Genomic DNA, 54,945 nt, shown 5'->3' with positions numbered 1-54,945 from the left:
GACGACGAGTAGTTTTCCGGAGTACGTGCCCCCTGCGGCCGTAGCGCATTCCGCCGGACCCTCGCCGTGGCGGCGTCCCGCCATCGCGGCGGGCACTTTTGGCGCAGGGGTCAGCCCCGCCCCCGTCAGGGGCGCGGGGCAGTGTTCCTCTGCGGCTCCGCCGCGATGGGGGTCCCCCTGTTCGAGCGGAGTCGAGAACTTGGGGGAGCGACAAGCCCCCGCCGGCCCGCAGGCGCACTCAGCCGCGGCCCCGCCACCAGTCGTACGTCAACGTCAGCGCACCGTCCGCAAGAACGACGGCCCCGGCGGCCATGACACCCCGCCGCCCGCTCCGGCGCCCCCAGAGCGCCAGCGCCGCCCCGGCCACGATCTCCCCCGCGCCCAGCGCCCGGGCCCGCGGCCCCCGCGTCCACGCACCGAGCCGCCCGCTGTCCGCCGCGTCGAACCCGGCCCGTACGGCCTCGCGCCAGCCGGGCCAGTAGACCGCCTCGGCGGCGGGGAGCGCGCCCGCGGAGGCGCGCAGGCCGTCGGCCGGGACGCCCGGGGCGAGGCCGGGCGGCAGGTGCAGGCCGGTCCGCGAGAGGACGGCGATCAGCCCGCGCACTCGGGCCGCGGCGTCGGCGTCCGCGTCGGGCCGGGCGAGCCCGTCGAGCGCGGCCCCGTCGAGGACCGGGTCGAGGCCGGTCCGGGCCCGCAGCGCGGTCATGGCCGCCTCCTCGCCGAGCGGGGTGCCGTCGGCGAGCCACGCGTACCCGGTGGTCCGCCGGAAGCCCGCCGCGACGACGAAGCCCGCTCCCGCCGCGTCCCACCACAGGCCCACGACGGGCCACGACTCGGCGACGGCCAGCGCGTGGGCCCAGCCCGCGGTGGCGGTCGCGAGGTCGGTGCCCTCGGTGCGCCAGGCGTCCTCGCCGGGGATCAGCGCGCTCCAGCCCTCCCCGGCCGGGACCAGGAGGAGCGGTTCGTTCAGGAGCTGGGCGGAGGGCCGGACGCGGCCGGGCTCGGCCCGGCAGAGCAGCAGGACCCCCGCCGCACGGCTGTGATCAGTAGCGGACATGCGACAACGCTATGCCAACGCGAAGGCGCTTGACTTCACACGACCACGATATATCGTGTTTCTAGAAGACGCGATAGGTTGCGTCTCGTACGTCATCGCGTCATGCCACGGCAGCACGCCGTCGCGTACGCCATCAGGTTCGATATCGCGTTCGACATCCTGTTCGCAGGAGGGGGTCCGGCATGCCCGCAGAGTCCGAGTGGTCGCTGTCCGCACCAGAGAAAATCGTCTTCGAAGGCCAGGTCACCGGCCTCGACGTCAGCATCGTGAACGGCACGGTCAACGTCGTCGGCACGGACGGCGGACCGGCCCGCCTGGAGCTGACGGCGCTCGACGGCCCGCCGCTGAAGGTCGTCCAGCAGGGCGGCACGCTGACCGTCGGTTACGAGGACCTGTCGAGGAAGACCCTCCTCGGCTGGTTCGGCCGCAAGAACTGGAAGCGCTCGGCCGACGTGACCCTCACCGTGCCCGCGACCGCCGACGTCAAGGTCGGCATCGTCGGGGCGAGCGCCGTGGTCTCCGGCATCGCGGGCCGCACGAAGGTCGCCGGGGTCTCCGGCGACACCACGCTCGTCGGCATCACCGGCGACGTCCGCACGGAGACCGTCTCGGGCCGGGTGGAGGCCCAGCGCCTCGGCGGCGACGTGCGCTGCAACGGCGTCTCCGGCGACCTCACGCTCGTGGAGTGCTCGGGCGGCCGGATCAAGGCCGACTCGGTCAGCGGCAACGTGGTGATCGACCTTTCGCCGGCCGCGCCGGCCGTCGACCTGGCGGTCACCACCGTCTCGGGCGAGGTCGCCGTGCGGCTGCCGTCCTCGGCGGACGCGGCCGTGGACGTGGGCACCACGGTCGGCCCGATCTCGTGCTCGTTCCCGGAGCTGTGGGTCAAGGACCAGTTCGGCGCGCGGAACATCACCGGCCGGCTCGGCGCCGGCCACGGCCGGATCAAGGTCACCAGCGTCTCCGGCGCCGTCGCGCTGCTGCAGGGACCGGACCCCGACGACACGGCTGACACCGACGACTGGGCGGACGACGACGCCCCTGCCCAGGGAAAGGTCCTCTGATGCCCCCCGTCTTCGCCCACGGCCGGCTCCGCCTCTACCTGCTCAAGCTGCTCGACGAGGCGCCCCGCCACGGCTACGAGATCATCCGGCTGCTGGAGGAGCGCTTCCAGGGCCTGTACGCCCCGTCCGCCGGCACGGTCTACCCGCGCCTGGCCAAGCTGGAGGCCGAGGGCCTCGTCACGCACACCACCGAGGGCGGCCGCAAGGTCTACGCGATCACCGCCGCCGGCCGTGCCGAACTCGCCGGGCGGCAGGGCGAACTGGCCGAGCTGGAGCTGGAGATCCGCGAGTCCGTGTCCGCCCTCGCGGCCGACATCCGAGAGGACGTCCGGGGCGCCGCGGGCGATCTGCGGCGCCAGGTGCGCGAGGCCGCCCGGCTGACCCGCGCGGCGGCGGACACCCACTCCTTCGACGGCGCGAAGGAGGACTACCGCCGGGCGAAGGAGCAGTGGAAGGAGCAGGCCCGCCGCGCCAAGGAGGAGAGCCGGCGCGCCCGCCAGGACGCCCAGCAGGCCCGCCACCAGGCCCACGAGGCACAGGAACGGGCCCGCGAGGAGGTCCGGCGCGCCACCGAACGCGTCCAGGAGCAGGTCCAGGAACACCTGCGCCGCGGCGACTGGCCGGCCGGCATCGCCGAGGGCGTCAGCGCCCTCGCGAGGGAGTTCGGCGCGTTCACGGGCCGCGCGACGGGCACGGCGGACGCAAACGGCACGACCGGGGCAGCGGACGCGAACGGCACCACCCGGCACCCCGAGCCCCCGGCGGGCCCCGCCCCGGAGTGGGCCGAGGCCGCGGATAGCCTCTCCAAGGACCCGGCCCGCGACCTGGACCGCCTCCTGGACCGCTTCCGCGACGACATCCGCGACGCGGCCCGCGACCACGGGGTGACCCCGGACCAACTCGCCGCGTCCCGCCGCCACCTGGCCGAAGCGGCCACCCGCATCACGGCCCTCCTCCGCCCGGGAGGCTGAGGTGCCCACAGGATCAACGGCGTGGTGGCTGGCGCGGCTGTTACCGGCCCGGCCGCGCCCGCCCGCGCAGGGGAAGCCTTCAGACGTGAGGCATGCCACACCGATGAAGGCGCACCCGGGCCATCGTGCGTATCGTTGAACCGCGCGGCTGCTGAAACCAGTGGCAGCGGGGAGGAGCGCCACGGTGACCATCGCACTGACCGACAGGACCGAGATGGCCGAGAACGGCGAGCCAAGCTTCGACGACATGTTCGAGCTTCTCTACGAGATCGTCCCCGAGGGATTCAAGGGCGAGATCGTAGAGGGGGCGATCATGATGTCGCCGCAAAGGCGCACACACTCGGCCATCATCAAGAACGTGCTGCTTCAGCTGGCCCACCACTCGGGCTGGGAGAGCGCGATCGAGATGGACGTACGTTTGGACCTTCCGGGTGAAGGCAATATGTTCTGCCCGGATCTCTACAAGGTCGCCGACGGCGCCTCTCCTGACGAGCGGGGCAACTGGCGCTATCAGGATGTCGAGTTCATCCTCGAAGTGATCTCCCGCGGGACCGCGATGAACGACTACGGCACCAAGAAGGCTGCCTACGCTGCGGGGGAGATCCCGGTCTATCTGATCGCGAACCCCTACACAGGGCGATGCCATCTGCACACCCTGCCGAAGGACGGCGAGTACTGGGGCAATCTGACCGTCGCGTTCGGCCAGCCCGTCGACCTCACCGACACCGTCCTCGGCATGACCCTGCAGACGGACCGCTTCCCCCGCGACTAGCTCCGGAAGGGCGGGGGTACGGGACTTCTCCCGTACCCCCGCCCGTTTCCGTATCGCCGACCGCTACAGCACCTTCGACAGGAACGCCTTCGTCCGGTCGTGCTGCGGGTTGGTGAGCACGTCGCGCGGGTTGCCCGACTCGACCACCACGCCCTGGTCCATGAAGACGACCGAGTCGCCGACCTCGCGGGCGAAGCCCATCTCGTGGGTCACCACGATCATCGTCATGCCGTCCTCGGCCAGGCCCCGCATGACGTCCAGGACGTCACCGACGAGCTCCGGGTCGAGCGCCGACGTGGGCTCGTCGAAGAGCATCAGCTTCGGCTCCATCGCCAGCGCCCGCGCGATCGCGACCCGCTGCTGCTGGCCGCCGGAGAGCTGCGAGGGGTAGTTCTCGGCCTTGTCGCCGAGGCCGACCCGGTCGAGGAGCTTCTTCGCCCGCTCGCGGGCGACCGCCTTCGTCTCGCCCTTGACCTGGACCGGCGCCTCCATGACGTTCGCGAGCGCCGTCATGTGCGGGAAGAGGTTGAAGCGCTGGAACACCATGCCGATGTCCCGGCGGTTCCTGGCGACCTCGCTGTCCTTGAGCTCGTAGAGCTTGTCGCCCTGCTGCCGGTAGCCGACCAGCTCGCCGTCGACGTACAGCCGTCCGGCGTTGATCTGCTCCAGGTGGTTGATGCACCGCAGGAAGGTGGACTTGCCCGAGCCGGAGGGGCCGATGAGGCAGAACACCTCGCGCGGGGCGACCTCCAGGTCGATGCCCTTGAGGATGTGGGCCGCGCCGTAGGACTTGTGGACGCCCTCGGCCTTCACCATCGCGTTCATACGGTGACACCTCCGGAGGGACGGTTGCTGAAGGAAGCCAGGTTCTTCCTGACCTTCTGCCACGGGGTGAGCGGCAGCGTGCGCAGCGAACCGCGGGCGTAGTGCCGCTCCAGGTAGAACTGGCCGACGCTGAAGACGCTGGTCAGGATGAGGTACCAGGTGGCGGCAAGGAAGAGCATCTCGACCGTGGCGCCGGTGGTCTGGCCGATGTCGGAGGTGGACCGCAGCAGTTCGAGGTATTGCGCGGCGCTCGCCGCCAGCGACGAGGTCTTGAGCATGTTGATGAACTCGTTGCCGGTGGGCGGCACGATCACCCGCATGGCCTGCGGCAGGACGATCCGGCGCAGGGTCCGGCCCTGGCTCATGCCGAGCGCGTGCGCGGCCTCGGTCTGGCCCTCGTCGACGGACTGGATGCCGGCGCGGACGATCTCCGACATGTAGGCGGCCTCGTTGAGGCCCAGGCCGAGCAGCGCCGCCATGAACGGCGTCATGAAGTCGCTCATCTCGTCCTGGTAGATCGGACCGAGATTGATGTACGGGAAGATCAACGCGAGGTTGAACCACAGCAGCAGCTGGACGTAGACCGGGGTGCCCCGGAAGAACCAGATGTAGAGCCAGGAGACCGAGGACGTCACGGGGTTCTTCGACAGCCGCATCACCGCCAGCACGATGCCGAGCACCAGGCCCAGCAGCATCGCGAGGAGGGAGATCAGCACCGTCTTGCCGAGGCCGGTGATGACCGTCGAGTCGAAGATGTAGTCGGGGATGGCGTTGTAGTGGACGTTCGCGGTGGCGAAGGCGTTGACCAGCAGGCCGAGGAGGCCGAGGACGAGGACGGCGGAGATCCACCGGCCGTAGTGGCGTACGGGGATGGCCTTGATGGCTTCCGGCACGACGGCGGTCTTGGACGACGAGGAGGAGGAAGAGGACGAGGAGGAAGACGAGGAGGAAGCGGGCGCCGGGTCGTCGGCGGGGTCGTCCTTCTCGGCGGCGGGAGCGTCCTTCTTGGCGAGGTCCGGCTTGTCAGCCGGCTTCTCCTCGGACGCCTTCTCCTCGGACGCCTTCTCCTCGGCCGGCTTTTCGCCGGTCTTCTCGGCGGCCTTTTCCTCGGTCGCCTTCTCTTCGGCCGGCTTCTCGGTCGCCTTCTTCTCAGCAGGCTTCTCTTCGGCCGCCTTCTCCTCGTCCGCGTTCTTCTCGGCGGGCTCGGCTTCGGCCTTCTCTTCGGCCTTCTCTTCGGCCGGCTTCTCGGTGGCCTTCTCGGCGGCCTTCTTGTCCTCGGCCGGCTTCTCGCCGGCCTCCTTCTCCGGCTCCGGGGCCGAGGCCGCCGCCTTGTCGGCGGCCTCCTTCCCGGGCTCCGGCTGGACCTTCTTGTCCGGCTCCGGCTTTTCGGGGGAATCAGTCACGGGGTATGGCCTTTCAGCGTCCGTACGAGGGGAGGGAGAGGGGTCAGGAACCGCCGTTGACCTTGGCTTCCTTGGCGGCGCCGGCCTCGACGCCCCAGGTCTTCATGACCTTGTCGTACGCACCGTTCTTGATGATCGCGTCGAGGGCCGCCTTGAGCGCGTCCCTCAGCTGGGTGTTCTCCTTGCTGACGGCGATGCCGTACGGAGCGGCCTCCACCTGATCGCCGACGACCTCGAAGTCATTGCCGCCGCCCGAGGTCTTCACCGCGTAGGCGGCGACGGGGAAGTCGCTGGAGACGGCCTCCACGCCACCGGCCTTCAGCCGGGTCTGGGCCTCCAGGTCGGTGTCGAAGGCCTCGATGCTGATCTTGTCCTTGTCGTCCTTCTCGCACTTCTCGGACTGGGATTTGGCCAGGTCGTCGGAGACCGTGCCGCGCTGCACCGCGACCTTCTTGCCGCAGAGGTCGTCCCAGCCGGCGATGCCCTTGGTGTCGCCCTTCTTGGTGTAGAGCGAGACGCCGGCGTTGAAGTAGTCCACGAAGTCGACGCCGTCGGTGACCTTCTTGCCGGTCTTGGAGTCGACGCCCTCCTGGCGGTCCTTCGTGTCCGTCATGGCGGACATCGCCATGTCGTACCGCTTCGAGCGCAGGCCCGTGAGCAGGGCGTCGAAGGTGCCGTTGTTGAACTCGAACCGCACCCCCAGCTCCTTGCCCATGGCCGCGGCGACGTCCGGGTCGAGTCCGACGACCTTGCCGTCCTTCTTGAACTCCACCGGCGGGTAGGCGATGTCCGAGCCCACCTTGATGACGCCGGAGTCCTGGATCCTCTTCGGCAGCTTGTCGAAGAGGGGGGCCTTCGAGCCCTGGGCGCTCGGACCGGCCTCGTTGCCGGTCTTGTCGCGCTGATCGCCACAGCCGGTGAGCAGCAGGGCGCCGGCGACCGCGATCGCGCCGGCCGCGGCCAAACGACTCCTGGCGGCAGCCGTGCGAGGGGTGGTGCTTGCGGTCATTGCTGGTTCCTCCTGCGGGTGAGGGGGTGGCCGGCCGTCGGGACGGACACGGAGCAAACACGGAACAAACACAGGAAAACGCTGATGACGCACGAGGGGCAGAGCACACGCCCTTGGATGTCGCGACCTCGTGCGATTGGGGCATCTTGCCATCCGGACTGCACCATTCGGGGGGGTCGCTATGTCAAAATCGGATAACGGGCGATCCCCGTGCCGCATCAGGCCGGTACCAGCTCGGCCAGGACTACCGGACTCATGAGTTCCTCTTCTGTCGGCCGCCGGTGCGAGATGTATCTCACGCACCCTCTGTCTCACTCCGTGGACTTATCCACCCAGTTGACACCGTTCTGACCTGCCCTTGCGACTGCGCTGAACCGCGCCGCGGCAAGTCAGCGGGAACTCACTCGTAGGCCGTAGTGCTCATTTGATAGAAAGACCAGCCACACCCCGTACCAGGGGCCCAGGGCGCGTGTGCGGCGCGCCCGGCATACGGATCCGTACCGTGCGGCACCAACCCCACGCACGGAGGTCATCTCGATGGCCGGACACGGATCCGGAGACCGACCCGCCCCGCAACCCAGGGCGGCTACCCTCGACGGACATTCGACAAAGGGGTCAAATACAGTGGCAGCGGAGATCGTGAATCCTCGCAGCGACAGCGGTCCGGACGACACTCATGGCGAGTTCTTCGATCCGGCCTTTGCGCTGCACCGTGGCGGCAAGATGGAGATCCGGGCGACGGTGCCCGTGCGCGACCGGGACGACCTGTCCCTCGCCTACACGCCCGGTGTGGCAAAGGTGTGCAGCGCCATCGCGGAGCACCCGGAGCTCGTCCACGACTACACCTGGAAGTCCCAGGTCGTCGCCGTGGTCACGGACGGCAGCGCCGTGCTCGGGCTCGGTGACATCGGCGCCGAGGCGTCCTTGCCCGTGATGGAGGGCAAGGCCATCCTCTTCAAGCAGTTCGGCGGCGTGGACGCCGTCCCCATCGCCCTCGACTGCCGCGGCGTCGACGAGATCGTCGAGACCGTCGCGCGCCTCGCGCCCTCCTTCGGCGGCATCAACCTGGAGGACATCTCCGCTCCGCGCTGCTTCGAGGTCGAGCGCAAGCTCCAGGAGCGCGTGGACATCCCCGTCTTCCACGACGACCAGCACGGCACCGCGGTCGTCACCCTCGCCGCCCTGCGCAACGCCGCCAAGCTCACCGGCCGGTCGCTGGGCGAGCTGCGCGCCGTGATCTCGGGCGCGGGCGCGGCCGGCGTCGCGATCGCCCGGATCCTGGTGGAGGCGGGCATCGGCGACGTCGCCGTCTGCGACCGCAAGGGCGTCGTCTCGGCCGTCCGCGAGGACCTCACGGACGTCAAGCGCGACCTCGCCGGCTTCACGAACAAGGCCGGCCTCTCGGGCACCCTGGCCGCCGCGCTGGACGGCGCGGACGTGTTCATCGGCGTCTCGGGCGGCACCGTGCCCGAGGAGGCGGTGGCCACCATGGCGAAGAACGCGCTGATCTTCGCCATGGCCAACCCCACCCCGGAGATCCACCCGGACGTCGCGCAGAAGTACGCGGCCGTCGTCGCGACCGGCCGCAGCGACTACCCGAACCAGATCAACAACGTCCTGGCCTTCCCCGGCATCTTCGCGGGCGCCCTCCAGGTGCGGGCCTCCCGCATCACCGAGGGCATGAAGCTCGCCGCCGCCGAGGCGCTGGCCGCGGTCGTCGCGGACGAGCTGAGCGCCGAGTGCGTCATCCCGTCGCCGTTCGACGAGCGGGTCGCCCCGGCGGTCACCGCCGCCGTCGCGGCCGCCGCCCGGGCGGAGGGCGTGGCGCGGCGCTGACGCGCTGACGCGATGATCCCCGCTGCCCTGCGGTGATACGGCGGGCCGGACCGGTATGGTCCGGCCCGCCGGCTTTTTCCGCCTACGGGGCGACTCGCCGTACGAAGACGTCCCCGGTGTTGTTGGTGTCGCCGGGGACCAGGTTGCTGCCCCAGCTGTTGAAGACGGCGGTCCGGCCCAGCAGGTCGGTCCGGACCTCGCCCGCGTTCCCGTTGTCCTGGGTCCCGTCCGCGGCGACGTTGAGCCGCTCCACGGCGCCGGTCCGGAGGTCCCGTACGAAGACGTCCTGCCGGTCGTTGGTGTCGCCGGGCACCAGGTTGCCGGCGTCGGAGGCGAAGAACACGCGCTGGTCGTCGGCGCTCATGGCCGTGCCGTACGAGCTGCCGTTCGCCTGGGAGCCGTCGGCCGCGAGGCTCAGGCGCCGGGTGGCGCCCGTCTGCAGGTCCTTGGCGTAGACGTCCTGGGCGCCGTTGGTGTCGTCCTCCGCCACCCGCTCGGGGCTGGAGAAGAGGGCGTAGCGGCCGTCGGGGCTGAGGCCGGTGCCGCCGGTGACCAGCGCGGGCAGGCCGTCGTAGGTCTCGGCGGCCCGCTCGGTGCGGCCGGTGCGCAGGTCGTGCACGTAGAAGCCGTAGAGGCCGGGCCGGGCGAGTCCCCCGGCGGGCTTCGGCGGCTCGGCGGTCCGCTGTGTCGTGGCGGGCTTCCGCGACGTGCCCGGGACCAGGTTGCCGGCCGCCGTCCGGAAGCCGATCCGGCCGCCGTCCGCGCTGATCACCGGGTAGCCGGACATGCCGTCGGCCTCGGTGCCGTCGCTCGCGACGCTCACCCGCCGCGTGGTGCCGCGCAACCGGTCGAGGACGAAGACGTCCTCCCGCTGGTTGGTGTCGCCGGGCACGAGGTCGTCGCGGGCGGAGACGAAGGCGACGTAGCGGCCGTTCGTGCTGATGGCCGGCGAGTGGTTGGAGCCGGTCCCGGCGGTGCGGTTCTTCACGAGCACCTCGGTCCGCCCGGTGCGGCGGTCGCGGAGGAAGACGTCGGAGCCGGCCGGGTTGCTGCCCGGGGCGAGGTCGGCCCCCGAGTCGAAGACGACGTACCGGCCGTCGCCGCTGAGCGACGGCGACGAGGCCCCCGTGGCGGCCGGGGTGCCGTCGCTCGCCGCGCTGATCAGCTCGGTCCTGCCGGTCCGCAGGTCCCGTACGAAGACGTGGCCGCCGGCCCCGGCGCCGGCGCCGGACACGAGGTTGCCGGCCCGGGAGGCGAAGACGGCGTACCGGCCGTCGGCGCTGAGCGACGTGCCCCACGACTCCGCGTCCGCCTGGGTGCCGTCGCTCGCGACGCTGACGCGCTCGGTGCGGGGCGGGGCCGGGCGGACGCCGACGGCGTTGCCGGCTGCGGCTGCGGGGAGGACGGGCAGCACAGCGACGCAGCCGCCCAGTAAGGCGCCGACGACAGCGCCCCGTCCCACCCGTCTGATCAGCCTGACCCGTCTGTTCCGCCGCATCGTTGCGTTGCTTGTCGGATGACGCATGCTTCCCCCTCGGTGAGCGCCCGCACCGGGTGGCACGGGGCCAACTGAAGCCAACCCCCGGCCCTCACGCCCGGTCAATGAGGAGGCGCGGGCTCCGCCGCGGATACGGCTGTTGCGACAGGGGCGTCTGGACGCAAGGGCGCGGCGCGGCGCGTGTCACACCACGGCGAGGTTCCGCCCGGCAGGCGGCGGGGTTAGGTTCGGACCATGTTCGCCGCCTACGCCGCACGCATCGACCGTGACCAGCCGCTCGACGGACTCGAGTTGGGGCAGCGCCCCGAGCCGGAGGCGCCCCCCGGCTGGACCGTCGTCCACGTCAAGGCGGCCTCCCTCAACCACCACGACCTGTGGTCGCTGCGCGGCGTCGGGCTCGGCGAAGAGGCTCTGCCGATGATCCTCGGCTGCGACGCGGCCGGCGTCGACGAGTACGGCAACGATGTCGTCGTCCACTCCGTCATCGGCCAGACCGGCCACGGCGTGGGCCCGCTCGAGCCGCGCTCCATCCTCACCGAGCGCTACCAGGGCACCTTCGCCGAGCGCGTCGCCGTCCCCGCGTGGAACGTGCTGCCCAAGCCCAAGGAGCTCAGCTACGAGGAAGCGGCCTGCATGCCGACCGCGTGGCTCACCGCGTACCGCATGCTGTTCACCAACGCCGGCGTGCGCCCCGGCCAGAGCATCCTCGTGCAGGGCGCCGGCGGGGGCGTCGCCACCGCCGCGATCGCCCTCGGCGCCGCGGCCGGCCTGCGGGTCTTCACGACCAGCCGGGACGCGGCCAAGCGCGAGCGAGCCATGGAGCTCGGCGCCGAGGAGGCGTTCGAGCCGGGGGCGCGGCTGCCGCACCGGGTCGACGCCGTCATCGAGACGGTCGGCGCCGCGACGTGGTCGCACTCGGTCAAGTCCCTCAGGCCCGGCGGCACCCTCGTGATCTCCGGTGCGACCAGCGGCCCGAACCCGCCGGCCGCCGAGCTCAACCGCATCTTCTTCCTGGAGCTGAAGGTCGTCGGCTCGACCATGGGCTCCAAGGAGGAGCTGGCGGACCTGCTGAGCTTCTGCGCGGCGCGCGGCGTACGGCCCGTCATCGACTCCGTCCTGCCGCTGGACCGGGCCCGCGAGGGGCTTGCGAAGATGGCCGGTGGCGACCTGTTCGGCAAGGTGGTCCTCACGGTTTGACTTCTTCTCCCTCAAAACGAGGGAGAATCCTACGGCTCGCGCCGCGGGTTTTTCTGCTTCGTCGCCGACGGCCTGCCCGGAGTTCTCCGTTGAGGTCTTACACCGGCTCCACAGACAGACACCGCCAGCCCGGCGGCCCGAAGGCTCTTCGCCGCGTTCACGTCCCGGTCGTGGGTCGTGCCGCAATTTCCGCATGTCCAGGTACGGACACTGAGCGGCATCTTGTCCTGCAAGGTGCCGCAGGCGGAGTACAGCCTGGACGAGGGGAAGAAGCGGTCCACCGCGATCACTTCCCGCCCGTACCAAGCGGCCTTGTATTCCAGCATGCTCCGGAACCCCGACCACGCGGCGTCGCTGATGGCGCGGGCCATGCTCCGGTTCTTGACCATGTTGCGTATCGTCAGGTCCTCGATCACGAGCGTTTGGTTTTCACGCACGAGCCGGGTTGTGAGTTTGTGCAGGTGGTCCCGTCTGCGGTCGCTAATCCTGGCGTGGATCCTCGCGACCTTCAGCCGGGCTTTACGCCGATTGGCGCCGTTACCCTTGGCCTTCCGGGACAGTTCCCGCTGCGCCTTGGCGAGACGGGCGCGGTCGCGGCGTTCGTGCCTCGGATTGGCGATCTTCTCCCCTGTGGAGAGGGCCAGCAGGTGAGCCAGGCCGACATCGATTCCGACCGCTGTACCGGTGGCGGGGAGCGGCTTCACGCCGGGGTCCTCACACAGCATCGAGACGAACCAGCGACCAGCCGCGTCCTGCGACACGGTCACCGTGGTCGGCTGCGTCCCCTCGGGGAGAGGCCGCGACCATACGATGTCCAGCGGGTCCTTCATCTTTGCCAGGTGCAGGAGACCGTCCCGAAACCGAAACGCCGAGCTGGTGTACTCGGCAGACCTCCGGGAGTTCTTCCGGGACTTGAAGCGCGGGTACTTGGATCGCTTCTCCCAGAACGCCACGAACGCGCCTTGAAGATGCCGCAGGCACTGTTGCAACGGCACGGAAGACACCTCGGACAGGTAGGCCAGCTCCCCTGTCTTCTTCCATGCCGTCAGCATCGCCGAGGTGGCGTTGTAGCTGATCCGCTCACCCCTGGCCCATGCTTCGGTACGGGCGGCGAGCGCCATGTTGTAGACCTTGCGCACGCACCCGAACGTCCGGGCAAGCTCAGCGGCCTGCTCAGATGTCGGATAGAAGCGGTACTTGAACGCCCGCTTCACGCCCCTGATCATGACTCACAAGCCATCACGTCAACTTGTGGGTTTCGCAGGGAAGTTGATTGCGGAATCGATCCGCCCCGGCGGGTGACCTGCTTTCCTCGACCCGCTACGCCGGAGTTCGGACCCTCCCCGCCTCGAGGCGGGGGTCTCCTCGGAGGTACCGGATGATCATGCGCTCACCGAACAGACGCTTGCGCAAGGCGGCGTTCCTCGCCGTAGCCGCGGTCCTGGCACTCCTGGCGCCGGGGACGGCCGCGGAGGCCCGTACGGACACCCCCGCGGGCCCGGGTATCCCGCCCCTCACCGACGAGCAGGGCCGCACCCTCACCCTCCGCGGCTGGAACCTCGCGGACAAGGAACACCGCGGCGACGAAGCCCTCGCGGACATCACCGAGCGCTCCTTGCGCGACATGGCCGCGCAGGGCTTCAACTTCGCCCGGCTCGCGGTCTTCTGGGACGACCTGGAGCCGCGGCCGGGCCACTACAGCGAGAGCTACCTCCGCAAGATCGAACGCGTCCTGGACCGGGCGCACCGCCACCGCATCCGCGTCGTGATCGACGCCCACCAGGACGTCTACGGCCCGGCCTTCGGCAGCCACCGCGGCATCCCCGCCTGGGCCACCCGCACCGACGGCCTGCCCTACCGCCCCCACCCCGACGACTGGTTCGCCGAGTACTTCGAACCCGCCGTGCAGGCCGCGTTCCAGCACCTCTACGAGGACGACGACCTGCGCCGCGCCCAGGCCCGCATGTGGCAGGTCCTCGCGGGGCGGCTCGCGGACCACCCCGCCGTGTTCGGCTACGACCTGATCAACGAACCGATGGGCCGGATGCACGAGGGCGAGAGCATCCCTGACGCGGCCCGCCGCATCGAGTCCACGCAGATCACTCCCATGTACCAGCGCGTCGCCGAGGCGATCCGGCGCGTCGACCGCCGCCACCGGCTGTTCATCGAGCCCACGCCGGCGGCCGGCGAGGGCGTCCCGACGGGCCTGGGCCGCATCCGCGACCCCAAGGTCGTCTACGCCCCGCACTTCTACAACGCCGCCATGGAAGCCGGCCGCGACTACGACCCGGCCTCGGGCTGGCTGCCCGCCTACGAGGCGGCGGTCGTGCACTACCCTCGCGCGATGCGCATCCCCGTCTTCATCGGGGAGTGGGGCCCGCTCAACAGCGGCCTACCCCATATGGCCCGCTTCTACGAGGACGCCCTCACCTCCATGTCCCGCTACGCGACGGGCTGGGCGAGCTGGCAGTGGTGCTACGGCGGCGGCTACTGCGCCATGGACGAGCACGGCCGATTCCAGCCGAACAAGTCCCGGACGGCGGAGCCGTACGCGTCGGCGGTGGCGGGTGTGGTGAAGACAGCGTCCTACGCCCCGCGGCAGGCCACGTACCGCCTGACGTACGCCCCGGCGCGGGGCGGCACCACGGAACTCGTCCTCCCGCCCGCGCCCCGCGGCTGGCACCTCACGGTACGGGGCCCGGCCCGGCCGGACACGACGCGCGTCCCGGCGGGCGAGCGGGGCACGGTACGGGTACGGGCGGGCGCGGGGAGCGGCGAGGTCCGGGTGACGGCGGTGCCGGGCTGAGAGCGGTCCTTAATGTGGACGGGGCGAAAGCGTGGCTGTCTACGCCTGGTTCTTACTCTCGTCCCGCACGCAGTCGAGACACACCCATCCCTTGCGGGCCACGAGTCGGGTCCGCTCCTTCGGGTGTTTGCCGCACCACTCGGAGGGGCCCGACTGGTCGGGAAGATCGCGCTTAATCAGCATCCCGATCCTGGCCCGGTTGCTCGGTGGCTCGTCCGGGAAAGGGCTGTCAGCCATCAGTCATCGTCGCCTTCCTGCGTGTCGGGCTCCGGCTCCGACGCGGTGACGATCTCCTCTTCGAACACGTCGTACCCGTTCACTTCATCCTTGCCACCCATGACGGGACTCCATTCACTGAGCTTCAGTCCACGGTCCGGGGGGGGGCGAGTCCGAGCGCCCTGCGCTCGGCGTCGTTGGCAATGCGCAACCTGCGCATGGGGGCGATCCAGTCTCGTTCCCCGTGCACCTGTTTGATCAGGAAGCCCCCGGTCACCGGGCCGTGCATCACGCCCATGTCCCCCGTGTCCTGATCCACCACCAGGGCGCCGGAGCGGTAGCCGGTACCGGCCCAGAATGCTCTCGCGGCGCTTCCCCCATGAGCTCTCTCGCCAGCCATCGAACTTCAACGCCCCTCTTCGCTGGACTGCGTGACGTGACGATGTTCCCGTCAGCGAGCGAGCGGTTACAGGGACGCAACGTCCTACTCCGGCGACGCTATTCGGTGAAACCCAGAAACTGAGCCAGCTTACGAAGACCGGCCGGATGCACGGAGCGGGACCACAGATCATTGACGATGGCCACGGCCAAAGTGTGGTGTCGCATCCATGCTGGAGCGACGCGACGCAGCGCTTCGAGGGCCTTTACTGCGCCCTCGGCATCCCCTACGTCCGTGTGAGCCCGCGCCACGTCCAGCAAGAGCCACGTACGCCATGAGGGCGGCGTGTCGGCGCTCAGCCTTATCCCCTTGGCCAGCAACAGCGCTTCCTCAGGGCGCTCGTGCTGGACAGCCAGACGGACGCGCTCGATGCGCACGGACGACCGGCTGAACACCGACACAAGTCGGCCGTCTTCAGGGGGCGGAAGCTTTGCCAGACGACCAGCCGCGCGCTCCGCAGTACGCATCATCACATTGGCCGTGTCGTAGTCGTCACTCCTGGCGTACGACGTTGCGGCGGACATCAGGAGGCCACCCCACACACGAATGCCCTCCGCCGTGCCCGCTTGCTCCCGTTCCACTCCGTCAGCGGCATGTACGGCAAGATTCCGCGCATCGTCCAACCGGTCCTGCCGCTGGTACGCCCACGCCACGGAGTTCGACACCATCGGAGCGAGCAACGGGTCCGAAGAATCCCCGGCGGCGGTGTAGGCACGCTCCAGAGCGCTAAGGGCAAGGTCGGTCTTACCGAGACGGATGGCCAGGTGCCCCCCCAGTTGCAGCGCCTTGCCCAGCGCGGCCTGGCCTGCCGCCCTCTGGTCCGTGTTGCCCACTGCAGCCAGCAGGCGAGCGTCCGCGATGATCCCCGGCAGTACGTCCATAAGCCGGCCGAACTCCGCTGAGTGGTACAGCGTCCAGCCATCCGCGAGTTCGGCGCGCAGAAGAGCCGGTGACAGCCGCTCAACGTCCGCCGGTTCGGCAGGAGGAGTGAACAGCGGTGGCATGATCGCGCGTCGGACAGCCACTAGTCGGGGCGGGTCGGCATCACCACTGGACGAGACCCCCGGGGGGTCTCCCAGAAGGGCTGTCAGCTCCACACCGAGCCCCTTGGCGAGGGAGTGAAGCGTCGGCAGCCGCGCGCTGTGCTTCCGCCGTTGCTCAAGCTTCCGGACCACGTCCACGGACACACCCGAACGTTCGGACAGCCCCTCTTGGGTGAGGTCTGCCAGGCGTCGCAGTCGCCCGATGCGGTCGCCCAGATGCTCAGTAGCCATAGAACAGAAGCTACGCCGGAAAGGCCGGGCAGGGGGTGGTACGGGCCTTGCCCCGTACCACCCCCTGTCGCTTGCGACTTGAGGTGCTACCTCAGCGCCAGCACCATCGCGTCCGACGGCGAGCTCCAGACCGTGCGGGCCTCCGCGAAGCCCGCCTCGCGGAGGGTGCGGGCGTGCCACTCGGCGGAGGGGGTGTCGCCGTCGGCGTGCTCGCCGTAGATCTCGAAGCGCTCGGCGGTCGGGCCGGCGAGGACGGGGTCGGCGGCGGCGAGGTCCCACCAGGCGCGCCAGTCGAGGGCGCCGGCGGCCTTGGCGCGGTCCATGCGGGCGTGACGCAGGGTCCGTTCGGCCTCGTTGATGCGGGGCGTGGCGGGGTCGGGCATGTGGTCGGCGTTGAGGAAGACGCCGCCGTCGCGGACGAGGCCGGCGAGCTGCCCGTAGAGGGTGCGCAGGGGGTCCGAGTGCAGCCAGTGCAGGGCGGTGGCGGTGAGGACGGCGTCGTAGCGGTTGTGGGGCAGGCGGGCGGTCCAGTCCGGGTCCTTGAGGTCCGCGGTGACGAACCGGACGCGGTCGTCGCCGGCGAAGGTGCCGCGGGCGATGGCGAGCAGGGCCGGGTCCAGGTCGACGCCCGTGGACTCGGCCCCGGGGAAGCGGTCGAGGAGGCGGGCGGTGATGGTGCCGGTGCCGCAGGCGAGGTCGAGCACGCGGGGGGCGGGGCCGGCGAAGGCCTCGACCATGTCGAGCATGACCCGGAACCGCTCCTCGCGGTCCGGCAGGTACCACTCCTGCTGCCGGTCCCAGCTGTCCTGCCAGGCGCTCCAGTCCGTGCCGACGACGGCCTCGGTCATGAGTTCCCTCCCACGGGTCGCAGGTGTAATACCCTCGGTTGCGTACCAGCCATTACAAGCCGGTGCTCCGACCCTAAGCCGCCTGCGTAAGGACCACAAGTGGAACTGGCCTATTACTCGGACTTCGCTGTGCGGCTGGTCAACAGCGAGGAGCCCGCACGCGGCGCCGACACCCTGACCTCCGTCGACGCCGTACGGGACCTCTTCGGCAACAGCGCGCAGGCCGCCCGGCGCGCGGGCGACAGCGACGTGACCCGCCTGCGGGCCGTGCGGGCCCGGCTGCGCGCGGTCTTCGAAGCGGCCTCCGAGGGCGACGAGGTGCGCGCCGTGGACCTGCTCAACGCGCTACTCATGGAGTACCCGGTCAGCCCGCAGGTATCCGGGCACGAGTACCGCGACGAGGACGGCCGCCCCAAGTGGCACATGCACATCGCCGACCACGCGGCCAACGCCGGCGCCTCGTACGCGGCCACCGCCTGCATGGGGCTGGCCGTCCACCTGACCGAGTACGGGGTCGACCGGCTCGGCATCTGCCAGGCGGCGCCCTGCCGCAACGCCTACCTGGACACCTCGACCAACCGCTCCCGCCGCTACTGCTCCGACCGCTGCGCCACCCGCGCCAACGTCGCCGCCTACCGGGCCCGCAAGCGCCTGGAGAGCCGCGCGGCCGAGGCCCCCGCGGGCAGCGACCGCACCGGCCTGAGCGCCGACGCCAGCCACGACAGCAGCGCGCCCGCCGAGCGCTGACCCGCCTCCGGGGGCCGCCGCAGCCGCACCAGCGCGCGGGCCACCACGAACTCCTCCGGCACGGCGCCGAACTCCCGGCTGTCGTTCTCGACCAGCGGGTTGTCCCCCCGCACCCACCAGCCGCCCTCGCGCCGCTCCACGGCGCGCTTGACGATCAGCAGGTCCTGCCGGAACGGGTGGCGCAGCACCACCACGTCACCCGGCCGCACCACCGCTCCGTACTGGACAACCAGCTGGTCCCCGGGGTTCAGCGTCGGCACCATCGACGGGTTGTAGACCTCGGCCAGCCCGATCCGCAGCAGTCCGCGACGCTCGCGGTCCTGCTCCTGCCCGCGCTCGTCCACTTGCTCCTGCACCACGGCACCTCCCGGTCCGTATCCTCCACCAGTCCCAGACTGACACCGGTCTTTTGTCCTAAGCCCCCCGGGGCACCCGAGAAAAGCCTTCCCACACCGAGTAATCTCGCACCTGAGAAGACGATCACGAGGAAGGACAGCTCTATGCTCTCCCGCCTGTTCGCACCCAAGGTGCGAGTCAGCGCCCACTGCGACCTGCCCTGCGGTGTCTACGACCCCGCCCAGGCCCGCATCGAGGCGGAGTCGGTCAAGGCCGTCCAGGAGAAGTACCAGGCGAACGAGGACGCGGACTTCCGCGCCCGTGCGCTCATCATCAAGGAGCAGCGCGCCGAGCTCGCCAAGCACCACGTCTCGGTGCTCTGGAGCGACTACTTCAAGCCGCCGCACTTCGAGAAGTACCCGCAGCTGCACCAGCTGGTCAACGACACCCTGAAGGCCCTGAGCGCCGCCAAGGCGTCCAACGACCCGAAGACGGGCGAGAAGGCGCTGGAGCTCATCGCCGAGATCGACCGCATCTTCTGGGAGACCAAGCAGGCCTGATCGGCGATCCGCCTGTTCGAGCAGCGCACCCGGTTCGTACTCCGTCGCAGGAGTACGAACCGGGTGCGCTGCTATGTCAGGGCTTTGCTTTTCTGCGGGCCACCGCCAGCGCCGCCCCGTACAGCGACAGGACCACGGCCATCAGGCCGTAGTAGAGCGGCGGCAGGGCCGTCATGCCCAGGGCCGGGCCCAGCGGGGACAGGGGCAGGAGCAGGCCCACGACGGCGAGGCCGGTGGTCGCCAGGCGGACCGGCAGCGGGGCGCGGCGCTCGGCCGCGTCCCGGCCCGCGCGGAGCAGGAGCATCACCAGGGCCTGGGTGAGCAGGTTCTCCGTGAACCAGCCGGCGTGGAAGGCGGCCTGGCCGCCGGTGCTGCCGGTGGAGTGCAGGGTCAGGGCCAGGACGCCGAAGGTCGCGAGGTCCGCGGCGGCGTTCAGGAGGCCGAAGGCCGTCATGAAGCGGAACAGCGCGCGGGGCCGCAGGACCGTGGGCCGCTCGTGGACCGTGGCGGCGGGTCGGTCGTAGGCGAGGGAGAGCTGGGCCGCGTCGAAGCACAGGTTCTGCACGAGGACCTGGGCGGGCAGCATCGGCAGGAACGGCAGCAGCAGGCCCGCCGTCAGCATCGCGATGACGTTGCCGAGGTTGGACGAGAGTGTGATGCGCAGGTAGGCGGCGATGTGGCCGGTGCTGCGGCGGCCGGTGACGACGGCGCGGCCGAGGGCGGTGAGGTCCTTCGAGGCGAGGACGACGTCGGCGGCGTCGCGGGCCACGGGCACGCCGTCGCGCGGGCAGATGCCCACGTCGGCTGCGTGCAGGGCGGCCAGGTCGTTGACGCCGTCGCCGAGGAAGCCGGTCGTGTGCCCGGCGGTGCGCAGGGCGTGGACGACGCGGGCCTTGTGCTCGGGGGCGCAGCGGGCGAAGACGGTGGTGCGGGCGGCGAGCCGGGCGAGTTCGGCGTCGCCGGCGGCGTCGATCCGGGCAGCGGTCAGGGGCTCGCCGGGGTCCAGGCCCAGTTCGCGGCAGGCCCGGGCGGCAGTGCCCGGGTGGTCGCCGGTGAGGACCTTGACGGCCACGCCGCGACCGGCGAGGACGGTCAGGGCCTCCGCGGCGGTGGGCGCGAGGGCGTCGCGCAGGCCGACGAAGCCGGCGAGGGTGAGCTCCTGCTCGTCCTCGGGCGCGTACGGGCCCGTGCTCGCCGGCCGCTCGGCCACGGCGACGGCGAGCACCCGCAGCCCGCTCTCCGCGAGGGCGTCCGCCCGGGCGGCGAGGCGCGCACGGTCCGCGGGGCCGAGGGGCCTGCCGCCGGCGATGCGGGCGCCGGGCGCGCGACCGCTGCTGCCCCGGCCGCCGTCGGTGTCCCCCGCGCCGTCCGCCACGCGCGTGCAGCGCTCCAGGACGTCCTCCGCGGCGCCCTTCACCACGAGCACGTACGTGGCCCCCGAGCCGCGGCCGCCCGTGAGCGTGCGGACGTTGCCCGGCAGCACCGGCTCCGGACCGCCCGTTTCACAGCCATCCCGCTCGTAGCCACTCCGCTCGTAGCTACCCGGCTCGTACCCGCCCGGCACCCGTACGAGCGCCGAGGCGATCCGGCGCCCGGGCCCGCACGGCAGCGCCGCGATGCCTTCGACGCCGTCGGCGCCGCCGCCCCGCTCCTCGTCCGCGTCGAGGAGGGCCTCGTCGAGGGCGTCGGGCGCGGGGAGCTCGGCCAGGTGGAGCGTCCAGAGGGCGGCGACGGCGGCCCAGTGCAGCACGGCCGGGGCGTCGCGGCCCTCCGCGTCGACCGCGCGGTCGAAGACCGGCCGGTCCCGGGTGAGGGTGCCGGTCTTGTCGACGCACAGCACGTCGACGGCGCCGAGGTCGTGCAGCGCGGGCAGCCGCCGGACGATCACCTCGCCGCCGCGGGCGAGGAGGGCCGCGCCGCGGGCCAGGGCGGTCGTCACGACGACCGGCAGCATCTCGGGGGTGAGCCCCACGGCGACGGCGACGGCGAAGGGGAGGGTCTCCAGGCCGCGGCCGCGCAGCAGCGCGCTCGCGACGAGCACCAGGGGCGCGGTGAGCAGCATGAACCGCACCAGGGTCCAGGCGATCCCGTTCACGGAGCGGTCGAAGGGGCCGGGCAGGCGCGGGCCCCGGTCCTGCGGCAGGGCGCCGGAGAGGACGGTGTCCGCGCCGGTGGCGACGACGACGCCGGTGGCGCTGCCGGAGACGACGCTGCTGCCCTGGAGGCAGAGGTCGCCGGCCGTGCCCTTGGCGACGGGCGCGGACTCGCCGGTCAGTGCCGCCTCGTGCACGGTCAGGCCCGTCGTGCGGAGCAGCCGCAGGTCGGCGGGGACGAGGTCGCCGGGCGCGAGGAGCACGACGTCGCCCGGGACGAGCTGTTCGACGGGCAGCTCGCGGGTCACGGGGGCGTCCGCCTCCGCGGGGCGGCGGCGGACGGTCGCGGTGGTGGCCACCAGCTCGCGCAGGGCGGCCGCCGAGCGGTCGGCGCGGTGCTCGCCGGTGGCGCGCAGCACGCAGCTGACCGTGACCAGGACGGCGATCACGCAGGCGGTGCCCCAGGCGGCGAGGGCCGCCGAGACCAGGCCGAGGGAGAGGAGGACGGCGGTGAAGGGGTCGCGCAGACTGCGCGCGAAGCGGCGCGGCCAGGGGTCGGGGCGGCGGCCGGGAAAGACGTTCTCGCCGTGGTCCGCGAGCCGCGCGTCGGCCTCGGCCTCCGTCAGGCCCCGCGGCCCGCTCTCCAGCGCGCGCAGGACCTCCAGTGCGGTGGTGCCGGTGGCTCCGTTCCGGCCGGTGGCTCGTCCTCGCGCGGCGGGGCGGTCAGGCGCCCAGGCCATGGAGGCGCCCGGTGCGGGCAGCGCCGCGCGCACCGGCGGCGGCCCCGGCCTTGCGGTCGGCGAGCTGGCCCACCATCAGCCGGACGATCGTGACGACGTGCGGGTCGTCCACGAGGTAGACCATGCGCCGGCCCTCGCGGCGCGACCGCACGAGCCCGGCCAGCTTCAGCTTGGCCAGGTGCTGGCTGATCGCGGGCAGCGCGCCGCCGACCCGCTCGGCGAGGGCGGTGACGTCGCTCTCGCCCTGGGCCAGGGCCCACACGAGATGGAGCCGGGCGGGCGAGGCGAGCAGCCCGAACGCGGCGGCGGCCTCGGTGAGCACGTCCGCCGCGGGGTCGCCGAGGCCCTCGCCGAAGCCCCCTTCGACGTAGGCGTCCTCGAAGCTTCCGACACCTGCGGTCACTGTCGCTCTCCCGTTCCTGCCGCGCGTCCCTGTGCCCGGCACGACCAGTCTAGGCAGGGCGCGGCGGGCGGAAGGGCGGACATGCGCCGCCCGGCGGCTGGGCAGAAGTACCGAGAGGAACCGGTCCGGAAGGGCGGCAACAGGCTGCAAGAGGGGGAGCCGTGGAAATCTCCGGAATTTTCAGTGCAATCATCATCGGTCTGATCATCGGCGTGCTGGGCAGGCTGGTCGTGCCGGGGCGCCAGCACATCGGCGTGCTGTGGACGATCGTGGTGGGCATCGCGGCCGCGTTCCTGGGCGCGGCCATCGCCCACTGGCTGGGCGTCGACGACACCAAGGGGATCGACTGGATCGAGTGGCTCATCCAGATCGGCCTGGCCGCGCTGGGCGTGGCCGCGCTCGACCGGGCGAAGGCGCGGCACTGACGTCCGTACGGGCCGGGTGGTCGCCGGGTGGTTCAGGAGAGCTTGCCGTCGTAGTCCGGCAGCTTGAAGGTCCGCTCCGCGTGGCCGCCCACCAGGTCGGTCGTGTTGTTCCCGATGTTCGCGATGATCGTGTAGCCGTTGTTCTCGATCTCCGCGCGCTTGGCGGTCTTGTACGTGCTCACGTCCTGGAAGAGGTCGGGGAGGTGGCGCACGTACAGGCCGTCGACCGGGTAGCCGACGTTGCGCAGGTTGTGCTCGGTGAGCCCGTCGAGGATTCCGGGGCGGGCGGTGACGAAGAAGACCGCGGCGCCGCGGGCGTGCGCGTACCGGGTCAGGTCCAGCACCGGCTTGATGGCCGGTGTGGGGTACGTCCAGTGGAAGTCGGTCTCCAGCGAGGTGTTGTCGATGTCGAGGACGACGGCCTGCTTGCGGCCGTGCGCGTTTCCGGTGCGCTCCTTGACGTAGGGCAGTGCCTGGTCGACGACGGCCTGCACGTCGCGCTGCCAGGTGGCGTAGTCGACGCCCTTGAGGCCCGCCGTGCCGGAGGTGCGCGCGGCGAGCGCGCTCGTGCCGGCGCTCGTGCTCGTGCCCGCGCTCGCGGTGACGGCGGCGGGGCGGCCGGCGTCGGCGGCGGTCGCGTCCGTGGTGGTGGCGGCGGTCGCGGCCGTGGCCAGGACGGTGGCGGCGAGGGCGAGGGCCGCGCGGCGGGCCGGTATCGGTGCGCTCATGCGTGGCATGTTCACGTCCGCCGGTGACGCGCGGGGAACGTGCGGGTGACCGGCCGGCGTCGCGGGGCTGCCCGATCAGTACGTCCGGCGTCCGGTTCCGTGCGTCACGTGTCCCGTGTCCGGTGTCCGTGCGCCCGGTGTCCGGTGTCCGCGCATCCGGTCGTACGTCCGGCCGTACGCCCTGTCGTGCGTCCGGCGCCTGACGTTCCGTCGCATTTCCTTCCGTTTCCGTCCCGCTCCCCGAACCGGGAGGCATGGGCCACAGGTCACCGGGTAGGCGGGCGGAGGTCACCTACGGATCTGGGGAGGACGATGTGACCATCACGGCATCCACGGTTACGACAGAGCATTCGGCGGCTGCCCCGCAGCGGCTCGAAGACGCGGTCGGGGGGCTGCCGTACATCGAGGACGCGACCACAGTGGCGCCGCGGGACGCCCGCGCGCTGTCCGGGCTCTTCTTCGCACGGCTGCGGGAGCTGGAGGAGGGCACCCGCGCCTACCAGTACGCACGCAACACCCTGATCGAGATCAACCTCTCGCTCGTTCGCTTCGCCGCCTCCCGGTTCCGCAGCCGCGGCGACCAGATGGAGGACATCATCCAGGTCGGCACGATCGGGCTGATCAAGGCGATCGACCGGTTCGACCTCTCGCGCGAGGTGGAGTTCACGACCTTCGCCGTGCCGTACATCGTCGGCGAGATCAAGCGGCACTTCCGCGACACCGGCTGGTCGGTGCACGTGCCGCGGCGCCTGCAGGAGCTGCGCGTCGAGCTGGCCAAGGCCACCGGCGAGCTCTCCCAGCGGCTCGACCACGCGCCGACCCCCGCCGAGCTGGCCGAGCACCTCGGCCTCAGCCGCGAGGAGGTCGTCGAGGGCATCGTCGCGGGCAACGGCTACACGGCCGGCTCGATCGACGTCCCCGTGGACGACGGCCCCGAGCAGACCGGCACCACCTACGCCGACCGGCTCGGCGGACCCGACCCCGCCCTCGAAGGCGTGGAGAACCTGCACGCGCTCAAACCGCTCGTCGCCGAGCTGGACGAACGCGACCGGCAGATCCTCCGGATGCGGTTCGGCGGGGAGATGACGCAGTCGGAGATCGGCGCGGAGCTGGGCATCTCGCAGATGCACGTCTCACGGCTGCTGACGAGGATCCTGGGGCGGCTGCGGGCGGGGATGCTCGGACAGGGGCAGGCGCACGGGCGGGTGCACACCCGCAGGTAGCAGGCAGCCGGCCGCGGCCCGGGTCCCGGGTACGGACCCGCGGGCAGCGGCAACCGCCCCGGTCGCCCGGGCGCACACCCCGCAGGCGGCGGCCCGGGCCCGGGGCGGGGCCCTCCGCCCGCCGCTCCGCGCAGTGCTACGCCGCCCCCACGCCCGCCGGCTCCACCCACGTCGCCCGGACGGTCTTCCCGTCCGGCCGCCGGTCCACCTCCAGCAGGCCGGCCAGCCGCTCCACCATGTGCCAGCCCAGCCCGCCGCCCCCGCCGAAGTCCGGGGTGCGCGGCTGCGGCGGCCGCGGGCTCGTGTCGACGATCTCCACCACGAGGCGGTCCTGCACGGCCCGCACGCACAGCCGCCACCAGCCGCCCGCGTGCCGTATGGCGTTGGTGACCAGCTCCGACACCACCAGGACGACGGCGTCGGGATCCGCCCAGGGGCAGTGGCGGGCCAGGAACTCCGCCGTCGCGTGACGCGCGCGGGCGGCGTCCCCGTACGGGGCTTCGATCACAACCATCCGGCGGCTCCCTCGTTACTGACCTGCTGACCTGACCTGGCGATGAGCATCTGTCGAGCCGCGTATACCCAGCGATCGCCGGGTCATGGCCGCCCGGGGCGAGGGGTTCGTCACGATACGGTCGTCAAGCCGTCGGCCCGTCAACCCTCCCGCGCCGCCACCGCCGCTACCTGCTGGCGCCGCCGGGGGCCGGGTCGCCGGCGCGTGCCCCGGGAAGGCCCGTGGGAAAGCCGCTCGGAAAGCCAGTGGGAAAGCCGCTCGGGAAACCCGTGGGAAGGTCGCTCGGGAATCCGCTCGGAATTCCGGTCGGGAACCCCGAAGGGACGTCGTCCGGCGGGCCGTCCGGCAGGGGCGGCGGAGTGACCGGAGCCGCCGACGGCGGTCGCCACGGCTCCTCGACCCGTTCCCGGACCTTCTCCCCGGCCGGCTTGAACACGGTCAGGTAGAACACCCCGAAGCCCACGCACCCGGTCACGAACACCGCCAGGAACGCCAGCAGGACGCCTGTCCCCACCCAGGTCCTGACGTCCCCCGGCGGGAGGGCGGTGGCCCGGTCCGGGCGGTCCTGCGGATAGCGGACGGTGACCGCGTCGCCCTCGATGACCGTGGCCGGCCCGCCGGACTCCTCGAAGCGGTGGTGCGTCCCGTCCGCGGCGGTGAACTCGTAGACGTGGTGGAGCGTGGTCGAGGACGAGGTGTGCGGGCCCTGCCGGCGGGTGGTCGTCGTCGCGTACAGGCGCAGGCAGCGGCCCGGGACCTCGATGCCGCTGCGCCACGCGGCCCGCAGCCGCCGCATCCGCACCACCGCCCACACCATCCCGGCGAACCCTGCGGCCGCCATCAGGGTGGGCAGCGCCAGGACGAAGAAGTCGAGCATGAAGCACAAACCCCCGATGTCGTACGTGTGTACGCATATTCAACTCTGTCGGGAGTCCGGGCACCATGACGTTATTGATCATCATTGATCAGATCGTGGGGTCCGCGCACGGCAGCGTGGTGGTGAAGCGGGCGCCGCGCGGGCTGTCCGTGACGGCCAGGGTCCCGCGGTGGACGGTGGCGATGTGGTGGGCGATGGCCAGGCCCAGGCCCGTGCCGCCGGTGGCGCGGGTGCGGGCGTCGTCGAGCCGGGTGAAGCGTTCGAAGACGCGCCGGCGGTCGGCGGGCGGGATGCCCGGGCCGTCGTCCTCGACGTGGAGGACGGCCAGCCGCCGGCCGGGGTCGTGGCCGAGGCGGACCGTGACGGTGTGTTCGGCGTGCCGCTCCGCGTTGTCCAGGAGGTTGCCGAGGAGGCGGGCGATGAGGGTGTGACGGCCGTGCACGGTGAGGGGTGGTCCGGGGTCGTCGAGGTGCAGGGCGAGGGTCCGGGGACCGGGCGGGCGGCGGGCGAGCTCCTCGCGGACGAGCGCGGTGAGGTCGACGGGCTGGGCGCCCGGCAGGCCCTCGGTGCCGGTCGCGTCCAGGCGGGCGAGCAGCAGCAGGTCCGTGGTGATGCTCTGCAGGCGGCGGGTGTCGCCGAGGGCCGCCTCGGCCACCGCCGTCCACTGCGCGTGCTCCGGGTGCGCGAGCGCGATCTCCAGCTCGGCCCGCAGGGCGGCCAGCGGGCTGCGGAGCTCGTGCGAGGCGTCGCCGACGAACCGGCGCTGCTGGTCGACGGCCGCCTGCAGCTGGTCGAGGGTCTCGTTCATCGTCGCGGCCAGCCGGGCCACCTCGTCGCGCGTGTCCGGCACGGGCACGCGGCGGTCGAGGTGGCGCGCGGTCAGCTCGGCGAACTGGGTGCGGATCGCCTCCACCGGGCGCAGCACCCGCCCGGCCACGAACCACGTCGCGCCCGCCAGGCCCGCCGTCACCACCAGGGCGGCGCCGCCCAGCATCAGGACCAGGTGGTTAAGGCGGCGCTGCTCGTCCTGGAGCCGGTTGGCGACGTGCAGGTAGAGGCCGTCGGTGCCGGACTGGATGTAGCTGAGGGCGGGGGTCCTGCTGCCGGGGTCGGTCCACGGCCACAGCGACAGCACGTCGCCGCCGTGCGAGGGTTCGTGGTCCGGCATGCGGGGCCCCGGCTCCCAGTTCGGCTGCCGGTCCTCGACCCCGACGGACACGTCCAGCCGGGGGTCGTCGCGCAGCTTCCCGGCCGTGTAGAGGAGCTGCGCGTCCGGGTCGTAGTCGACGAGCCGGGGAACGGCGGCGGCCTTCCGGGACGTGTAGTCGACGGCCTCCCGCGCCAGGTAGTCGCGCAGCGAGCCGGCGGCCAGCGCCGCGCCGGCGATCAGCGGGAGGAGGGCCGATACGGCGACGAGCCAGGTCAGCCGGGCCCGGATCGAGGCGGGCCGCAGCCGCCCCCGCGGGCGTCCGGGCCCGGGGCGCGGGCCGGCCGGCCGCCGCATCACCGGCCCGGGGCGTCGGCCGCCAGCCGGTAGCCGACGCCGCGGACGGTCTGGATGCTGTGCCGCCCGAAGGGCGCGTCGATCTTCCGGCGCAGGGAACTGACGTGCACCTCCACGATGTTCACATCGCCCTGGAACGCCTCGTCCCACACGTGCGCGAGGATCTCCGTCTTGGCCACGACCTCGCCGTCGCGCCGGGCGAGGTACTCCAGGACCGCGAACTCCCGCGCGGTGAGCTGCAGATCGGCGGAGCCGCGCCGGCAGCAGCGGGTCGCGGGGTCGATCTGGAGGTCGCCGACCCGGATGAGCACGGGCCGCGCGGGCCGGCCGCGGCGCACCAGGGCGCGCAGCCGGGCGACGAGGGCCACGTAGGAGAAGGGTTTGGTGACGTAGTCGTCCGCGCCGGTGTCCAGGCCCTCGGCCTCGTCGTACTCGCCGTCCTTGGCGGTGAGCATGAGCACGGGAGTCCAGACGCCCGCCTCGCGCAGCCGCGCGCACACGCGGTAGCCGTTGAGGCCGGGCAGCATGACGTCGAGCACGATCACGTCGTAGGCGTCCTCGGCCGCGAGGTGCAGGCCCGTGTGGCCGTCGTGCGCGACCTCCACCGCGAACCCTTCGGCGACCAGGCCCCGGCGCAGCAGCTCCGCGAGCCGACGGTCGTCCTCAACCACCAGTATTCGCATGCCTTCAGGATGGCGGGTGCGGGTGGCCCGCCGCCTGAAGTCCTCTTCAGGAAGGCTCAGCGTTCCTTCAGCTGCGGAGTGCCAGGATCCCGGGTGTGCCTCCCCGGCACGCCGGATCCCGGAGCGCGCACCGGCGGCACACGGGGGTGGGGCCCGTACGCCTCGGCGGCCGGGCCCGGCCCGCCGGTCCGCGCTCCGTCACCAGTCCCCTCCCCCGAACCCTCCGCCGTCGCCGCCGCCTCCGAAGCCGCCGCCGTCGCCCCAGCCGCCGCCGTAGTCGTCGGGGTTGTAGTCGCTGCCGGTCCAGTCGCCGCCGTCGGGGCCGGTGTCTGCGGGGGCGGCGTAGGCGGGGCCGGAGAGGAGGCCGCCGAGCATGGTGCCGACGAGGAGGCCGGGGAGGAGGCCGCCGCCGAAGTAGCCGCCGGCCCAGGGGGCGTAGGCGGGGCCCGCGTTCCAGTAGGGCTGCCTGCCGTCGGGGGTCTGGACGGTGCGGGAGAGGGGTTCCTCTCCGTCGGCGACCCGGGCCGCGTCGGCCGCGCAGGCGGGGACGGTGCGGGGCGCGCCGCCCGGGGGCGCCCACTCGACGTCCTGGACGGAGGGCCCGTGGCGCGGGTCGAAGAAGCAGGGCAGGCGGCGCTCGGGCAGCGGGGCGCCGGTGCGGCGGGCGGCGAGGGTGGCGAGGGCGAAGCGGCCCTTGTCGAGGCTCTCGGTGACGGCCGTGACGTCCTGCGGGTGGGCCACGGCGGCCATCTTGGACTTGGCCTCCTCGTACGCGTCGAGGGCCTCCTCGTAGTCCCCTCGCATGGCGTTGTCGGCGCCGGGCTCGGAGGGGTGGAAGTCGAGCCGGTCGAGTTCCTCGCCGAAGGCGGTGATGTCCTCGTCGACGACGACGCGCAGGGCGTCGAGCTCGGCCTGCTCGCGCTCCTCGCGCTTGCGCTTGTTGCGGCGGTAGAGGGCGTACGCGCCCGCGCCGCCTGCGACGACGATCGCGCCGCCGGTGATCAGCCCGGTGGCGCCCACGCCGGGCTCCCCGCCGCCCCAGGATCCGGGGGCCCGGCCGCGGGCCTGCCGGACGGCCTGGTCGACGAAGCCGTTGAGCACGGCCGTGGTGTCGCCGCCGGAGCGCTGGACGGTCCCGACGAGGTTGCGGACCGCGTTGCGCGACATGACCTTGGAGTCGGCGTGGGCGTTGAAGGCGTCGCCGAGGCGGATCGCGTAGACGCCGGCGATGCCGACCTTGGTGCGCAGGTCCTGGAAGACGGTGGCCCTGGGGAACTCGGCGCTCTCCGGCAGGACGGCCACGAAGACGGGCTTGCCGGCGTCCTCGATCTTCTTGGCCAGGGCTTCGGCCTCGGCGGGCGGGAGCTGGGCGCTCGCCCGGGGGTCCACGTAGACCGGGCTCTTGCGCAGCGCTTCGGCCACGGTGTCGATGCCGGTCGCGGCGTGGGCCGCGGGGGCGGGGGCGCAGAGCGCCGTGCCGGCCAGGGCGATCAGGGCGGCGGCCAGGACGGCGATCAGGGCCTGCAGCGGCCGGGGAAGCGCCCGGGTGGTGGCGGGCATGGCGGTGCTCCTCGGATGGAGGTCGGTGTTCCTGTCGATCGCTTCTAGGTGAAATTTACCGCTTGTACGGATAAACCCGGCATTTCACTCCCCTGCTCAGCCGTACGAGAGGTTCGCGCAGGGGTCGTCGTCCGCCGACCGGGCCGTTGCGGCCACGTCGGCGGAGAGGGTGCCGGGGCCGGCCGCGGAGGGTGCCGGCGCGGACGGCTCGGGCGCCGCGGACGTCCCGCCGCCCGCGGCGGCGAAGTCCCGCCCCACCGTCACGGTGATCCCGTTCGCCGCCACCCCGTGGACGTACGCCCCGGGGAAGAGCCGGGCCACCGTCCGGGCCTCCGCCGCCCGGCCCGGCCCGAACTCGATCACGGTGATGCCCGCGTCGCGGACCTCCGCGTTGCCGGTGTCGCTGACGGCGAACCCGTGCTTCTCCAGCTCCGCCGCGGCCCGCGCCGCGAGCCCGCTCACTCTGGTGCCGTTGGCGACGGAGACGCTCACGCCCTCCCCGGAGACCTGCTCGGGGGCCGCGGGGGACGCGGGGGCCGTCGGACCGGGCTGCCGCTTGCCGCCCGGGCCCTTCCCGCCCGCGTCCTTGCCGTCGATCGTGCGGTCGGCCTTCAGCGAGGCCCACAGTGCGTCCGCGCCGGGCTGCACGATGTCGACGCGGTCGCCTTCGTAGCGCCAGGGCACGGTGATGAACTTGATGTTGTGCAGGTCGATGCCCTTCAGCGACATGGCGAAGGAGAGCAGTTTGTCGGCCGAGCCCAGCCCGGGGTCGACGGTCAGCGACTTGGTGGCGGCGTCGGCCAGGGGCAGCAGCGTGGCCGGGTTGAAGCCCTGTTCCCGCACCTTCTTGACCATGCCGGCGACGAAGGCCTGCTGCCGCTGGATGCGGCCGATGTCGGAGCCGTCGCCGATGCCGTGCCGCACGCGCACGTAGTCCAGGGCCTGCTGCCCCGAGACGTTCTGCTGCCCCTTGGGGAAGAGGAGCCGGCCGCGCGAGCCGCGGTGCGGGTTGAGGTCTCCCTGGTAGACGTCCTTGGGCACGCACACCGGCACTCCGCCGACGGCCGAGGTCATCGCGGAGAAGCCCTCGAAGTCGACGACGACGGTGTGGTCGACGCGCAACCCGGTGAGCTTCTCGACCGTGTTCTGCGTGCAGGCCGGATTGCCCTTCGCCGACTCCCCCACCGAGAAGGCCGAGTTGAACATCGCCCGGGTCCGGCCGGAGGTCCAACTGCCGTCGGGCAGCCGGCACGGCGGGATGTCGACGAGGGTGTCCCGCGGGATCGAGACGGCCACCGCGTGCTCGCGGTCGCGGTAGACGTGCAGCAGGAACGCGGTGTCGGAGCGGCCCACGTCGCCCTCGCCGCCGCCGAGGTCCTTGTTGCCCCCCGAGCGCGAGTCCGAGCCGATGACCAGGACGTTCTGCCCGGCGACGCCCGCGCCCGGGCGGTTCTTCGACAGCCCGTCCGCGTCGAACGTGCTGATGTTGCCGTTCAGCCGGAGCCAGAGCCAGCCCGCGCCGGCGGCCAGCAGCACCACGAACGTCACCACCACGAGCGTCGCCGTCCGCACCCGGTGGTGCGCCTGCTTCCCTCGGCCGCCACTCATCCGCCCATCCGCCAGTCCTCGCCCATTCCCCCGCGTCTACCCCGGCTCCGTGCCACCTCACCTGGATAGACGGCCGGGCAGGCACTTTGGTTGTCCAGTTGCGCAATCTGGCAAGTATGGTGAGCCCCACGGTCACGGAAGAGAACGGTTACGGAAGAGAGGTGCGCCGATCATGCTGCGCAACGCCCTTGAGCCCTGGCACATCCTCGTGGTGGTGCTCGTGATGGTCGTCCTGTTCGGGTCGCGGAAGCTGCCCGACACCGCCCGCGCGCTCGGCAAGTCGATGCGCATCCTCAAGAGCGAGGCCAAGGCCATGAAGGCGGACGACCAGCCGCCCGCGGCCGGCGCGCCCGAAGCGGCGGCGCACCACGGCAGCCCGGCCGACAACCCCCGGTGAACTGCAGGACACCTGCACGACCCTTCCGGTACACCCGCCCCTGGTGAGCTTCCCCCGGCCGGGCATCCCGCCCGGCCTACGAGGAGGAAAAACCATGGGTTCTCGTCCGTACCGGCGCCGTCTCGCCTGGGGCGCCGCCGCCCTGCTCGCCGCCGGGGTCGCGGTGCCGGCCGCGGCCTTCGCCTCGGACGCGGGCGGCAGCTCGGACGTCCCCGCGCTCAGCACGGGCCACGGCGCCAAGAAGGCCAAGAACGTCATCCTGCTCATCGGTGACGGCATGGGCGACTCGGAGATCACCCTGGCCCGCGACTACACCGTGGGCGCGGCGGGCCGGCTGAACATGGACAAGTTCCCGCTCACCGGTGCGTACACGACGTACTCGGTCGACAAGAACGGCAAGCCCGACTACGTCACCGACTCGGCCGCCAGCGGCACCGGCTGGGCCACCGGGAGGAAGACAGTCAACGGCCGGATATCCAAGACGCCCGGCACGGACAAGGCCATGCCCACCATCCTGGAGCTGGCGCAGAAGAACGGCCTGGCCACCGGCAGCGTCACCACCGCCGAGCTGACCGACGCCACCCCGGCCGTCCTCGCCTCGCACGCCACCGACCGCAGCTGCCAGGGCCCGGCCGACATGAAGGCCTGCCCGGACGACACCGTCGCCAAGGGCGGCCCCGGCTCGATCGCCGAGCAGAGCGTGAACCACAAGGTGGACGTCCTCCTCGGCGGCGGCAAGGCCCGCTTCGACCAGAAGATCACCGAGGGCGCCTTCGCCGGGCGGACCGTGACACAGCAGGCACAGAAGCTCGGCTACCAGGTCGTCACCGACGGCAAGGGCCTGAAGGCCGCGAAGCCCGGCAAGCCCGTGCTCGGCCTCTTCGCCGACGGCAACGTCCCCGTCGAGTGGACCGGCAAGGCCGCGGCCCAGGGTGGCACCGAGCCGCAGCGCTGCGTGACGAACAACCCCGAGCGCAAGGCCGGCACGCCGGAGCTCGCGGACCAGACCCGCAAGGCCCTGCAGCTCCTGGAGGCCAAGCAGAAGGGCGCCGGCTCCAAGAAGGGCTTCTTCCTGCAGGTCGAGGGCGCCTCGATCGACAAGCGCGACCACGCCGCCGACCCGTGCGGCCAGATCGGCGAGACCGCGGCCCTCGACCGCGCCGTGAAGGTCGCCCGCGCCTACGCCGCGGAGCACCCGGACACCCTGGTCGTCACCACCGCCGACCACGGCCACACCAGCCAGATCGTGCCGCTGGAGGCGACCCCGCCCGGCCTGTCCTCCACGCTGGTCACCAACGAGGGCCGGCAGCTCAAGGTGAACTACTCCACCAACACCCCGGGCAAGCCGCAGGAGCACACCGGCACCGAGGTGCGCATCGCGGCCCAGGGCCCGCAGGCGGAGCGCGTCCTCGGCGTCACGGACCAGACCGAGCTCTTCACCACGATCCGCAGCGCGCTCGCCCTGCGCTGACGCGGCGTGCCGCACCCGTGACGTAAAGAACGTCACAGATCACCACAGGGGGGACAGGGCCCGGCCGCGGCAGCGGCCGGGCCCTGCGGGTTGTGCCAGTTATCGCGGCAGAACATTGGGCGGATCACATACCCGGTTCCGGGCCCGCAGCGTCAACACTTGTGAATCCCGTACCACCGGTATCACCCGCGCCCCCCGCGCGTCCCGAATGATCGTTCGTACCGACCGCCAGCCTCGGAGGAACCGCCGATGACCGGCTCCCGCGTCCTCGCCCTCGGCCACTACCAGCCCGCCAGGGTGCTGACCAACGACGAGCTGGCGGCCATGGTCGACACCAGCGACGAGTGGATCCGCTCGCGCGTCGGCATCCGCACCCGCCGGATCGCCGAGCCCGGCGAAACGGTCGCCGACATGGCGACCGAGGCCGGCGGCAAGGCGCTGGCCGGCAGCGGGCTCGCGACGGACGAGATCGACCTCGTCCTCGTCGCCACCTGCACCGCCGACGACCGCAGCCCCAACACGGCCGCCCGGGTCGCCGCCGCGCTCGGCCTCGCCACGCCCGCCGTGATGGACGTCAACGTCGTCTGCTCCGGCTTCACCCACGCCCTCGCCAGCGCCGACCACGCCATCCGCGCCGGCGCCGCGACGAACGCCCTGGTCATCGGGGTGGAGAAGTTCACCTCGGTGACGGACTGGACCGACCGCACGACGTGCGTCCTGACCGGCGACGGCGCGGGCGCCGCCGTGGTCACGGCCTCGGCCGAACCCGGGATCGGCCCCGTGGTGTGGGGCTCGGTGCCCGGCATGGGGCACGCCGTGCGCATCGAGGGCACGCCCTCGCGCTTCTCCCAGGAGGGACAGTCGGTCTACCGCTGGGCCACCACGCAGCTGCCGCCCATCGCCCGCCGGGTGTGCGAGCGGGCCGGCGTCGCGCCGGAGGAGCTGGCGGCCGTCGTCCTGCACCAGGCCAACCTGCGGATCATCGAACCTGTCGCCCGGAAGCTGGGAGCGGTCAACGCGATCGTCGCGACGGACGTCACCGAGTCCGGCAACACGTCCGCCGCGAGCATTCCGCTGGCGCTGTCCAAGCTGGTCGAACGCGGGGAGATCCCGTCGGGCGCGCCGGTCCTGCTGTTCGGCTTCGGCGGAAACCTGTCGTACGCGGGCCAGGTCATTCGCTGCCCGTAAGGGACGTACTCCATGGCGGTGCGCCCCTTACCGCCCCGCGCCCCGAAAGGGGCGCGGGGCGGAACGCCTAGAACACCGACCACCCGGTCAGCGTGGTGAAGTGATCGAGCGCCGCCACACCCGCCACGGAGTTGCCCCGCGCGTCGAGCCCCGGACTCCACACGCACAACGTGCACCGTCCCGGTATCACGGCGACGATGCCGCCCCCGACGCCGCTCTTGCCCGGCAGCCCCACCCGGTAGGCGAAGTCCCCCGCCGCGTCGTACGTCCCGCACGTCAGCATGACGGCGTTGACCTGCTTCGCCTCGCGCCGCGGCAGCAGCCGCGAGCCGTCGGCGCGCAGGCCGTGGCGGGCGAGGAAGCTGCCCGCACGGGCGAGGTCGCGGCAGCTCATCTCGATGGAGCACTGCCAGAAGTAGTGCTCCAGGACCGTGGGGACGGGGTTGTCGAGGTTGCCGTAGCTGGCCATGAAGTGGGCGAGGGCGGCGTTCCGGTCGCCGTGCTCGGTCTCGGAGGCGGCGACGGCGGGGTCGAAGGAGACGTCGGGGTTGCCGCTCTCGGCGCGCAGGAACTCCAGCATGGTGGTGCTGGCGTCGCCGGTGAGGGTCTGCAGCCGGTCGGTGACGACGAGCGCGCCCGCGTTGATGAACGGGTTGCGCGGGATGCCGTTCTCGTATTCGAGTTGGACCAGTGAGTTGAAGGGGTTTCCGGACGGTTCCGTTCCGACCCGTTCCCAGATTTTGCCGCCGCCCTCGGCCAGGACGAGCGCCAGGCTGAACGCCTTGGAGATGGACTGCACGGAGAAGGGACGCTCCCAGTCCCCGATGCCGTACACCCCGCCGTCGACGTCCGCGACGGCCATGCCGAACCGGTTGATGTCCACTCCGGCGAGGGCGGGGATGTAGTCGGCCACCTGGCCACGGCCGACGAGCGGCTTGGCGAAGGCGGCGACTTCTTCGAGGACGGCCTGGTAGTCCACAGTCCTTGGTCCGTACTTCCGTGTCGACGGCGCTGTCGACGATGCGATCGGTGGGATATTCGGCCAACGGCCGGATCGGCTCGCACGATATCCGAACGCCCGGCCCACCTGCGAACTTTTGGGTACAAGGGGGTCATTCGGCCTACGCGACCGGCGTACGCCACCCGCTCTACCGAGCCACCGACCCATCGAGGAGGGCGGCATGGCCCCACCCATGTCCGCGAACGAGTTCCTGGCCGCGCTCAGACGCGAGGGCGCCACCGTCGTCGAGGTGGAGGGCTGGCGGAACCACAACCGCCACGGACACGGCCCCTGGGGGCCCGTCAACGGCGTGATGATCCACCACTCCGCCACCTCGGGCACGGACAGCACCGTCCGGCTCTGCTGGAACGGCTACGAGGAGCTGCCCGGCCCCCTGTGCCACGGGGTCATCGCCAAGGACGGCACGATCCACCTCACCGGCTGCGGGCGCGTCAACCACGCGGGCGGCGGCGACGGGGACGTGCTGAGGGCGGTGATCGCCGAGAAGCGGCTGCCGCCCGTGCGGTGGGCGGACACCGACGGGAACGTCCACTTCTACGGCTTCGAGTGCGTCAACCGCGGCGACGGGGAGGACCCCTGGCCGCAGGTCCAGCTGCGGGCCGTGGAGCAGGTGGCGGCGGCCATCTGCCGGCACCACGGCTGGACCGAGCGCTCCGTCATCGGCCACCTGGAGTGGCGGCCCGGCAAGGTCGACCCCGTGGGCTTCTCCATGGAGTGGCTCCGCGAGCGGGTCCGTGAGCGGCTCAAGTGAGGCGCGCCGTGGCCCGCCGGCCCGTCCACGCGACAATGGGGGCGTGACCAGCCATCTCCCCGCCGCCGGCAGCGCCGGGCTCGCCGGCCTGCGGCCGCGGCTGCCGTCGCCGCTCGTGGAGCTCCCGGACGAGAGGTTCGCGCGGCACGGCGTGCGCCTGCTGCTGAAGCGGGACGACCTGATACACCCCGAGCTGCCCGGCAACAAGTGGCGCAAGCTCGCGCCCAACCTGGAGGCCGCGGCCGCGGCGGGCCGGCGCACCCTGCTGACGTTCGGCGGGGCGTACTCCAACCACCTGCGGGCCACGGCCGCCGCGGGCCGCCTGCTCGGCTTCGCCACCGTCGGCGTCGTCCGGGGCGAGGAGCTCGCCGACCGGCCGCTGAACCCCTCGCTGCGCTACTGCGCCGCGTCCGGCATGCGGCTGCTGTTCACCGACCGTGCCACGTACCGCCGCAAGACGGAGCCGGAGGTGCTGGCCGGGCTGGTCGAGCGGGCCGGCGGCGACTGCTTCGTCGTGCCCGAAGGCGGGTCGAACGGGGCGGCCGTGCTCGGCTGCGCGGAGCTCGGGCGCGAGCTGCGCGGGATGGCGGACGTCGTCGGGGTCGCGTGCGGCACGGGCGGCACGCTCGCCGGGCTCGCCGCCGGCCTCGGCGAGGGGCAGCGGGCGATCGGCTTCCCCGTGCTCAAGGGCGGCTTCCTGGGCGCGGAGGCCGAGCGGCTGCAGGGCGAGGCGTTCGGCGGCCGGCGCGGGACGTGGCGGCTCGACGAGCGCTTCCACTGCGGCGGCTACGCCCGCACCTCCCCCGCGCTGGACGCCTTCGCCGACGACTTCACGGCCCGGCACGGGTTGCCGCTGGAGCGGCTGTACGTGGCGAAGATGCTGTACGGCCTGACGACCTTGACGGAGGAGGGAGCGTTCCCGAGGGGAACGACGGCGGTAGCCGTGATCACGGGGGCGCCCTGAGGCCGCTTCGCGGCCGGTCGTTCCACAAACCGACCACCGGGCTGCACCCGCCCGACAGGCGTCAAGCGGCACCGCCCTCCTCGCGATACGCGGCGGCCTCCTCAAGGTCGAGCCGCCGCAGCAACGTACGCAGCATTTCGTCGTCAATGCGCCGCTCGTCCCGCAGCCGGACGAAGACCTCCCGCTCGGCGCCGATCATCTCGCGAGCGAGCCGCCGGTAAATGTCATCGGCGGACTCCCCCGTCACCGCGCTGACCGTCCCCAGCCGCTCCCACACCGCGTTGCGGCGCCGCTCCATGACGACCCGGAGCCGGTCGGCGAGAGGCGCCGGCAGGGCGTTCCGCTCGTCGGCGAGGAGCTCGTCCAGGCGCCGCTCGGCGGCGAGTGAAGCCTCGTTCTGGGCCTGCGCCTCCGCGAGGGTCTCCGCCGCGCTGTCGCGCGCGGGCAGCCGCAGCAGGCGGATGAGCGGGGGAAGAGTGAGGCCCTGGACGACGAGCGTGCCGATGACGGTCGTGAAGGTGAGGAAGAGGACGAGGTTGTGGCCGGGGAAGGGCGCCCCGGTGTCCGTGGTGACGGGGATGGAGAAGGCGATGGCGAGGGAGACCACGCCGCGCATGCCGGCCCAGCCGACGACGAGCGGGCTCTTCCAGGTGGTGTCGGTCTCCCGTTCCCGGATGCGCGCGGACAGGGCGCGCGGGAGGAACGTGGCGGGGAAGACCCACACGAAGCGGGCGGCCACGACGGCGAGGAAGAGGGCGGCGGCGTACCAGGCGGCCCGCCCGGCGCCGTAGTCGCCGAGGCCGCGCAGGACGACGGGCAGCTGCAGGCCGATGAGGGCGAAGACGGCGGACTCCAGGACGAAGGAGACCATCTTCCACACGGCGGCCTCCTGCAGCCGGGTCGCGAAGTCGACCTGCCAGGAGCGGTGTCCGAGCCAGAGGCCGACGACCACGACGGCGAGCACGCCGGAGGCGTGGACCTCCTCGGCGGCGGCGTAGGCGGCGAAGGGGATCAGCAGGGAGAGGGTGTTCTGCAGGAGCGGCTCGCGCAGGTGCTTGCGCAGCCAGTGCAGCGGCACCATGAGGGCCAGGCCGACGCCGATGCCGCCGAGGGAGGCGACGGCGAACTCCCTGATGCCCTCGCCCCAGGTCGCGCCGGCGCCGACGGCGGCGGCGAGGGCCACCTTGTAGGCGGTGATCGCCGTGGCGTCGTTCACCAGGGACTCGCCCTGCAGGATGGTGGTGATCCGGGAGGGCAGGCCGAGGCGGCGGGCGATGGCGGTGGCCGCCACGGCGTCGGGCGGGGCGACGACCGCGCCGAGCACGAGGGCGGCCGTCAGGGGCAGCCCGGGGATGACGAGGAAGGCCGCGTAACCGACGGCGAGCGTCGCGAAGAGGACGTAGCCGACGGACAGCAGGGCCACGGGGCGGACGTTGGCCCGCAGGTCGAGGTAGGAGCTGTCGAGGGCGGCCGTGTGCAGCAGGGGCGGCAGCAGGAGGGGCAGCACGACGCCGGGGTCGAGCGTGTAGTCCGGGACGCCGGGGAGGTACGAGGCGGCGAGCCCCGCGGCCACGAGCAGCAGGGGCGCGGGCACGGGGGTGCGGCGGGCCGCGCCGGCGACGGCGGCGGCGCCCGCGACCAGCATCAGCAGTGGCATGACGTCCATCGGTGCGGTGCCTGTCCCCTCGTGCGTTCCGCCCGGCCCGCGGGCTCGCGTGTCGGCGGTGCGATCTAATCTGGCAATCATGAGCGAGTGCCAGCATCTTCCCGGGCTGCCGCGCCCCGAGCCCGTGGCCGCACACCCGACGTGCCCGGAGTGCGAGGCGGCCGGCAGCCACCCCGTGCAGCTGCGGTTGTGCCTGCTCTGCGGCCACGTCGGATGCTGCGACTCCTCGCCGTACCGGCACGCCACGGCGCACTTCGAGGAGACCGGCCACGCCGTGATGCGCAGCTACGAGCCGGGCCAGAGCTGGCGCTGGTGCTACGTGGACCAGCGGCTCGTCTGACGCCGCCCGCTAGCATGCACGCATGATCCGAGCCGCGACGCCCGCAGACGTTCCCGCCATCCATGCGATGATCCGCGAACTCGCGGCGTACGAACGGGCACTGGAGGATGCCCGGGCGACCGAGGAACAGCTGCGCGAAGCCCTCTTCGGAGAGCACCCCGCAGCCTTCGCACTAATAGCGGAGAGTGACGAAAATGCGGGCGGCGGCGCGTCCGCGGCGCCGGAACCGGTGGGCTTCGCGATCTGGTTCCGCAACTTCTCCACGTGGACGGGCACGCACGGTGTCTACCTGGAGGATCTCTACGTGCGCCCGGAGGCGCGCGGCGGAGGGCATGGCAAGGCGCTCCTCGCGGCCCTCGCCCGGATCTGCACCGACCGCGGCTACCAGCGTTTCGAATGGTCAGTGCTGGACTGGAACGCGCCCTCGATCGGGTTCTACAAGTCCCTCGGCGCCGAACCGATGGACGAATGGACCACCTACCGCTTGTCCGGAGAACCCCTCCGGACCCTTGCGGCGCTAGCGCAGAGTGACGAAAATCCCAACTAGGCGACAGCTCTTTCGATTTGAGGCCCCAAACCCCTAGCCACTGTCCGTGCTCATGGGTTTACCATGAGTGACAGTCTCGGGGCTGCTCCACGGACCCCCAGATCGCGATAGCGTCGCAGCCGAACCATGTGCCGCACCGGCCCGCGCACGGCCTTCGACCGAAGGGCGGCCGAGGGCGGGGGCCGGCGCTCGTAACAGCTCAAGAAGCTTGTGCCACCTTGGAGGTGAGGGTGTCCCCAATCGCAGGCGAGCCCGGGACCCAGGACTTCGTGGAAGTCCGGCTGCCCGCTGCGGGTGCCTACCTGTCGGTGCTGCGAACGGCGACTGCCGGTCTCGCGGCCCGCTTGGACTTCACCCTCGACGAGATCGAGGACTTGCGCATCGCGGTGGACGAGGCGTGCGCGATCCTTCTGCAACAAGCGGTGCCCGGCTCCGTTCTCAGCTGCGTCTTCCGTCTGGTGGGCGACGCGCTGCGGGTGACCGTCTCGGCACCCACCACGGACGGCCGCGCACCCGAGCGCGACACCTTCGCCTGGACGGTGCTCTCCGCCCTGGCCGGTGAGGTCGACTCGACCGTCGCCGACGACCGTACGGTCAGCATCAGCCTGCACAAGAAGCGCGGCGCCGGCCCCGGACAGCCGTGACGGAAGAGGGGGCTCCGTGAGTACTGCATCGTCGCGGGGGGTGCGTACCCCGGCCATCCCGCAGCAGCCTGCCCGACAGCTGCCGGGCGATCCTGCGAATCCCGCGCCGGACGAGGCGAGCGACCCACCAGAGCGGGCGGACCACATGGACCAGCACGAGCACCGGCACGCAACCGCGCAGGACCGCAGTGGCGCCCGGGCCCTGTTCATCGAGCTGCGCGCGCTGCCGGACGGCTCGCCCGAGCGGGCCGAGCTGCGCAACCACCTCGTGCGGATGCACCTGCCGCTGGTGGAGCACCTGGCCCGGCGCTTCCGCAATCGCGGCGAGCCGCTGGACGACCTCACCCAGGTCGCGACGATCGGCCTGATCAAGTCGGTGGACCGGTTCGATCCGGACCGCGGCGTGGAGTTCTCCACGTACGCGACGCCCACGGTGGTCGGGGAGATCAAGCGGCACTTCCGCGACAAGGGCTGGGCGGTCCGGGTCCCGCGCCGGCTGCAGGAGCTGCGGCTGGCCCTGACCACGGCCACCGCGGAGCTCTCCCAGCGGCACGGCCGCGCGCCCACGGTCCACGAGCTGGCCGAGCACCTGGGGATCTCCGAGGAGGAGGTGCTGGAGGGCCTGGAGTCCGCCAACGCCTACAGCACCCTCTCCCTCGACGTGCCCGACACGGACGACGAGTCGCCGGCCGTGGCGGACACTCTCGGCGCGGAGGACGAGGCGCTGGAGGGCGTCGAGTACCGAGAGTCACTGAAACCGCTACTGGAGGACCTGCCGCCGCGGGAGAAGAAGATCCTTCTGCTGCGGTTCTTCGGCAACATGACCCAGTCCCAGATCGCCCAGGAGGTCGGGATCTCGCAGATGCACGTGTCGCGCCTGCTGGCGAGGACACTGGCCCAGCTGCGGGACAGGCTGCTGATCGAGGAATAAAAGCAAAGCCCGTCCGGGGGCACCGCTGGGGAGTCTGAGGACCGGGGTCCGGGGCGGAGCCCCGGGACTCACTCGCGCGGGCCGATACCCAGCGCTTCCGTAGCCGTAGGGTTCACCAGCAGCACGAGCGTGCCCACTGCCACGGCGGCCAGCAGAACCGCGCCGGCGATCATCGCGCCGCCCCCGCCGTTGTACAGCGTCCAAGCCACCGGCAGCGCCATGATCTGCGTGGCCATGGCCGGCCCCCGGCTCCAGCGGCGCAGCAGCCACAGCCCGCGCGCCGCCGCCAGCGGCAGCGCGGCCAGGGCGAGCACGGTGATGCCGCCCGTCTCCGCCTGCTGCGGGCTGTCCGGCTTGCCGAGCAGGCCCATGACCAGCAGGTAGATGCCGGCGGCGGCGAGCGCGAGGCCCTCCAGGCCGGTCAGCGCGGCGGCGGCCGTCAGCCGGGCCGGGCGGGGCCCGGCGGGCGCGGGGGCGGGGGCCGCCGCGGCCTGCTGCCGGGGGCCGGCGGGGCCGCTCTTACGGGCGTTTTTCGGCGCGGACTGCTTGCTGCTCACCCCAGCAGGGTAGCCGTACCGCCGTCGATCCGAGGGGGGCCGAAGGCGGGCCGGGGCGGTTCGTGTACCGACAGGTAGGTAGGCTGGCGCGCATGCGTGCGCTCCTCGTGGTCAATCCCTCGGCCACCACCACCAGTGCCCGTACCCGTGATGTCCTGGTGCACGCCCTCGCCAGTGATCTCAAGCTGGAGGTGGCCACCACCGAGTACCGGGGCCACGCCCGCGACCTGGCACGGCGGGCGGCCGAGAGCGGCACCACAGAGCTCGTGGTGGCGCTCGGCGGCGACGGCACGGTCAACGAGGTGGTCAACGGCCTGCTGCACGACGGCCCCGACCCCGAGCGCCTCCCCCGGCTGGCCGTGGTGCCCGGCGGCTCCACCAATGTCTTCGCCCGCGCGCTGGGGCTGCCCAACGACGTCGTGGAGGCGACCGGCGCCCTGCTGGACGCCCTGCGCGACGGCAGCGAGCGCACCGTGGGCCTGGGGCTCGCGGGGGGCACTCCGGGCACGGAGGACGAAGGGGTGCCGGGGCGCTGGTTCACCTTCTGTGCGGGCTTCGGGTTCGACGCGGGCGTCATCGGCCGGGTGGAGCAGCAGCGGGAGCGCGGCAAGCGGTCGACGCCTGCGCTGTATGTGCGACAGGTGATGCGTCAATTCCTCGGGGAGACCCACCGCCGGAACGGCACGATCACCCTCGAACGGCCGGGCGAGGAGCCACTCGAGAATCTCGTCATGTCGATAATCTGCAACACGGCGCCGTGGACGTACCTCAACAACCGCCCCGTCTACGCGTCGCCTCAGGCGTCCTTCGACACCGCTCTTGACGTGCTGGGATTCACCAGGCTGTCGACGACGGCGGCCGGCCGCTACGTCACCCAGCTGCTGACGTCCACGCCGGAGCGGGGCCCGAGAGGCAAACACACCGTCTCGCTGCACGACCAGACGCACTTCACCTTGCATTCGCAGGTTCCGCTGCCCTTCCAGATGGACGGTGACCACCTCGGAGTGCGCACGAGCGTGACGTTCACAGGCGTTCGCCGTGCACTGCGTGTGATTGTGTGAGTGCGAGGGCCGAAAGTCCTTCCACTCGAACGTTTAGGCTGGGTTCCACCCCCTGGAAGTACGGCTGTGACCTAGCCGACACCGAGGAATCAAAAAAAACTTTCCAGAAGGGGTTGTATCCGCCGCTGAGGTTTGCGAGTCTCTTCATGGCGATCGGGACGTCCGCTCTTCCGGCCTTCCGATACAGCCCGAACCCCTCCCTTTTTCTGATGGACCGCACCAGTTTCACGACTGGGCGTCGGCCCTTCCCCTGCGGAGGGATTCGTGAAAGCGTTCACATTCACAAGCAACGTAGCCGCAATAACGAGGAGATGGAGCAGCCATGGACTGGCGTCACAACGCCGTTTGCCGCGAGGAAGACCCCGAGCTCTTCTTCCCCATCGGCAACACCGGTCCTGCGCTGCTGCAGATCGAGGAAGCCAAGGCCGTCTGCCGCCGCTGCCCCGTCATGGAGCAGTGCCTGCAGTGGGCGCTCGAGTCCGGCCAGGACTCCGGCGTCTGGGGTGGCCTCAGCGAGGACGAGCGCCGCGCCATGAAGCGCCGTGCCGCTCGCAACCGGGCGCGCAACGCCACCGCCTGACGACGCCCCTCGGCCCCCGAGCCGCAGCGCGCAGTACCCCCTGACGCACCCCCCGAGCTTCGCCTGGGGGCGCCCCGCATCACGCAGCTTTGAGCCCCGGACCAGATACTGGTCCGGGGCTCAGTGCTGTGTGCAGTGGTACGGCGATCGCTGCCCGGGCCGCCCGCGCCAGGGTCAGCCCTTCTCCGCCCGTACCGGGATATCGAGGACGACCCTCGTGCCCTGCCCGGAAGCGGGCACCATGTCGAACGTCCCGCCCATCTCGCCCTCGACCAGGGTCCGGACGATCTGCAGGCCCAGGTTGCCGGCGCGCTGCGGGTCGAAGCCTTCGGGCAGCCCGCGGCCGTCGTCCTGCACGGAGATCAGCAGGCGGGCGTCGCGCCGGGTGCCGCTGCGCATGGCGGTGATCTCCACCGTGCCCCGCTCCCCCGGCCCGAACCCGTGCTCCATGGCGTTCTGCAGCAGCTCGGTCAGCACCATCGACAGCGGCGTCGCCACCTCGGCGTCGAGGATGCCGAAGCGGCCGGTGCGCCGCCCGGCGACCCGGCCGGGCGAGATCTCGGCGACCATCGCCAGCACCCGGTCGGCGATCTCGTCGAATTCGACCCGCTCGTCCAGGTTCTGCGAGAGCGTCTCGTGGACGATCGCGATCGAGCCGACCCGGCGGACGGCCTCCTCCAGCGCCTCGCGGCCCTCCGCCGAACCGATCCTGCGGGCCTGGAGGCGCAGCAGCGCCGCTACGGTCTGCAGATTGTTCTTCACCCGGTGGTGAATCTCCCGGATGGTCGCGTCCTTGGTGATCAACTCTCGCTCGCGGCGACGCAGTTCGGTGACGTCGCGCAGCAGTACGAGCGAACCGATGTGGTTTCCCTTGGGTTTGAGGGGAATCGCCCGGAGCTGAATGACCCCGTCGTTGCCCTCGACCTCGAACTCGCGCGGCGCCCAGCCGCTGGCGAGCTTGGCGAGCGACTCGTCGACCGGGCCGCGGGAGGGTGCCAACTGAGCGGTGGTCTCGCCCAGATGATGCCCGACGAGGTCGGCGGCGAGACCGAGGCGGTGGTACGCGGAGAGGGCGTTGGGGCTCGCGTACTGCACGATGCCGTCGGCGTCCAGCCTGATGAGGCCGTCGCCGGCGCGCGGCGAGGCGTCCATGTCGACTTGTTGACCGGGGAACGGGAAGGCGCCGTTGGCGATCATCTGGGCGAGGTCGGAGGCGCTCTGGAGGTAGGTGAGCTCCAGCCGGCTCGGGGTGCGCACGGTCAGCAGGTTCGTATTGCGGGCGATGACGCCCAGCACCCGGCCCTCGCGGCGGACCGGGATGGACTCGACACGGACCGGGACCTCCTCGCGCCACTCGGGGTCGCCCTCGCGGACGATCCGGCCCTCGTCCAGGGCGGCGTCGAGCATGGGGCGGCGGCCGCGCGGCACGAGGTGGCCGACCATGTCGTTCTGGTAGGAGGTGGGGCCGGTGTTCGGCCGCATCTGCGCGACCGAGACGTAGCGCGTGCCGTCGAGGGTGGGCACCCACAGCACGAGGTCGGCGAAGGACAGGTCGGAGAGCAGCTGCCACTCCGAGACCAGCAGGTGCAGCCACTCCAGGTCGGAGTCACAGAGGGCCGTGTGCTGACGTACGAGGTCGTTCATGGAGGGCACGTTGGTGAGCCTACCCGGGGCCGGGGCGCTCACCTCGTGCCGCCTTCGGGCGGCGGCGGGCCGCCCGGGCCGCGGGTGATACCCGGGGAAACCCGCGCGGCGCGAAGCATGGACACAGGAGAATGGTCTAGTCCACAATGAGTGAGCAAAGCTTCCGCCTTCCCCGCACAGGAGGGCGGAACGAGGCCCGGCGCCCTCTGCCCTGATCGCGCCACGGCCTCCAGTCGGCCCACTTCGGCCACGGGGTCCGCACACCCCGCACGCCCGGCGGGCCGATACGGCTCCGGGCTGCGGTGCCGGCCGGGTCGAGGGTCCCGGCCAGGCGCCGCGGCCCGAAGTGATCTCCGGGCCGGCGCTTCACGCGTCCGCGGGGCCGGTGCCTCGCACGGTCCCCGGGCGGCGCCTCACTCTTCTTCGTCACGCACCCCCGCCTCCGGCCGGTCACCCCGCGTCGGACGATGTCTCCCCCGCGTGCTCAGGGGGCCATGCCTGCATCGCGAAATCGGCGACCGCCTCCAGGGTGGCGCGGTCCGCGCCGTCGCGCGCCTGCTGCGACATGCCCTGCAGGACGGTGCCGGTGTAGACGGCGAGCGCACGGGCGTCGGTCTCCGCGGGCAGCACGCCCGCGGCCACGTCTGCGGCGATGCGGCGCTCGATGAACGCGATGCCCGCGTTGCGCCGCTCCTTGAGCGCCTCGGCCACGTCGGAGGACTGCTCGGAGCAGTTGGTGGCGGCGCTGATGAGCAGGCAGCCGCGCGGCAGGCCGGGGAGCGTGTGGGAGACCGCCGCCTCGTGCAGGAGGCGGTCCACCGCGCCCCGGGCGGTCGGCGCCTCGGCCAGGGTCTTGACCGTGAAGACCGCGTAGCTGTGCACGTAGGCCTCGACGGCCTCCTCGAAGAGGGTGCGCTTGTCTCCGAACGCGGCGTAGAGGCTGGGCGCCTTGATGTCCATGGCCCGGGTGAGGTCCGCGATGGAAACGGCGTCGTAGCCATGCTCCCAGAAGGCCTGCATCGCCTGCTCCAGGGCCGTCTCGCGGTCGAAGGACCGGGGCCTGCCCCGCTGCTTGGTCGCCATGAACCCATTCTATAGCGCTCGCTAAAAAACCTGTGCTACGGTCTTTCTGTAGCAACCGCTAAAGAAAGAGGGGGGCGCGGCCATGGGCACGCTCACGGGCAGGACGGCGCTGGTCACGGGCGGCAGCCGGGGCATCGGGCGGGCGATCTCGGAGCGCCTGGGCAGGGAGGGTGCCCGCGTCGCCGTGCACTACGGACGGGACGCCGCCTCGGCCGAGCAGACGGTGAAGGAGATCAGAGCGGCGGGCGGGGAGGCTTTTGCGATCCGGGCCGAGCTGGGGGCGCCGGGCGACGCCGAGGCGCTCTGGGCCGCCTTCGACGAGCAGGCCGGGGACGGCCTGGACATCCTGGTCAACAATGCGGGCATCGACGGCCCGCGGGTGCCGTTCGGCGAGGTGACCCCGGAGAATTTCGACCGGGTCTTCTCGGTCAACACCAAGGCGCCGTTCTTCGTCACCCAGCACGGCCTGGACCGCCTGCGCGACGGCGGGCGCGTCATCAACGTCTCCACAGCGCTGACCCACGGCGCGGCGATGCCCCAGCTGATCGCCTACACGATGACGAAGGGCGCGGTGGACGCCTTCACCTCGGTGCTGGCCAAGCAGCTGGGCGAGCGCGGCATCACGGTCAATGCGGTGGCACCGGGCGTGATCGACACGGATATGAACGCGTCGTGGCTGCGCGGCAGCGCGGAGACCCGGGAGGGCGTCGCCGCGATGTCCCCGCTCCGGCGGGTGGGCGAGCCGCGCGATGTCGCCGACATCGTCGCCTTCCTGGCGTCGGACGACAGCCGGTGGGTGACGGGGCAGTGGATAGACGCGACCGGGGGTGCGCTGCTCTGAGGCGTGCCCGCGGGCCCGGCGGCGGCCGCGGAACGGGGGGCTGCGGCCGCCGGGGGGCGCGGAGATGGGTCAGCGGGTCTCGGTGACCTTCGCAAGGGCGCGGGGCGCGTCGGGGTCCTGTCCTCGGGCGACGGTGATCTCGTAGGCCAGCATCTGCAGGGGGAGGATCTCCAGGATCGGCTGCAGCTCCTCGGGCACCCCGGCCGCGGGCAGGGCGAATCCGGCCGTCCCCTTGGCCGCCTCGGCCTCGCTGCCGATGATCATCAGGTCCGCGCCCCGGCCGCGCAGCCGCTCCAGCACGGGCTGCAGGGCCTCGCCGCCGCGCCCCTCGGTGACGATGGCGATGACGGGCGAGATGTTGTCGACCATGGCGAGCGGGCCGTGCAGCAGATCGGCGCCGGAGTAGGAGAGGGCGGGGATGTAGCTGGTCTCCATCAGCTTGAGCGCGGCTTCCTTGGCAGTCGGATAGCCGTAGCCGCGGGAGGTGAGGACCATCCGTTCGGCGAAGCGGTAGCGGCCGGCGAGCTGTCTGACCTCGGCGGCGCGGTCGATGATGCTCTGCGCGAGGCCGGGCAGGGCCTCGGCCGCGGCCTTGCCGTCACCGCCGCCCGGGCGCAGGCCCTGGACGAAGAGGTAGAGGGTGAGCAGCGAGGCCGTGTAGGTCTTGGTGGCGGGCAGGGCCCGTTCGGGGCCGGCCAGGATGTCGATGTGGTGCTCGGAGACGGCGGCGAGCGGGGAGTCGGCGTTGTTGGTGACCGCGAGGGTGATCGCCCCGGCCTCGCGGGCGGCCTTGGTGGAGGCGACGAGATCGGGCGAGCCGCCGGACTGGCTGATGGTGACGGCGAGGACGTCCGTCAGGTCGGGCCGGGCCCCGTAGGCCGTGACGGTCGACATGGAGGTCAGGCCGCAGGGCTTCCCGAGCTGCACTTCGAGGAGGTACTTGGCGTAGAGGGCGGCGTTGTCGGAGGTGCCGCGGGCCGTGAGGAGCACGAAGCGGGGCTCGCGGGCGGCGACGGTCCGGGCGGTTGCGGCGATTTCGGGGGCGCCCCGGTCGAGGATGCGGCGCAGGACGGCCGGCTGTTCGGCCATCTCGGCGGACATGATCCCGCCCGGCTGCTCGCGGTGGTGGGCGGCGGTCGTGGCGCTCATTCCGGATACCTCCGGGGCGGGGGTGCAGTCCCAGTCGACCACGGGGTGGTGCGCGCCCGCCAGCCGGAAGCGGGGGCCCGGGCGGGTTCGGGCGGGGTTCGGGAGGGGCTTCCGGCGGGGTTACCGGGGTGCACCCCTCTGCTAGATTGGTCTATACCACACGATCCGCTCCACTCTTTAAGATCGGCAGGCCCCAGCGTGGAAGTTGTCATCGTCCCGGACGCCAAGGCAGGCGGCGAACTCATCGCGGAGGCCATGGCCGCCCTTCTGCGCCGCAAGCCCGACGCCCTGCTCGGCGTGGCCACGGGCTCGACGCCGCTGCCCGTCTACGAAGCCCTGACCGCCAAGGTCCGCTCCGGCGCGGTGGACGCCTCGCGGGCCCGCATCTGCCAGCTCGACGAATACGTCGGCCTGCCCGCCGACCACCCCGAGTCGTACCGCTCGGTGGTGCTGCGCGAGGTCGTCGAGCCGCTCGGCCTGACCGAGGCGTCCTTCATGGGCCCCGACGGCGCCGCCGAGGACGTCCAGGCCGCGTGCGAGGACTACGACCGCGCGCTGCCCGCGGCCGGCGGAGTGGACCTCCAGCTGCTCGGCATCGGCACCGACGGCCACATCGGCTTCAACGAGCCGTGCTCCTCGCTCGCCTCCCGCACACGCATCAAGACGCTCACGGAGCAGACCCGCGTCGACAACGCGCGCTTCTTCGGCGGCGACATCGAGCAGGTGCCGCACCACGTCATCACCCAGGGCATCGGCACCATCCTGGAGGCCCGCCACCTGGTGCTGCTCGCCACGGGCGAGGGCAAGGCGGACGCCGTGGCGGCGTCCGTCGAGGGCCCGGTCTCGGCCCTGGTGCCCGCCTCGGCGCTGCAGCTGCACCCGCACGCGACGGTCGTCGTCGACGAGGCCGCCGCGTCCAAGCTGAAGCTCGCGGACTACTTCCGCGCCACGTACGCGGCGAAGCCGGCCTGGCAGGGGCTCTAGCCGCATTCGCCGCAGCGGCCGGTCCGGCACCGCCGGACTGCGCCGCGGCGGTTGCGCGCCGTCGCGGCGGAAGACGGGCCCCGGTCCCGCCCTTTCGCCGTTTCCTCCTCCGGAGGGGCCTCGGCTTCTCTCTCCGCCGCCGCGGCGCGCAACCACCCGCCGCCTCACCGGCGGTGCCGGACCGGCCGTCAGTCGCGCGCCCCCGCGATGACCTCCGCGGCAGCGACCCCGCATACCCGCGCCGCACCATGCGTGGCGATGTGCAAGGCACCCCGCGCGGGGGCCGCGTTCAGGCCCATCTCCACGACGACCGTGTCCGGCCGAGCGTCGAGCAGCGCGTCGAGCGCCTCCGCCATCCACCCGTGCCGGTGCGCGTCCCGTACGACGGCGACGATCCGCCGGCCGCCCGCGGCCGCGAGCACCTCGGAGGGGCGGGCCGCGTCGCGGCCGTACGTGCCGGTCTCCGTGCCGGGCAGCAGCCGGGCGAGTTCGGCGCCGACGCCCCAGGGGGTCTCGTCGCCGACGGCGATGTTCGCCAGCGGGGTGAACGCGGCCACGTAGGCGGGCCCGGTGAGCGGCTCGTGCCCGGGCGCGGCGGTGACCCGCAGGGCGCGCCGGGCCGCGGTGAGTCCCACCTCGGGGGCGGGCGCGGTCCCCTCCTCGGCCGCGCCCTCCCCCGAGGTCCAGCGCGCCAGGGCGCGCACCCGTGCCGCGGCGTCGGCGAGCCGTTCCTCCGGCAGCTCGCCGGCGCGCACGGCGGCGACCAGCGCGTCGCGCAGCCGCAGCACGGTGTCCTCGTCGGCCAGCCCGCCGCCGACGCAGATGGCGTCGGCGCCCGCGGCGAGGGCCAGCACGCTGCCCCGCTCGATCCCGTACGTGCCGGAGATCGCCTGCATCTCCATGCCGTCGGTGACGATCAGGCCGTCGAAGCCGAGGCCGCCGTCGGCGACGGGCGCGCGCAGCAGCCCGTGCAGGGCGGCGGGGCTGAGGGTCGCCGGCAGGCCGGGGTCGAGCGCGGGCAGCAGGATGTGGGCGCTCATGACGGCCTTGGTGCCGGCCGCGACCGCGGCCCGGAAGGGCACCAGTTCGCGCTCGTGCAGCGTGCCGAGGCCGGCGTCGATGCGCGGCATGTCGTGGTGGGAGTCGACGGCCGTGTCGCCGTGCCCGGGGAAGTGCTTGGCGCAGGCGGCGACGCCGGCGGACTGCAGGCCCTCGACGTAGGCGGCGGTGTGCCGGGCGACGAGCTGCGGGCAGGCGCCGAAGGACCGGACGCCGATGACGGGGTTGTCCGGGTCGGAGTTGACGTCGGCGGACGGCGCCCAGTTGAGGTTGACGCCGCACTCGGCGAGCCGCCGGCCGAGCTCGCGGGCGACGGCGCGGGTGAGTGCGGTGTCGTCGACGGTGCCGAGGGCGAGGTTGCCGGGGAAGGAGGAGCCGGTGCGCACCTCCAGCCGGGTGACGTCGCCGCCCTCCTCGTCGATGGCGACGAGGACGTCGCCGCGCGCGGCGCGCAGCTGGGCGGTGAGCGCCGAGAGCTGCTCGGGGGAGGCGATGTTGCGGCCGAAGAGGCCGACGGAGGCGAGGCCTTCGCCGAGCCGGCGCAGCAGCCACGCGGGGGCGGTGGTGCCGGTGAAGCCGGGCTGCAGGACGGCGAGGGCGTCGCGCGTGAGCGTGTCCATGGGTGTAGCGCTAACCCTTCACTGCGCCGGAGGTGAGGCCGCCGACTGCCTTGCGCTGGAGGATGACGAAGAGGATCAGGATGGGCACGGCGAAGAGCGAGGAGGCGGCCATGGTGGCGCCCCAGTCGTCACCGAACGCCGTGCGGAATCCGGTGAGCCAGACGGGCAGGGTCTGGGCCGACGCGTCCTTGTTGAGGATCAGGACGTAGGGGAATTCGTTCCAGACGGTGATGAAGCCGAAGAGCGAGGTGGCCATCAGGCCCGGCGCCAGCAGCGGGAAGATCACCCTGACGAACGCCTGGGTGCGGGTGCAGCCGTCGACCATCGCGGACTCCTCCAGTTCCTTGGGCACGGCGGCGACGTAGCCGCGCAGCGTCAGGACGGTGAAGGGGAGCACCATGACGGTGTAGATGGCGATCAGCGGCGCGAGGCTGTTCAGCATCTCCGCGTCGCGCACGATGATGTAGTACGCGAGGGCCATGACCTCCCAGGGGGCCATCTGCGCCATCATCATCACCAGGATGAAGCCCTTGCGCCCCTTGAACCGCATCCGCGCGACGGCGAAGGAGGCGAACAGGGCGATCACCAGCGACAGCGCGACGGCGACGAGGGTGACGGTGAGGGAGTTGCCCACAAGCGTCCAGAAGCCGTCCGCGTCCACCGCCTTCCGGAAGTGCTCGAACGTCGGACTGGCCGGGAACCAGACCGGGTCCTCGCTGACGATGTCCTTGTTGGCCTTGAAGGCCGTGCTGAACATCCAGTACACGGGGAACACGAACGCGAGGAAGAGAACGACCGCGGTCGCTCCCGGCCAGATCCGGCCCAGGGTCGATCGCCTCACAGCTCGTCCTCCTCTTGCTTGAGCACCAGGCGCAGGTAGTACGCCGTCAGGGCCAGCAGGATCACGATGGTCAGGATGGAGATGGCGGCGCCCATCCCGAAGTGCTGGCTGCCGAAGCCTTCCTGGAAGGCGTAGACGGGCAAGGTCTCCGTGAGCCGGTCCGGACCGCCCTCGTTGATCGCGAAGACCTGGGTGAACGACTTGAAGATCCAGATGACTTCGAGGAACGTCGTCGCGAGGAAGAACGGCTTGAGGAAGGGGAAGGTCACCGAGGTGAACTGCTTCCAGGTGCCGGCGCCGTCGAGCGAGGCGGCCTCGTAGAGCTCCTTGGGGATCGTGGTGGTCGCCGCGTAGAGGTTGATCGCCACGAACGGGACCGACTGCCAGACGAGCAGCACGGTGATCACGAAGAAGGTGGAGAACTGCCCGCTGGTCCAGCTGTAGCCGGCCATGGAGTGCCAGCCGAGCTGGTCCAGGACGTGGTTGACGACGCCGAAGCGCTGGTCGAAGAGCCACTGGAAGACGGTGGTCGCGGCGACGACGGGCATCGCCCAGGCCAGGACCAGGCCGAGGGAGAGCAGCAGTCGCAGCTTCTTGCCCAGGCGGGCGAGGAGCAGTCCGGTGAAGCTGCCGATCGCCATGACGAGGACGACGTTGGCGGCGGTGAAGGCGACCGAGCGCCCGGTGACGCCCCAGAACTCGGAACTGCCGAGCTGCTCGGTGTAGTTGTCGGCGCCGGTCCACTCGGTGAGGTGCTGGATGAGCTGGCGCGGGCCGAGGGTCTGGAACGACAGCAGGGCGCTCTTCAGCAGGGTCCAGCCGAGCAGCAGCACCGTGACGGCGGCGGCGGGGAGGAGGAGCAGGTACGGCACGCCCCCGGTGAGCCGGCCGGGGCCGCGGCGGGGCGGCGGGGCGGCGCCCTTGCCGGTCCGGGAGGCGGGCCCGCCGGCCGTCGCCTCTTCGATCTGCGCTGACATCGTCGTCCGCCTTCTCCCCTGTCGAACGGTATTGCGTTGGTGCGTGTCGGTGCGCGGCCGGGCGGGGGCCGTCTCTCACGGCCCCCGCCCGGCCGTCGGGTCACTGCTTCTGGCTGAGGCGCTTGTTGACGTCCGCCTCGACCTGCTTGGCGGCTTCCTCGGGGGACTTGCCGTTCAGCACGGCCGTCATGTACGCCTTGATCGGGTTGGGGGCGTTCTCCACCGCGGCCCACTCGGGGATCAGCGGGGTGGTGCCGCCGCCCTTGGCGGCGGGGGCCGCGGCCTCGGCGGCGGCGTTGCCCTTCAGGCTGCCCAGCAGGGCGTCCTTGTTGGGGATCGAGCCGACCTCCTTGGCCAGCGCGGCCTCGTTCTTGTCGGACAGCGCGATCTTCAGGAACTCCTTGGCGAGGTCCTGCTTCTTGCTGCCGGCGGAGACGGCGAGGTTGGAGCCGCCGAGGAAGACGCCTTCGGGCTTGTCAGCGCTCTCACCGGGGATGGTGAAGTAGCCGAGGTCCTTCTCGATGGCCGGGTTGGCCTTGACGGCGGTGGCGGCTTCCCAGCCCATGCCGATGAAGGCGCCGGTCTTGCCCTTGGCGAAGACGTCGGCCTGCTGCGGGGTGGCCTCGTCCTTGTCCTTGGGGGCCTTGCTGAAGGCCTGGTACTGCTTGTAGACGTCCATGGCCTTGGCGACCTTGGGGTCACCGAGGTTGGACACCCACTTCTTGCCGTCCTTCTTCACCAGGTCCGCGCCGGTGCCGATGGTCAGGCCGTCGAAGAAGTACCAGTTCTGGCCGGGCAGGTAGAGCGGCTCGGCCTCGCCCTTCTTCTGGATGGCCTCCAGGGCCTTGAAGAAGTCGGCGCGGGTCTTCGGGACGTCGGTGACGCCCGCGTCCGCCCACACCTTCTTGTTGTAGATGACGACGCGGTTCGCGGCGTACCAGGGGGCGGCGTACTGCTTGCCCTCGAAGACGGCGGGCTTGTTGAGGGAGTCGGTCCAGTCGGCGCCGACCTCCTTCTTCAGGTCGCCGAGCTCGGAGAGGCCGCCGGTCTGCGCGTAGGAGGGGGTCTGGGTGTTGCCGACCTCGACGACGTCCGGTGGGCTGGACTCGGAGAGGGCCGTGGTCAGCTTCTGCTGGATGCCGTCCCACTTCTGGACCTGGACGTTGAGCTTGGCGCCGGTCTTCTGTTCGAACTCGGCCTGGACCGCCTTCGTCCAGCCCGGAGGGTTGGAGCCGTCCATGAACCAGACGGTCAGGCTCTTGTCCTTGGCGCCGTCGCCCGATCCCTTGTCACTGTCGCTGGACCCACAGGCAGCAACACTCACCAACATGGCCGCGACACCCGTCGCCGCTATGAGCCCTCGCTTCACAGCACTCTCCTCAAGGACCGAATGTGGTCTTTAATGGTTTAGACCAGTGCCCGCAGCTTGGCCTAGACCTTTTGGGGTGTCAAGGGTGTATAAGAGTCGCTGTCGGCTCCGTTACCGGACCGACACCTCGAGGTCGACCTGGGCGTCTCCGGGCCCTCGGGCTCTGCCCGTGCCACCATGTGACCGCGACAGACGGAGGAGCCGGTGACAGCAGCAGGATCGGAGTCGGGAAGGCAGGCCATGGCGACCGAGGGCGGTACGGCCGAGGGTGGCAGCGCGTCGGGCGGCGCGCGGACCGCGCGCGTTCCCAAGTACTACCGCCTGAAACGCCATTTGCTGGATATGACCGAAACCATGCCTCCCGGCACGCCCGTACCGCCGGAGCGCACCCTGGCCGCGGAGTTCGACACCTCCCGCACGACGGTCCGCCAGGCCCTCCAGGAGCTGGTCGTGGAGGGCCGCCTGGAGCGCATCCAGGGCAAGGGGACGTTCGTCGCGAAACCGAAGGTCTCGCAGGCGCTGCAACTGACCTCCTACACGGAGGACATGCGCGCCCAGGGCCTGGAGCCGACCTCCCAGCTCCTGGACATCGGCTACGTCACGGCCGACGACCGGCTCGCCAAGCTGCTGGACATCGCGACGGGCGGCCGCGTCCTGCGCATCGAGCGGCTGCGGCTGGCCAGCGGCGAGCCGATGGCCATCGAGACGACCCACCTGTCGGCAAAGAGGTTCCCGGCCCTGCGGCGCAGCCTCGTGAAGTACACCTCGCTCTACACCGCGCTGGCCGAGGTCTACGACGTCCGCCTCGCGGAGGCGGAGGAGACGATCGAGACGTCCCTGGCCACCCCGCGCGAGGCGGGGCTGCTGGGCACGGACGTGGGCCTGCCGATGCTGATGCTCTCCCGCCATTCGCTGGACGCGCGAGGGGAGCCGGTGGAATGGGTTCGGTCGGTGTACCGCGGAGACCGCTACAAGTTCGTGGCTCGGCTGCAGAGGCCGGCGGAGTAAGGGGGGCACGCGCCCGGACCCGGCTGGGGGTCCGGG

At 71.9% G+C, this 54,945-nt stretch carries 55 protein-coding genes (1 of these 55 only partly in view); 25 read left to right on the top strand and 30 right to left on the bottom strand.

Features of this window, described 5'->3' with window-relative positions; genetic code table 11:
• Positions 1–12, top strand: the end of a protein-coding gene (locus IF61_RS0111995) for a DUF6104 family protein (protein WP_004937694.1). It extends 168 nt beyond the left edge of the window; only the last 12 of its 180 coding nucleotides appear in the window; the start codon falls outside the window, past its left edge; its stop codon occupies positions 10–12.
• Positions 13–238: 226 nt separating this feature from the next.
• Here the strand turns inward: IF61_RS0111995 and IF61_RS0111990 are convergent, their stop codons facing one another.
• Complete coding sequence (locus tag IF61_RS0111990; protein ID WP_030366308.1) at positions 239–1,057, bottom strand: hypothetical protein; 819 nt, start codon at positions 1,055–1,057, stop codon at positions 239–241.
• A 182-nt stretch (positions 1,058–1,239) separates the two neighbouring features.
• Here IF61_RS0111990 and IF61_RS0111985 point away from each other — a divergent pair, with 182 nt between their 5' ends.
• From IF61_RS0111985 to IF61_RS0111975, 3 genes are all read left to right on the top strand, one after another.
• A complete protein-coding gene (locus IF61_RS0111985; protein ID WP_052392640.1) occupies positions 1,240–2,121 on the top strand; it encodes a DUF4097 family beta strand repeat-containing protein in 882 nt (293 codons plus the stop codon).
• The gene (locus tag IF61_RS0111980; RefSeq protein WP_030366306.1) at positions 2,121–3,092 is read left to right on the top strand and encodes a PadR family transcriptional regulator; all 972 of its coding nucleotides are present in this window, start codon (positions 2,121–2,123) and stop codon (positions 3,090–3,092) included. The genes IF61_RS0111985 and IF61_RS0111980 overlap by 1 nt, the downstream gene beginning before the upstream one ends.
• Before the next feature lie 184 nt (positions 3,093–3,276).
• Positions 3,277–3,864, top strand: coding sequence for a Uma2 family endonuclease (locus IF61_RS0111975; protein WP_245684485.1), 588 nt, complete (start codon positions 3,277–3,279; stop codon positions 3,862–3,864).
• 63 nt (positions 3,865–3,927) lie between these two features.
• Here the strand turns inward: IF61_RS0111975 and IF61_RS0111970 are convergent, their stop codons facing one another.
• The 3 genes from IF61_RS0111970 to IF61_RS0111960 form a co-directional block, all read right to left on the bottom strand.
• Entirely contained in the window at positions 3,928–4,689 is a 762-nt protein-coding gene (locus tag IF61_RS0111970; protein ID WP_030366304.1) for an amino acid ABC transporter ATP-binding protein, read from the bottom strand.
• A complete protein-coding gene (locus IF61_RS35200) occupies positions 4,686–5,582 on the bottom strand; it encodes an amino acid ABC transporter permease (RefSeq protein WP_043188828.1) in 897 nt (298 codons plus the stop codon). Before IF61_RS35200 ends, IF61_RS0111970 begins: the two co-directional genes overlap by 4 nt.
• Before the next feature lie 553 nt (positions 5,583–6,135).
• Positions 6,136–7,101: an ABC transporter substrate-binding protein gene (locus IF61_RS0111960; protein WP_030366302.1), complete on the bottom strand. Its 966-nt coding sequence runs from the start codon at positions 7,099–7,101 to the stop codon at positions 6,136–6,138.
• A 624-nt stretch (positions 7,102–7,725) separates the two neighbouring features.
• On the opposite strand from IF61_RS0111960, the gene IF61_RS0111955 reads away from it, so the two are divergent.
• Positions 7,726–8,937, top strand: a complete 1,212-nt coding sequence (locus IF61_RS0111955; protein WP_030366301.1) for an NAD(P)-dependent malic enzyme — start codon at positions 7,726–7,728, stop codon at positions 8,935–8,937.
• A gap of 82 nt (positions 8,938–9,019) precedes the next feature.
• On the opposite strand, the gene IF61_RS0111950 is transcribed toward IF61_RS0111955, so the two are convergent.
• On the bottom strand, positions 9,020–10,399 hold the full coding sequence (locus IF61_RS0111950; RefSeq protein WP_052392639.1) for a TolB family protein: 1,380 nt from the start codon (positions 10,397–10,399) through the stop codon (positions 9,020–9,022).
• Positions 10,400–10,669: 270 nt separating this feature from the next.
• On the opposite strand from IF61_RS0111950, the gene IF61_RS0111945 reads away from it, so the two are divergent.
• The gene (locus tag IF61_RS0111945) at positions 10,670–11,632 is read left to right on the top strand and encodes a zinc-binding dehydrogenase (protein WP_030366299.1); all 963 of its coding nucleotides are present in this window, start codon (positions 10,670–10,672) and stop codon (positions 11,630–11,632) included.
• Between the two features lie 29 nt (positions 11,633–11,661).
• Here IF61_RS0111945 and IF61_RS0111940 read toward each other — a convergent pair whose 3' ends face one another.
• On the bottom strand, positions 11,662–12,858 hold the full coding sequence (locus IF61_RS0111940) for an RNA-guided endonuclease InsQ/TnpB family protein (RefSeq protein ID WP_030366298.1): 1,197 nt from the start codon (positions 12,856–12,858) through the stop codon (positions 11,662–11,664).
• Positions 12,859–13,016: 158 nt separating this feature from the next.
• Between IF61_RS0111940 and IF61_RS0111935 the strand changes: the two genes are divergently transcribed.
• Positions 13,017–14,438: a cellulase family glycosylhydrolase gene (locus IF61_RS0111935; protein WP_030366297.1), complete on the top strand. Its 1,422-nt coding sequence runs from the start codon at positions 13,017–13,019 to the stop codon at positions 14,436–14,438.
• Positions 14,439–14,477: 39 nt separating this feature from the next.
• On the opposite strand, the gene IF61_RS0111930 is transcribed toward IF61_RS0111935, so the two are convergent.
• From IF61_RS0111930 to IF61_RS0111910, 4 genes are all read right to left on the bottom strand, one after another.
• A complete protein-coding gene (locus tag IF61_RS0111930) occupies positions 14,478–14,675 on the bottom strand; it encodes a hypothetical protein (RefSeq protein ID WP_030366296.1) in 198 nt (65 codons plus the stop codon).
• A 124-nt stretch (positions 14,676–14,799) separates the two neighbouring features.
• Positions 14,800–15,054 carry a hypothetical protein gene (locus IF61_RS35825; RefSeq protein ID WP_157848594.1) on the bottom strand — a complete coding sequence of 85 codons (255 nt, stop codon included), beginning with the start codon at positions 15,052–15,054 and terminating at the stop codon, positions 14,800–14,802.
• 98 nt (positions 15,055–15,152) lie between these two features.
• Positions 15,153–16,367, bottom strand: coding sequence for a helix-turn-helix domain-containing protein (locus IF61_RS0111915; RefSeq protein ID WP_030366295.1), 1,215 nt, complete (start codon positions 16,365–16,367; stop codon positions 15,153–15,155).
• 86 nt (positions 16,368–16,453) lie between these two features.
• Positions 16,454–17,215, bottom strand: coding sequence for a class I SAM-dependent methyltransferase (locus tag IF61_RS0111910; protein ID WP_030366294.1), 762 nt, complete (start codon positions 17,213–17,215; stop codon positions 16,454–16,456).
• 99 nt (positions 17,216–17,314) lie between these two features.
• Here IF61_RS0111910 and IF61_RS0111905 point away from each other — a divergent pair, with 99 nt between their 5' ends.
• A complete protein-coding gene (locus IF61_RS0111905) occupies positions 17,315–17,962 on the top strand; it encodes a CGNR zinc finger domain-containing protein (RefSeq protein ID WP_078660150.1) in 648 nt (215 codons plus the stop codon).
• On the opposite strand, the gene sodX is transcribed toward IF61_RS0111905, so the two are convergent.
• On the bottom strand, positions 17,848–18,318 hold the full coding sequence (sodX, locus tag IF61_RS0111900; protein ID WP_030366292.1) for a nickel-type superoxide dismutase maturation protease: 471 nt from the start codon (positions 18,316–18,318) through the stop codon (positions 17,848–17,850). The two genes, IF61_RS0111905 and sodX, sit on opposite strands and share 115 nt — an antisense overlap.
• Positions 18,319–18,462: 144 nt before the next feature.
• Here sodX and sodN point away from each other — a divergent pair, with 144 nt between their 5' ends.
• Positions 18,463–18,858 (top strand): superoxide dismutase, Ni, encoded by a 396-nt coding sequence (gene sodN / locus IF61_RS0111895; RefSeq protein WP_030366291.1) that lies wholly within the window; start codon positions 18,463–18,465, stop codon positions 18,856–18,858.
• Between the two features lie 76 nt (positions 18,859–18,934).
• Here the strand turns inward: sodN and IF61_RS0111890 are convergent, their stop codons facing one another.
• Positions 18,935–21,691: an HAD-IC family P-type ATPase gene (locus tag IF61_RS0111890; protein WP_030366290.1), complete on the bottom strand. Its 2,757-nt coding sequence runs from the start codon at positions 21,689–21,691 to the stop codon at positions 18,935–18,937.
• Positions 21,675–22,094 carry an ArsR/SmtB family transcription factor gene (locus IF61_RS0111885; RefSeq protein WP_030366289.1) on the bottom strand — a complete coding sequence of 140 codons (420 nt, stop codon included), beginning with the start codon at positions 22,092–22,094 and terminating at the stop codon, positions 21,675–21,677. The genes IF61_RS0111890 and IF61_RS0111885 overlap by 17 nt, the downstream gene beginning before the upstream one ends.
• 161 nt (positions 22,095–22,255) lie before the next feature.
• On the opposite strand from IF61_RS0111885, the gene IF61_RS0111880 reads away from it, so the two are divergent.
• Positions 22,256–22,519, top strand: coding sequence for a hypothetical protein (locus IF61_RS0111880; protein ID WP_030366288.1), 264 nt, complete (start codon positions 22,256–22,258; stop codon positions 22,517–22,519).
• A 32-nt stretch (positions 22,520–22,551) separates the two neighbouring features.
• Here IF61_RS0111880 and IF61_RS0111875 read toward each other — a convergent pair whose 3' ends face one another.
• Complete coding sequence (locus tag IF61_RS0111875; RefSeq protein WP_030366287.1) at positions 22,552–23,247, bottom strand: HAD family acid phosphatase; 696 nt, start codon at positions 23,245–23,247, stop codon at positions 22,552–22,554.
• A 320-nt stretch (positions 23,248–23,567) separates the two neighbouring features.
• On the opposite strand from IF61_RS0111875, the gene IF61_RS0111870 reads away from it, so the two are divergent.
• Entirely contained in the window at positions 23,568–24,470 is a 903-nt protein-coding gene (locus IF61_RS0111870) for an RNA polymerase sigma factor SigF (RefSeq protein WP_397945257.1), read from the top strand.
• Positions 24,471–24,606: 136 nt separating this feature from the next.
• Here the strand turns inward: IF61_RS0111870 and IF61_RS0111865 are convergent, their stop codons facing one another.
• The 6 genes from IF61_RS0111865 to IF61_RS0111840 all read right to left on the bottom strand — a co-directional run bounded on the left by IF61_RS0111865 (position 24,607) and on the right by IF61_RS0111840 (position 31,216).
• Positions 24,607–24,984 carry an ATP-binding protein gene (locus tag IF61_RS0111865; RefSeq protein WP_030366285.1) on the bottom strand — a complete coding sequence of 126 codons (378 nt, stop codon included), beginning with the start codon at positions 24,982–24,984 and terminating at the stop codon, positions 24,607–24,609.
• Between the two features lie 166 nt (positions 24,985–25,150).
• A complete protein-coding gene (locus tag IF61_RS36965; protein ID WP_245684484.1) occupies positions 25,151–25,861 on the bottom strand; it encodes a DUF3592 domain-containing protein in 711 nt (236 codons plus the stop codon).
• 88 nt (positions 25,862–25,949) lie between these two features.
• Positions 25,950–27,365, bottom strand: a complete 1,416-nt coding sequence (locus IF61_RS0111855; protein ID WP_030366283.1) for a sensor histidine kinase — start codon at positions 27,363–27,365, stop codon at positions 25,950–25,952.
• Complete coding sequence (locus IF61_RS0111850; protein WP_030366282.1) at positions 27,365–28,048, bottom strand: response regulator transcription factor; 684 nt, start codon at positions 28,046–28,048, stop codon at positions 27,365–27,367. The genes IF61_RS0111855 and IF61_RS0111850 overlap by 1 nt, the downstream gene beginning before the upstream one ends.
• Positions 28,049–28,246: 198 nt before the next feature.
• Positions 28,247–29,608 (bottom strand): hypothetical protein, encoded by a 1,362-nt coding sequence (locus IF61_RS0111845; protein ID WP_030366281.1) that lies wholly within the window; start codon positions 29,606–29,608, stop codon positions 28,247–28,249.
• Positions 29,609–29,704: 96 nt separating this feature from the next.
• On the bottom strand, positions 29,705–31,216 hold the full coding sequence (locus tag IF61_RS0111840) for an LCP family protein (RefSeq protein WP_030366280.1): 1,512 nt from the start codon (positions 31,214–31,216) through the stop codon (positions 29,705–29,707).
• A 172-nt stretch (positions 31,217–31,388) separates the two neighbouring features.
• On the opposite strand from IF61_RS0111840, the gene tatA reads away from it, so the two are divergent.
• The 3 genes from tatA to IF61_RS0111825 all read left to right on the top strand — a co-directional run bounded on the left by tatA (position 31,389) and on the right by IF61_RS0111825 (position 34,272).
• Entirely contained in the window at positions 31,389–31,613 is a 225-nt protein-coding gene (gene tatA, locus IF61_RS0111835) for a Sec-independent protein translocase subunit TatA (RefSeq protein WP_052392637.1), read from the top strand.
• Between the two features lie 94 nt (positions 31,614–31,707).
• Positions 31,708–33,084, top strand: coding sequence for an alkaline phosphatase (locus IF61_RS0111830; RefSeq protein WP_030366278.1), 1,377 nt, complete (start codon positions 31,708–31,710; stop codon positions 33,082–33,084).
• A 249-nt stretch (positions 33,085–33,333) separates the two neighbouring features.
• Complete coding sequence (locus tag IF61_RS0111825) at positions 33,334–34,272, top strand: beta-ketoacyl-ACP synthase III (protein WP_030366277.1); 939 nt, start codon at positions 33,334–33,336, stop codon at positions 34,270–34,272.
• Between the two features lie 67 nt (positions 34,273–34,339).
• Here IF61_RS0111825 and IF61_RS0111820 read toward each other — a convergent pair whose 3' ends face one another.
• A complete protein-coding gene (locus tag IF61_RS0111820; RefSeq protein WP_030366276.1) occupies positions 34,340–35,251 on the bottom strand; it encodes a glutaminase in 912 nt (303 codons plus the stop codon).
• 202 nt (positions 35,252–35,453) lie between these two features.
• Between IF61_RS0111820 and IF61_RS0111815 the strand changes: the two genes are divergently transcribed.
• Positions 35,454–36,044, top strand: coding sequence for an N-acetylmuramoyl-L-alanine amidase (locus IF61_RS0111815; protein WP_030366275.1), 591 nt, complete (start codon positions 35,454–35,456; stop codon positions 36,042–36,044).
• A 43-nt stretch (positions 36,045–36,087) separates the two neighbouring features.
• Positions 36,088–37,008: a 1-aminocyclopropane-1-carboxylate deaminase/D-cysteine desulfhydrase gene (locus IF61_RS0111810; protein ID WP_052392636.1), complete on the top strand. Its 921-nt coding sequence runs from the start codon at positions 36,088–36,090 to the stop codon at positions 37,006–37,008.
• A 61-nt stretch (positions 37,009–37,069) separates the two neighbouring features.
• Here IF61_RS0111810 and IF61_RS0111805 read toward each other — a convergent pair whose 3' ends face one another.
• Positions 37,070–38,674, bottom strand: coding sequence for a Na+/H+ antiporter (locus tag IF61_RS0111805; protein ID WP_030366273.1), 1,605 nt, complete (start codon positions 38,672–38,674; stop codon positions 37,070–37,072).
• A 79-nt stretch (positions 38,675–38,753) separates the two neighbouring features.
• Here IF61_RS0111805 and IF61_RS0111800 point away from each other — a divergent pair, with 79 nt between their 5' ends.
• The 4 genes from IF61_RS0111800 (at position 38,754) to IF61_RS0111785 (ending at position 41,136) form a co-directional block, all read left to right on the top strand.
• Positions 38,754–39,014: a UBP-type zinc finger domain-containing protein gene (locus IF61_RS0111800; protein WP_030366272.1), complete on the top strand. Its 261-nt coding sequence runs from the start codon at positions 38,754–38,756 to the stop codon at positions 39,012–39,014.
• A gap of 22 nt (positions 39,015–39,036) precedes the next feature.
• Positions 39,037–39,561 carry a GNAT family N-acetyltransferase gene (locus IF61_RS0111795; protein WP_030366271.1) on the top strand — a complete coding sequence of 175 codons (525 nt, stop codon included), beginning with the start codon at positions 39,037–39,039 and terminating at the stop codon, positions 39,559–39,561.
• Between the two features lie 230 nt (positions 39,562–39,791).
• Complete coding sequence (locus IF61_RS0111790) at positions 39,792–40,205, top strand: ATP-binding protein (protein WP_030366270.1); 414 nt, start codon at positions 39,792–39,794, stop codon at positions 40,203–40,205.
• Between the two features lie 40 nt (positions 40,206–40,245).
• A complete protein-coding gene (locus IF61_RS0111785; protein ID WP_397945256.1) occupies positions 40,246–41,136 on the top strand; it encodes an RNA polymerase sigma factor SigF in 891 nt (296 codons plus the stop codon).
• Positions 41,137–41,204: 68 nt separating this feature from the next.
• Here IF61_RS0111785 and IF61_RS0111780 read toward each other — a convergent pair whose 3' ends face one another.
• Positions 41,205–41,693: a hypothetical protein gene (locus IF61_RS0111780; protein ID WP_030366268.1), complete on the bottom strand. Its 489-nt coding sequence runs from the start codon at positions 41,691–41,693 to the stop codon at positions 41,205–41,207.
• Between the two features lie 92 nt (positions 41,694–41,785).
• Here IF61_RS0111780 and IF61_RS0111775 point away from each other — a divergent pair, with 92 nt between their 5' ends.
• Together IF61_RS0111775 and IF61_RS0111770 are read left to right on the top strand one after the other, a co-directional pair.
• Positions 41,786–42,754: a diacylglycerol/lipid kinase family protein gene (locus IF61_RS0111775; RefSeq protein WP_030366267.1), complete on the top strand. Its 969-nt coding sequence runs from the start codon at positions 41,786–41,788 to the stop codon at positions 42,752–42,754.
• A gap of 322 nt (positions 42,755–43,076) precedes the next feature.
• Positions 43,077–43,334 carry a WhiB family transcriptional regulator gene (locus IF61_RS0111770; RefSeq protein WP_004937597.1) on the top strand — a complete coding sequence of 86 codons (258 nt, stop codon included), beginning with the start codon at positions 43,077–43,079 and terminating at the stop codon, positions 43,332–43,334.
• 174 nt (positions 43,335–43,508) lie between these two features.
• Here IF61_RS0111770 and IF61_RS0111765 read toward each other — a convergent pair whose 3' ends face one another.
• Both IF61_RS0111765 and IF61_RS0111760 read right to left on the bottom strand, forming a co-directional pair.
• The gene (locus IF61_RS0111765; protein ID WP_030366266.1) at positions 43,509–44,978 is read right to left on the bottom strand and encodes a sensor histidine kinase; all 1,470 of its coding nucleotides are present in this window, start codon (positions 44,976–44,978) and stop codon (positions 43,509–43,511) included.
• Between the two features lie 450 nt (positions 44,979–45,428).
• The gene (locus IF61_RS0111760) at positions 45,429–46,061 is read right to left on the bottom strand and encodes a TetR/AcrR family transcriptional regulator (RefSeq protein WP_030366265.1); all 633 of its coding nucleotides are present in this window, start codon (positions 46,059–46,061) and stop codon (positions 45,429–45,431) included.
• 82 nt (positions 46,062–46,143) lie between these two features.
• On the opposite strand from IF61_RS0111760, the gene IF61_RS0111755 reads away from it, so the two are divergent.
• Entirely contained in the window at positions 46,144–46,902 is a 759-nt protein-coding gene (locus IF61_RS0111755; protein ID WP_030366264.1) for a glucose 1-dehydrogenase, read from the top strand.
• A gap of 69 nt (positions 46,903–46,971) precedes the next feature.
• Here the strand turns inward: IF61_RS0111755 and IF61_RS0111750 are convergent, their stop codons facing one another.
• On the bottom strand, positions 46,972–48,051 hold the full coding sequence (locus IF61_RS0111750) for an SIS domain-containing protein (protein ID WP_030366263.1): 1,080 nt from the start codon (positions 48,049–48,051) through the stop codon (positions 46,972–46,974).
• Between the two features lie 198 nt (positions 48,052–48,249).
• Here IF61_RS0111750 and nagB point away from each other — a divergent pair, with 198 nt between their 5' ends.
• On the top strand, positions 48,250–49,035 hold the full coding sequence (gene nagB / locus IF61_RS0111745) for a glucosamine-6-phosphate deaminase (RefSeq protein ID WP_030366262.1): 786 nt from the start codon (positions 48,250–48,252) through the stop codon (positions 49,033–49,035).
• Positions 49,036–49,223: 188 nt separating this feature from the next.
• Here the strand turns inward: nagB and IF61_RS0111740 are convergent, their stop codons facing one another.
• The 4 genes from IF61_RS0111740 to IF61_RS0111725 all read right to left on the bottom strand — a co-directional run bounded on the left by IF61_RS0111740 (position 49,224) and on the right by IF61_RS0111725 (position 53,901).
• On the bottom strand, positions 49,224–50,714 hold the full coding sequence (locus tag IF61_RS0111740; protein WP_030366261.1) for a glycoside hydrolase family 3 protein: 1,491 nt from the start codon (positions 50,712–50,714) through the stop codon (positions 49,224–49,226).
• Between the two features lie 10 nt (positions 50,715–50,724).
• The gene (locus IF61_RS0111735; protein WP_030366260.1) at positions 50,725–51,555 is read right to left on the bottom strand and encodes a carbohydrate ABC transporter permease; all 831 of its coding nucleotides are present in this window, start codon (positions 51,553–51,555) and stop codon (positions 50,725–50,727) included.
• Positions 51,552–52,532: a carbohydrate ABC transporter permease gene (locus IF61_RS0111730; protein ID WP_030366259.1), complete on the bottom strand. Its 981-nt coding sequence runs from the start codon at positions 52,530–52,532 to the stop codon at positions 51,552–51,554. Before IF61_RS0111730 ends, IF61_RS0111735 begins: the two co-directional genes overlap by 4 nt.
• Before the next feature lie 100 nt (positions 52,533–52,632).
• Positions 52,633–53,901: an extracellular solute-binding protein gene (locus IF61_RS0111725; RefSeq protein WP_030366258.1), complete on the bottom strand. Its 1,269-nt coding sequence runs from the start codon at positions 53,899–53,901 to the stop codon at positions 52,633–52,635.
• Between the two features lie 240 nt (positions 53,902–54,141).
• Here IF61_RS0111725 and IF61_RS0111720 point away from each other — a divergent pair, with 240 nt between their 5' ends.
• Entirely contained in the window at positions 54,142–54,909 is a 768-nt protein-coding gene (locus IF61_RS0111720; RefSeq protein ID WP_030366257.1) for a GntR family transcriptional regulator, read from the top strand.
• Positions 54,910–54,945 lie beyond the last annotated feature (36 nt).

Source organism: Streptomyces roseoverticillatus (assembly GCF_000719265.1).
GTDB lineage: Bacteria > Actinomycetota > Actinomycetes > Streptomycetales > Streptomycetaceae > Streptomyces > Streptomyces roseoverticillatus.
This window is presented reverse-complemented; position numbering and strand designations above follow the sequence as displayed.

Excerpts from the sequence above, each read along its gene's own strand:
- IF61_RS0111985 (WP_052392640.1), top strand. The coding sequence starts at position 1,240 with ATGCCCGCAGAGTCCGAGTGGTCGCTGTCCGCACCAGAGAAAATCGTC.
- IF61_RS0111875 (WP_030366287.1), bottom strand. The coding sequence starts at position 23,247 with ATGAGCGCACCGATACCGGCCCGCCGCGCGGCCCTCGCCCTCGCCGCC.
- IF61_RS0111915 (WP_030366295.1), bottom strand. The coding sequence starts at position 16,367 with ATGGCTACTGAGCATCTGGGCGACCGCATCGGGCGACTGCGACGCCTG.
- IF61_RS0111775 (WP_030366267.1), top strand. The coding sequence starts at position 41,786 with ATGCGTGCGCTCCTCGTGGTCAATCCCTCGGCCACCACCACCAGTGCC.
- IF61_RS35825 (WP_157848594.1), bottom strand. The coding sequence starts at position 15,054 with ATGGCTGGCGAGAGAGCTCATGGGGGAAGCGCCGCGAGAGCATTCTGG.
- IF61_RS0111910 (WP_030366294.1), bottom strand. The coding sequence starts at position 17,215 with ATGACCGAGGCCGTCGTCGGCACGGACTGGAGCGCCTGGCAGGACAGC.
- IF61_RS0111840 (WP_030366280.1), bottom strand. The coding sequence starts at position 31,216 with ATGAGTGGCGGCCGAGGGAAGCAGGCGCACCACCGGGTGCGGACGGCG.
- IF61_RS0111795 (WP_030366271.1), top strand. The coding sequence starts at position 39,037 with ATGATCCGAGCCGCGACGCCCGCAGACGTTCCCGCCATCCATGCGATG.
- IF61_RS0111845 (WP_030366281.1), bottom strand. The coding sequence starts at position 29,608 with ATGCCCGCCACCACCCGGGCGCTTCCCCGGCCGCTGCAGGCCCTGATC.
- IF61_RS0111720 (WP_030366257.1), top strand. The coding sequence starts at position 54,142 with ATGGCGACCGAGGGCGGTACGGCCGAGGGTGGCAGCGCGTCGGGCGGC.
- IF61_RS0111815 (WP_030366275.1), top strand. The coding sequence starts at position 35,454 with ATGGCCCCACCCATGTCCGCGAACGAGTTCCTGGCCGCGCTCAGACGC.
- IF61_RS0111770 (WP_004937597.1), top strand. The coding sequence starts at position 43,077 with ATGGACTGGCGTCACAACGCCGTTTGCCGCGAGGAAGACCCCGAGCTC.
- IF61_RS0111865 (WP_030366285.1), bottom strand. The coding sequence starts at position 24,984 with ATGGTTGTGATCGAAGCCCCGTACGGGGACGCCGCCCGCGCGCGTCAC.
- IF61_RS0111800 (WP_030366272.1), top strand. The coding sequence starts at position 38,754 with ATGAGCGAGTGCCAGCATCTTCCCGGGCTGCCGCGCCCCGAGCCCGTG.
- IF61_RS0111980 (WP_030366306.1), top strand. The coding sequence starts at position 2,121 with ATGCCCCCCGTCTTCGCCCACGGCCGGCTCCGCCTCTACCTGCTCAAG.
- IF61_RS0111730 (WP_030366259.1), bottom strand. The coding sequence starts at position 52,532 with ATGTCAGCGCAGATCGAAGAGGCGACGGCCGGCGGGCCCGCCTCCCGG.
- IF61_RS0111755 (WP_030366264.1), top strand. The coding sequence starts at position 46,144 with ATGGGCACGCTCACGGGCAGGACGGCGCTGGTCACGGGCGGCAGCCGG.
- IF61_RS0111805 (WP_030366273.1), bottom strand. The coding sequence starts at position 38,674 with ATGGACGTCATGCCACTGCTGATGCTGGTCGCGGGCGCCGCCGCCGTC.
- IF61_RS0111935 (WP_030366297.1), top strand. The coding sequence starts at position 13,017 with ATGCGCTCACCGAACAGACGCTTGCGCAAGGCGGCGTTCCTCGCCGTA.
- sodN (WP_030366291.1), top strand. The coding sequence starts at position 18,463 with ATGCTCTCCCGCCTGTTCGCACCCAAGGTGCGAGTCAGCGCCCACTGC.
- IF61_RS0111760 (WP_030366265.1), bottom strand. The coding sequence starts at position 46,061 with ATGGCGACCAAGCAGCGGGGCAGGCCCCGGTCCTTCGACCGCGAGACG.
- IF61_RS0111970 (WP_030366304.1), bottom strand. The coding sequence starts at position 4,689 with ATGAACGCGATGGTGAAGGCCGAGGGCGTCCACAAGTCCTACGGCGCG.
- IF61_RS0111830 (WP_030366278.1), top strand. The coding sequence starts at position 31,708 with ATGGGTTCTCGTCCGTACCGGCGCCGTCTCGCCTGGGGCGCCGCCGCC.
- IF61_RS0111890 (WP_030366290.1), bottom strand. The coding sequence starts at position 21,691 with ATGGCCTGGGCGCCTGACCGCCCCGCCGCGCGAGGACGAGCCACCGGC.
- IF61_RS0111750 (WP_030366263.1), bottom strand. The coding sequence starts at position 48,051 with ATGAGCGCCACGACCGCCGCCCACCACCGCGAGCAGCCGGGCGGGATC.
- IF61_RS36965 (WP_245684484.1), bottom strand. The coding sequence starts at position 25,861 with ATGCTCGACTTCTTCGTCCTGGCGCTGCCCACCCTGATGGCGGCCGCA.
- IF61_RS0111930 (WP_030366296.1), bottom strand. The coding sequence starts at position 14,675 with ATGGCTGACAGCCCTTTCCCGGACGAGCCACCGAGCAACCGGGCCAGG.
- IF61_RS0111855 (WP_030366283.1), bottom strand. The coding sequence starts at position 27,365 with ATGCGGCGGCCGGCCGGCCCGCGCCCCGGGCCCGGACGCCCGCGGGGG.
- IF61_RS0111825 (WP_030366277.1), top strand. The coding sequence starts at position 33,334 with ATGACCGGCTCCCGCGTCCTCGCCCTCGGCCACTACCAGCCCGCCAGG.
- IF61_RS0111960 (WP_030366302.1), bottom strand. The coding sequence starts at position 7,101 with ATGACCGCAAGCACCACCCCTCGCACGGCTGCCGCCAGGAGTCGTTTG.
- IF61_RS0111990 (WP_030366308.1), bottom strand. The coding sequence starts at position 1,057 with ATGTCCGCTACTGATCACAGCCGTGCGGCGGGGGTCCTGCTGCTCTGC.
- tatA (WP_052392637.1), top strand. The coding sequence starts at position 31,389 with ATGCTGCGCAACGCCCTTGAGCCCTGGCACATCCTCGTGGTGGTGCTC.
- IF61_RS0111765 (WP_030366266.1), bottom strand. The coding sequence starts at position 44,978 with ATGAACGACCTCGTACGTCAGCACACGGCCCTCTGTGACTCCGACCTG.
- IF61_RS0111740 (WP_030366261.1), bottom strand. The coding sequence starts at position 50,714 with ATGGACACGCTCACGCGCGACGCCCTCGCCGTCCTGCAGCCCGGCTTC.
- IF61_RS0111850 (WP_030366282.1), bottom strand. The coding sequence starts at position 28,048 with ATGCGAATACTGGTGGTTGAGGACGACCGTCGGCTCGCGGAGCTGCTG.
- IF61_RS0111940 (WP_030366298.1), bottom strand. The coding sequence starts at position 12,858 with ATGATCAGGGGCGTGAAGCGGGCGTTCAAGTACCGCTTCTATCCGACA.
- IF61_RS0111945 (WP_030366299.1), top strand. The coding sequence starts at position 10,670 with ATGTTCGCCGCCTACGCCGCACGCATCGACCGTGACCAGCCGCTCGAC.